Source organism: Pseudoalteromonas peptidolytica (genome assembly GCF_012641745.1).
Lineage (GTDB): Bacteria > Pseudomonadota > Gammaproteobacteria > Enterobacterales > Alteromonadaceae > Pseudoalteromonas > Pseudoalteromonas peptidolytica.
Window position 1 is genome coordinate 1 of sequence record NZ_WEHZ01000031.1, and the last position, 57,671, is coordinate 57,671.

Sequence of the window (57,671 nt, forward strand, 5' to 3'; positions counted from 1 at the left end):
TTTGTTAATATCAGAGCGAGTTTCTTCTACAACTGTAAGGTGTTCAATCAGGTTCATTGGTTGCGCCTAGCAATGGGATTGGCGCTATTTGATCATAAATTAGCTAAAAGTGCGATCCCGCCCTGGGTGTTAACGAAGAGTTCGCAAAAATATTTTGGGAAGTAACTTTCTTTTATGATTATTTTGAGTATTTAAAAGCACTACCTATGTTGTTGTGTGTAGCGGTACTTTATATTGGTTTTATTGTTCGACAGCAACCATTACAAAAGCCACAGCATTTAATTTGAGCTTTGAAGAGTTCATAACGGTATAGCGGTTAGCTACTGTATTGGTACGTAAATTAGATTCCCGCAGCTGATTATTGTATTAATGGGGCGTAAATTGACCTTGTCGACAGAGTTTTAGCTTCGAGGAGTAAACTCATACTTATTGCTAAAATGCACTGACTAGATAAGTAATACCAATTTGACTTAATACTTGCTCAATTTGAAGGAGTAAGTCTGACGTGAGCAGCGTTAGAAAATCCTTATTTAGAACAACTAAATAGCAAAATTTTTTCCTGCCTACAGGACGTAGGTACCTCGGCGTGAGCAGGACGTGGAAGCGGTGTTATCGACAAGGTTTTCTCGCCTTAAAATAGATCACTTAATTAAGAAAATTGCTATAAGCTGACTATTTTTCCGCCCTAAGATTAGGCTCGCTAGTTTTAATAAAAAAGGTGCTTTTAACTGCACCTTTTTTATTTGCTTTATAATCGAACCGCACGGTGATTATTCTAGATTTGGCGCACTAGAGTATACCATTTCAATCAGGTTATTCATGGTTCTTGATTTTTGAATATAGGCTTTTTCCATGTGGGCAAGCTCTTGTAATTCAAATAATGTCGTTTCAACCAGCCTGAGCCACTTTAGCGTTGTGTCTGGTACAGCACCATTTTGTTTGGTCGCTTTTTTTAGCGCGTTATAATAAATTGTTAAGTCACGATATTGGCTTTGATAGTCCATTGTTGTTCCAACCCCGTCTCTATTCGTTCACATGAAAGTAACAGGGAAACCGAGAAAAAATCTGCGGAGAATTATTTTTTACAAGTTTTTAATTCGATAGGTAGTTAATATTTGCAAATGCAGAGATGACATCTTTTGCAAATGCAATACGCGGGTGCTTCAAAGCGCCTTTTTTCCATACTAAGTAGATGTTGTTCTCTGGGCCAACAGATCCCAATTGGATAAGCTCTCCAGCTTTAATTAAATCACGGCATAAGTAGTCTGGTAGTACTGAATAACCAATACCCGAGCGGATAATGTGTGCGATGGCGCGAATGTCTGGACAAATTGCAATAACATTGGAGTTACAGCTGGCATTAAATACGCGGTCAAAATATTGTCGTACTAGTGGCAAGTCTTGATCGTAAGTTACAACATTATAGGTTGAGAGTAACTCTGCGGTGATCTTACGGTCTTGGATCTCTCGTCCTTCTAGACGATTCATGACGAGCCATAGTTGCTCTTTATCTAACACTAGATAGTCGAATATTGCAGGATCGGGGGTTGATGCAGCAATTGCAATATCGGCGGTATCATTGAGCAACGCATCAAAAATATTAATCTTATTGCCAATATGTAGCACTACATTGATATTACCTGCTTGGAGTAAATTAGCAATTTGTGGGCCCGACACAAAGCTGATGTATTCAGCAGGGCCTGCAATGTTTAGTGTTCCAAACACAGCCTCTGATCTCGCCCGTATAGAGGTTATCTTCTGCTCTAAAATGTCAATATGACTAGATACCTGAAGTGCTAAGTCATGTGCTGTTGGAGTTGGTTTTACGCCTCTTGCTTGGCGTTCAAATAAGGCTTTTCCGACCACTGATTCCATTGTTTGAATATGTGCCGTGACTGCGGGTTGCGACATGCCTAAATTGGCAGCAGCCTTGGTAATATTTTTGCAGCGGTACACTTCAACAAAGGTTTTTAACTGGGTTAGATGGGACATAACATATTAAGCCATAAGAATTCTGATTGCTCCTCCAAACTTATCCGAATTCTCCTCAATTCGCAAATCACGTATTATGCTTCCATTAACACAGGTAAAGCGCAACGATATCAGACTTTTAAATCGCCGTGCTTTATTTACAGCGCTTTGTATTAAAAGAGTAGTGGTGCAATGTCGAATACCGCCTTGCATAGCTTGCAGGCTCTCACTGTTTTTGGTTACTCGCCTAAACATAAAAATATTTATCGCTATTGCAAGTATTGGGCGCGATTAAGCCACAGCCAGTAGCAGACAGGCGACAATAAGACAAAAATCAATAAAAACTACACTGAGAATGAGCCAAAGTGTAGAGAATGAACGTTATATCTACCGTATAGACAACACAGAGGAATTAAGCATGCTTAATTTTGTATTTAAAAACCAAACCGAAATCCTCTTTGGTAAAGGCCAAATGAGTGAAATAACATCAAGATTACCAGAGCAAGCAAAAGTGCTATTGCTGTTTGGCGGTGGTTCTATCAAAAAGAATGGGGTATACGACCAAGCAATGAGCGCATTGGCTGGTGTTGATGTCATTGAGTTTGGGGGGGTAGAGCCTAATCCAACCTACGAAACATTAATGCAGGCGGTGACCACGGCAAAGGAGCACGACGTCAACTTTATTCTTGCTGTGGGTGGTGGTAGCGTGATTGATGGTGCAAAGTTCGTTGCAGCTGCCTATCATTTTGATGGCGAGCCGTGGGATATTTTGGTTAAAGGCGCAAGCTTTAGCGACCCTTTACCTATCGGAGCTGTATTGACTTTACCAGCAACAGGTTCAGAAAGTAACGGCAACTCAGTGGTGACAAAAAAAGCCACTTCGCAGAAGCGCGCATTTTCATCGCCCACAGTACAACCACAGTTTGCAGTACTTGACCCTGAATACACCTACTCGTTACCGCCTCGTCAAGTAAGTAACGGTGTAGTAGACGCGTTTGTTCATGTAATTGAGCAATATCTGACTTATCCGGTAAACGCGCCGCTACAAGATAGATTTGCAGAAGGTATTTTACAAACACTCATCACTGAAGGTCCAAAAGCACTGAGCGAGCCTGAAAACTATGATGTCAGAGCTAATGTGATGTGGTCGGCTACCATGGCGTTAAATGGCTTAATTGGTCAAGGTGTACCACAAGATTGGTCTACACATATGATAGGGCATGAGTTGACGGCACTATACAACCTAGATCATGCGCAAACGCTTGCTATTGTTTTACCAGCGCTTATGTATGCACAGAAAGAGCAAAAAGCAGAGAAAATCCAGCAGTTAGGTAAACGTGTTTTTGATATTAACGAAGCCGACACGGCGGTGCAAATTGATAAAACAATCAAAGCAGTGCAAGACTTTTTTGAAGCGATGCTAGTTAAAACGCGTTTAACAGACTACGATTTGGACGAAAAAGCAATCTCGGCGGTAGTTGCTAATCTTGAAAAGAACGGCATGACTGCTTTGGGTGAGCACGGCGATATCGATTTAGAAAAAGCAGCGCAAATACTAGGATTAGCGCTGTAACAGCTTAGGTAATATAGCTATTGCATCAAAATAAAAGCCAGTGATAGCGTCACTGGCTTTTTTACTTAACTTGAACTTAGCATAAAAGGGAGTTAATCAACTAAAATAGCTATGGTTAACAGCGTAATATCGCTTTAGCTAAAAGTTAAAGTTATGCCACGTTCAGCATATTTATAATGTACGCGAGTATGCGATACGTTACAGGTTTCTTAACTGGTCGATAACGGCTTGGATCTTATCAAACTTTGTTTGTTTGTATTCCAGCTCAGCTTGTGCTTTTCTACTCTCCCAATAAGCATGGTCTTCAGGGTACTGAGGTTCAACCACATAAGACGCTAGGTGATTACCGTACGGGTCTCTTAGCCAGCATCTATATTCAACCGCTTGATCATAAGGGTCTGGGTCGTCACAGCCTGATCTAAGTGGGAGATCGGCTTGTTTTTTCTGTGCTAGCATTGTGCTGAGTTGGTTGGCTAAATTTCTTGCTGCGGTCACGACGGTAGACTTAGGTACCAGCCCTGCTAAGTGACGCTCAGTATATATTGCAACGACTACAGATGCAGCTAGCGCGTAGGTATCAGCAAGGTAGAAAAAGTCATCATTATAGCGACTGTTAAGTGCTCTGTGGTTAATTAAATCATTGGCTTTAATTAACAGACCACCTAATAACACTGGATCTTCACCCTTGTATTTTACGGTATCTCCATAATGTTTTAAGCTTGCTTCTACACTGCGAAACTCTGCAATAAAGTCATACTCAGCATCACGAACAATTTCCTTTCTAACTCTATCTTGTATCGCTTGTAGGCTTTCTTCGCTAAGCATTACGTATTGCGGGCCACCAGAGCCAAATACAGCGTCGGCAAGTAAAGAGCCAAAACCATTTAATAGTTTGCTTTTTACTTTATCTAAGATTTGTTCGCCGATTGTTGCTGTTTTTTCTTCTTGTTCGGTGGCACCAACAGAAAATGTTGCACTGCATAGCGTTAGACTGACTATTGCGGCGATTGAACTAAGTTTCATTAAAATAATCCTTATTAACACATATAGTTATTAACTAACCTGAGATCTGGATAACTATCCCGAGGCACGCTTTTGATACGTGAAGCTATTCTCCAAGCGTGCTAGTTAAATGGGGTGAACACAACCCGCAAGGACTTAGTGCTCTTTTTATCCAGCCCCAGGTTAACTACGTAAACTCAGCCATTGATTTAACATGTTATTTTAAAAGTAATGAATTAACATTGTCTTTTGTTTTTTAGTTAATCAAAAATGACTAAGTTTAGGTAGTTTACTCTATTTTTGTTAAAGAATCATTAAGGTTAAAATTTTATTCGTATCCCGGCGTTGACGGTAAATCCATCATTGCGTGACCAAATGTCAGTTGTCCAGCGGCCACTTGGCGCTTGTGTAGTTAACAGCAGCGGTTCCTCTTTAGTTTGCCTTACATTGAGTAAATTTTCTGCGTTCAGAAAATAGCTAATATTTCCCACTGTAATTTGCCCAAGTAGACCGAGATGCCAATAGGCATCGCTTTTGGTTCGGTATGGGTTGTTTTCAAGGTGTTGTGTGCCCGTGTAGTAAGCTTCAAAACCCAATAAGTGGCTGCCATGTTTCTCCCACATGATAACTGCACCAGCGGTGTGTGTTGGGGTTAAATAAAGTGGTACGCGAGAGGCATCGAACATGCTGTTTTTAGTAGCATCTGTGTATAAATAGCTTCCTGTGAATTTGATATCATGCCAACGATAACGCAGTAGTAACTCTGCGCCCCGTATTTCGCTCTGGCCACTCGTATTTATTAAGCGAACCTGTTGCTGCTGTGAAGGCGTATTCGAATTAACAACTTCTAGCGCCGTGACATTTTCAACGTCAGAGGAAAATAAAGTAATGCTGCTCTCAAATTTATCAGTGACATAACTTAGGTCAATAGAGGCAGTTGTTGCTTCTTCCTCCTCAAGATCGGTGATGGGCATAAGGCGTGACAAGCCCGTATCTTCGATGTCTTCAATAAAAGGTGTTGGGGCAAAAAAGCCTTGTCCGTAAGAGCCTCGAATAATCCAATGTTCCGGGTTGTATAATACCGAAATACGCGGGCTAAACTGAGTGCCGAATTCATTGTGCCAATCTGTACGCGCGCTCAATGACACAGCGAGATCTTCACTTGCTTCATAATCTACCTGTGAAAACAATCCCGGTACCTGATAGCGATAATTAAAAGTTGAAAAGTCCTGTGAATCAAAGCTATCTTCTTGATATGCCATACCAATAAGCCATGCAATATGGTCGTTATACCCGGATACGCTAGACTCAATTAAGTAGCTTTCATGGGTGTCATTTTCTTCAACGATACCATAAATGTGATCATGCTCTTGGTGCATCATCGAGCCTCGTAGGTTTAGGCTCAGTGTTTGTGCTAGTGGCTTATCAAAGATAAAGCCAGCGTCTATGCTTTGTGAATCCTGACTTTGAACAAAGGGGTTACCATCAGCTAGTGTTGCTCCCTCTCGCGTACCGCCTTCACGATTCTCTGTCATTGCGCCAAGCGTAAAATACAAGCTTTCCCCGTCTTCACCATCCCAATATAGACGAGGGCGAACTGTTGCACGTTCATATCCTGCCATATCAAGCCAGCCATCATCATCTAAATCCTGTTGAGCTTGATGGTGTATCCCAGCAGTTAATGACATGCTTGTGGTGTCATGAATAGGTGCTGCGAAGTACGAAGTGATGTCTTGACCACTTTTTGATGTAGCATTGAGTAATACTTCTCCTTCAAATTCATCTGAAGGAGTACGAGAGATCAAATTAATCACTCCACCAAGTGCGGAGCCACCATAAAGCGAGGAGGCTGAGCCTTTGATGATTTCAACGTTGGCTAAATCAGTGGGCGGGATTTGCAATAACCCAATTGAAGCTGTTTGCCCGCCATAGAGTGGCAATCCATCACTCAATAACTGGGTGTATCTACCATATAAACTTTGTAGACGAATATTGGCGCTGCCAAGGGCTGGGGAGGTATTTTGTACTCGCACTCCGCCTGTTTCGGCAACTAACATGGAAATATTACCCGGACGCATTAGGGCTTTTTCTTGGATTTCTTCACCATTTATAATCTCTGTTCTTGTTGCTGACTCGGTTACGATCCGTCCTAAGCGTGATGCCGTTACTTGAATCTTTTCAATTTTATTGTCGTCATGCTCATGGTGATGCTGTTCTCCAGCATGAGATATAGATGGAGCTAATAGGATGGCGAGTGCCACTGGAGAGTATGTATATCGCATTTTTACCTCTAATAATACAAAGCGTTGGGTGTGACACCAACGTTTAGCAATGTCTACTTCATTTGAATAGCAATACCAAGCACTCAAGCTGTAAAGTTCAGTTGCAACATATTCTGCTTTTACCAATTTGCTTTATTAAGTCGAATTGGTATTACTCCCTCAAGTTGAGCAAGTATTAAAACAAAGTGGTATTACAACGCATGCTGTGTCCGTTGCACACTGACGGCTACGCACATTGGTATTATTTTGTATTGGTTGTAGTTAGCCTACGGGATATAAAACCTGAGGTTCAGGCTATATCGGTATTAATGGAGAAGGTAAAATAGGTGGTCGTTCAAGGGGCGGCACATGCCGTCCGGTGTACCGATGCGTCAGACCAATATCTAGGTCATGAGTATGTAATCGATATGGAACGTTGAGCCGAAGTGTGATGAAAACAAATGTAGTACATGCGTTGTCTGGACAAATGCAGTCATTTTCACAGCACTGTGTATCACAACAGTCATCGGTATCTGTAGACAGGTTACCATCGCTCAATACTACAGTTTGATGCTCGGCTGCTTCTATGATTGAAGCTGAAACCTTGCTGCCTACAAAGTCAAAAGCCATGGTTTGGCCAACAAGGGCAACCAATAACGTTATCATTAAAACTAGCTTTGACAATGGGTTATACATAACTATCTGCAACAAAAATGGCCTCGGTATTGTAAGAGCTTTTACGTGATAAGTGAAGTCTTTGGGTGTCTATGTGTTATTTGCACATCGCTAACACGCTATTTCAACCACAAAAGGCGGGAGTTATACCAATTTGAAGGAGTAAATCTGACGCTAAACGCGTTAAAGGTTTCTTATTTAGAACAACTAAATAGCAAAATTTTTGCCTAGTTATCGACAAGATTTTCTCGCCTCAAAATAGACCACTTAATTAAGAAAATTGGTATTAAAGCTGGCAATTAGCTTATGGAAGAAGGTGTTCGAAAAAGCAACTATAGTTAAAAGAGACGTTTTTTATAGTGAAGAAACAATGATTCAACTTTTGAGTTTAATTTTATTGGCTTGTTCATTGTTCGCTTCGGCTCAACCTAAGCGTGTAGTAACGGTTGCCACCGGAGAATACCCTCCATATACGGGCAAGCAACTTGCAAACGATGGTTTTGTTAACCATATCATCCGTCTAGCACTAGAAAGCCAAGGCTACCAAGTACACTTTGAGTATTTGCCTTGGAAGCGTAGCTTTCAATCAACTCACTTGGGGCAATTTGATATGGCGTCTTACTGGGTGTGTGAGCCTGAATATGCTGATTCGTTTTATTGTAGCGATGAGATTTATAAAGGCAATTTGCTCGCCTATTTTAGAAAGACAACTCCTTTGCCAAAATGGGAAAACATATATGATCTGAAAAAGTTTCGGATTGGTGCAACATTGGGGTATGAATATGTGCCAGAGTTTCATAAAGCGGTAGAGCAAGGTGAGTTGGATGTGTTGATGGTGACGGATGATAAACACAGCTTAAACATGCTATTCAACGACCGCGTTGACTTGGTGCTGCTAAGTGATGTCGCGATGCAGGCGCTGCTCATTAAAGCCTTTACACCAGAGCATGCCACGTTAATTCATGCGAGCGACAAACCATTCTTGGCCTACACCGCCCACGTTTTATTTCCTAAATCTCGAGAGGGTAGCCTAGTGTTGAAAAACGATTTTAACAAAGGCTTAAGCCAGCTAAAGCGCTCTAGAGAGTGGGATCGCCAATGGCAGCGACTGCTCAATGCAGAATTTCACCCTGATGCTGCTATCAATTGAAGTAATACCCCCAACTAATATAAATGAGCCATTATCCAATTTTAACTCTTAATTTTTGAGGCTGTGACAGCTGCATATTTGGTATTAATAAAGCGCAGTAGGGTAGGCATCATTAATCCAGTTAATACAACACACATCCCCATTAACTGAATTGCGCTGACTGCTTGTCCCATCAACGCAGAAACCAAAGCAGCAAATACCGGCACCAAGTTGAAGTATAACGAGGCTTTTGCGGAGCCAAACGCTTTCACTCCACTGTTCCAGCACAGGTATCCAACCACGGTGCCAAAGACGCCGATGTAAATTAAACTCGCCAATGAGAAGTTAGGCAAAGTGATAAACGATTCCCAAGGTGTTACTTCTGCCCTAAACAAGCTAATTATTAACAAGGTCGTCAGTCCCATAGCCATCGTTATTAATGAAAATTCAAGGGGGGCTAACCAATGCGATACCTTGGATGCACAGACCGTGTAGCATGACCAAGCCAACATACCGATGAGAATAGTCACATCGCCTCTATTGATTGTTAAATTGATAAGGCTGTTTAAATCACCCTTGGTAATGACCAATAAAACCCCTGATAAGGCGATGCCAAGTTGGCACAGCTGCAATTTCCGCAAGGAGGTTTGATCAACGATGGCTGCCAGAAGTGCAGTAACAATGGGGCTTAAAGCCATGATTAACGCGCCATTTGTGGCTGATGTGTGCTCCAGTCCAGAGAACAGAGCAAAGTTTAACCCTCCAATGCCAATAGAGCCGATGACTGCTAACGCAAGATACTGAGTTAGTGATAATGAAACTATGCGCTTTTTGGTTATATACATAAAAACTAAAAGGCTAGAAACAGCAATCGCAAAGCGCCAAATGGACAGCGATAAGCCAGACATATCTTGGAGTACAACTTTTGCTAAGGGGAATACGCTGCCCCAAGAGAATGCACATACAAGCATCATTACGATAATGGCATTTTTTTTCATATAAATGGGTAACTAATTGAATGAAATTAAGATAAGTTTATATATTCCAATATCAACAAGATATAAGCGTTTTTGATATATTAGATTCCAAATATGAAAATTAACTATTCTTTAGATGATATGCGACTATTTTGGGTCGTTGCGAAGCAAGGTAGCTTTAGTAAAGCAGCGCTTGAATTGAGTATGCCTATTTCTACATTAAGCAGACGTATCAAAAACTTAGAGCAATCATTACAATTGCGATTACTGAATCGTGATGCGCATAGAGTGACATTAACAGGAAGCGGTGTGCAATATTTTCAGCGTTGTGGCGGATTGTTAGAAGCATTGCAAAGTGCAGGTGATGCGCTATTTGATGAAAAAGGAGAGGCGAGTGGGACGATTAACGTGTCAGCACCGAATAATTTTACTCAATATAAGTTAGCGCATATCTTTAATGCGTTCTTGCGCGAATACCCAAAAATATCTATTAACCTTTCACTGTCTAATAAAAATATTGATCTTGAAAAAGAGCATATTGACCTCGCTTTCAGAGCCTGTGACGAGGTTCCGCTTGATTGGATAAGCAGACCGTTGAAGCAAGTAAAGTCAATAGTGTGTAGTAGTCCAGCTTTAATTGAAGCAAATACAATTAGCCACCCTAAAGAACTACAAAAGCTGCCTGTTATTTTAAGTAACCCTGTCAGGGTTTGGGAGCTGGTTGAGACCACCACCGGTGAAAAATTTAGCTATACGCCTTTGCCTCCCGCTAGACTAGAAGCTGATGATTTACATGTTGTTTCTCGAGCTGTGATTGAAGGGCTTGGTGTGGGTTTTATCCCTTATTTTATGGCTAGTGAGTGGATAGAAAGTGGCAAGTTAGTTCGTTTGCTACCAAAGTGGTCTGGGCAACCGAGAACGGTTCACTTGTTATATCGAGATAGAGACAACATGCCACATCGGTTACGCTTATTTATTGATTATTTAATCAGAGCTTCGGATAATTAATGCCTTGCTAGCAGCCAGATTTAGCACCAACTGCGTTGAATTCACTTCCAATAGGCAGTTATTGGTACGTAAATTCGCCTTGCCTACAAGGTGTAGGTACCTTGGTAAAAGCAGGACGCGAAAGCGGTGTTATCTCCAAAGCAGTCTGGCTAGAGTAGGGGATAATTGAATATGGTCTTAAAAACAATGAGCTAGTTCACTCTTTATCCTAACCTCAGGTTATTTAATTTCTCATTACTAAAAATGCTTTAAATATGAGCGGTGATGTGGTTATTATGCAAATGTCTATATTTTGGGCACTGGTTAAAACCGTGTCTAAATGAGTAAGCTCATCTCTGAAATAGGTGGTTTTATGACAATTGAAAGTTGGCTAGCTTTTTGTACAATTGCGCTGCTGGCCACAGCGACACCAGGTCCCGCTGCATTGTTGGTGGCGACGAATAGTTTAGCTGTGGGTTTTAAGCGGGCGTTGCTAACTGTATTTGGTAACGTTTCAGGGTTGTTGCTGATGTCGAGCTGTGCCGTTATTGGTTTGAGTGGCTTATTGCTCCACTCAACAGCGGCATTTACGGTTGTGAAAATATTAGGCGCGCTCTATTTGATTTATATTGGGGTCAACTTATGGCGAAAAGGGTTAGGTCAGGTATCTCTTCCAGATGGTGTAAAAAAACAAAAAAGCGCAGTGAGACTATATCTAGATGGTGTGCTGGTGGCGTTAACTAACCCAAAAGCTATTGTTTTTACAACGGCATTATTCCCACAATTTATCGATACTTCAGCACCACTCTTAGCGCAGTTTTCGTTGCTGGTCACTACTTTTATGTGCCTATCTTTTTGTTGCTTATGTATGTATTCATTTCTGGCTCAAAGTGCTAAAAAGCGAGCGATAAAATGGGTGTCTGGTCATGTAATTGGTAGAGTATTTGGTGTGACATTTATTGGTGCTGGGTGTGTTTTAGTTAGCGCTGAGCGCTAATTATACATAGCGAAAGCTGCCTCAAATTCACTTCCCAAGCCGCCTACTGGAAGTGAATTTATCTAGCTTAGAAGGTGCAGGTACCTAAGCTTTAGCAAAGCGTGCCGACCAGATAAGGGAGTAACGTAACGCGAATCCAAAAGCAATGTGTTGGCTCAGCCTTTACTCCAGGCTCAGCTTACTGGGAAGCGAGTTTACGCAAACGCCGACTTTGATGTTTTTTGCGTTTTCGTTGCCACCATAAATAGACACCACTAAAGCCAAGTAAAATAGGCGCAAGCCCCATTAAAGACCAAATAATTTTACTTGGAAGCCCCGCAAAGTGACCAAAATGTAGTTTTCTAAAGCTATCAATTATCCTCTCTAGAGAGGTTGCTGTGCGAATGTCATACACGGCAATTTGTGCGCCTGTAGTGGCATCGAAGCTTACAGTAGAGGCGTAGTTACTAATAAAAGGGTTCGTATCTGCAACGCTGCCAAAAATAGTGATATGTTTTTGTTGTGGTTCAAACGGAAATAACCAGTAAGTGGGGGTAAAGCCGCCAATTGCATCAAGGCTCTGCGCCATCATTGCATCAAAGTCGAGTGTGCGATTAAACATTGCTTGACTGACAATATGATGATCAGCTTCATCATGTTCAAAAGCCTCATGGTAGTAATCTACGGCGTTAAAATAGACACCTGTTATCCCAAGGCACAGTAATACCGGTGCACTCCATATTCCAATTAATTTATGTAACTCAGAAAACAAGATTACTCTTGGAGTGTGTCGTCTAAAGCTAAAAAAACGTCGCCAAAAACGACGGTAAATAATTAAACCAGACACTCCTAAAAAGGTAAACAGAATCGCAATAAATAAGCCGATAGCGACGCCCATATTTGGAAAATAGCGGTTGCTGTCGTTGAGCAACAAGGTGTAATGAAGGTGAAGTATAAAGTCGGTAAAGTCGCTGTGTATGCCCACAGGCGCACTCAGCATTTCTCCTTGGTAGGGATCGAGGTAGGTTTTAAACCAAGTATCAGTACCATGTTTTAGCAGATAAACTCTATCGGCCTCGTAGCCGTCATCAAATAGCTCCCAACTACCAATTTCATAGTCGGGGTGCGCAGCGGCAACCAAATTGACTAACTCTTTCATTGGCTTGCGCTGAATATCTTGGCCTACATAATTCAAGGTGGCTTGATCTTTGAGAAGGATGCTATCTATCTCAAATTTGAATACCAACATGCTGCCAGTGAGTGAAATGATGAGTAATGGCAACATTGCGATCAGTGCCATTAGGCTGTGCCATTTAAATAATGTTTTGCGCATTATTATCCTTTAAAAACTAAACCACCTTAGCTGATGCGCTACCTAAAACTCAGGTTAAATACGCTGAATATCTATATCAATCTGCTTACATCACGGGTTTTTATCATTCTGTTTGGCCAATGTTGATAACGAACCTAGGATAGTTGCGACTATCACAGTGCCAGTGATTTATTGCTATAAAAATGAGAGTGATTCTTATTATACCATGTTGTGGTGGAAGGTTTTGCCTAAGAGTGCACTCTTTGTGGAATTTGCTTAGGAGAAAGAGCAAAAAGCTGTTTAAAGCGACGGCTGAAGTGCGCTTGGCTCTTAAAACCCGAGTTAATGGCGATTTGGTTAAGTGATGAATTTTGCTCTACCAATTCAAAATAAGCGTGATTTAAGCGTGTACGAATTAAGTATTCTGAGGCACTGAGATCAGAGCGAGTAAAAAGCTTATGAATATACCGTTTTGACCAACCTGAATACTCACATAACATATCGATACACAGCGCATCATTACTCGCATGTTTAACTATCAGCTGCTTCAACGCTGTAAGCGGTGAGTGTAGATGACAACATTGTAGGGCATGGCTCAGGCTTTGAAGAATATTTGCTTCAAGCCACTGGGCTTGGGTTTTAGTTAATTGCTTAACGAATAGTGCTTGAGTAAATAGCTGTGAGAGCGCTGGAGTTATTTTGATTGCTTGTCCATGTGTTAGCCTTTTGCCGGTATGTTTAACCAACCAGCTAATAGGAAAGTTAAAGCTAATGGCATGATAATGTGCTGGCAGGTGAAAGATATGCTTTTGCTCTGCTTCAATAAAAATCAGCTGCATGTTATCTGCGGCACTTATGGATTGCTGAGTAAGCCACCAGCCCGACCCTTTTTGGATTAAAATGAGACTGCCATAATCTTCTGGCATTGACGAGGCAACCTGAGCATTACGATGGTAGATAATGCCACGTAATTTAACTTGGGAGATACTTGTTGAAATCAGTGGAACTTCAGTGTGCAGCTCATGCTGAGATACATGATCGTAAAAGTGTTGCTGTAACAACTTGGAATGGAGATCTAAAACTATACTCATCAATACAAACGTGGCAGCCCAATAAGGGCTACCACTGTACGTGTTTTCTCAATAAATCCCAAACGAAATGAGAATTATTGATAACGTATTACCTTAATAACTTGCAACTAGTGATACGCCTGAGAAGCTTGTATAGCCGCGCAGTTTAATGTAATAAGTGCCACCTTGGCCTGAATTTGAAGTACAAGATTCATTGTTACCATAGCGGTAAGGGCGACAGTCGAATACACCTGTTGTTGGCTCAGCGCCCTTTCTTACATAAAGGTCTGCATCACCAGAACCACCTGAAATAGACACGTTTAGCGTTACATTAGCAGGTACATCAATTGTATAAAGCAACTCTTGGTTCGTTGAACCTGAAGCTGTAACTGCTTGTCCATTTTCTAGCTTAGGAACCGGATCTGGATCAGGGTCTGGATCTGTGCCTCCGGCAAGTGTGTATAGTAACTCATTTGGCGAACCACTTTGAGGGTTAGATACTTTACCTTTAGAAGCGCGTTGGCTAAGCAGTGAATCAACTTGAGATGGGCTTAAACTTGGGTTTTCATCCAAGTATAGTGCAATTGCACCTGCAACATGTGGTGCAGCCATTGACGTACCACTGATGGTGTTTGTTGCTGAGTCAGAGTTGTACCAAGCAGACTTGATACCTGAGCCAGGTGCGTAAATGTCAAGACAGTTACCATAGTTTGAGAAACTAGAGCGAGCGTCGCTACTTGTTGTTGAACCAACAGTGATAGCATTAGCTGCGCGTGCTGGAGAATAATTACAAGCGTTGCTATTGTCGTTACCCGCAGCAACAACAAAGCTAACACCTGCTGCCACAGCATTATTCACGGCATCATCTACTGCCTGAGAAGCACCACCACCTAAGCTCATGTTAGCAACTGAAGGGCCTGAAGCGTTGTTCTTAACCCAATCAATACCTGCGATCACGCCTGAATATGAGCCTGAGCCGTTACACCCTAACACTCGTACGCCAACAATATTTACATTTTTAGCGACACCATACTCTCCGCCACCAATTGTACCCGCTACATGAGTACCGTGACCGTTGCAGTCTGTTGCGTCGTTATCATTGTCTACAAAATCATAACCATGAGTGGCACGGTTACCAAAATCATTGTGACTAATACGAACACCGGTATCGATTACATACGCTGTTACGCCCGTGCCATCAAAATCATAATGATAGTTTGAATTGAGGGGTAAGTTGCGTTGGTCAACTCGGTCTAAGCCCCAAGTTGGGTTAGCTTGATCACCGTTTGCAGAAATTGAAGGGGTTACGGTGACAGTCTGATCTTGCTCGATATAATCGATATTCGGGTTTTGGATTAGCCCTTTGAGTTGTTTTGCTGATGCGTTTATCACAACGCCATTAAGGATACCGCCAAACTCTCTTGTTATGCTGACATTATGCTTGTTTTGCAACTCGTTAGCTTGCTTTTTAGCAAAAGCTGCAACGGCTTTACTGTCATTTACATCAAGTACTGAAGGTGTAGAAAACACCACAATATATTGGTTCTCTATTGCTTTTTCAGCACTTACGCTAACGAGCTTAGCCGCTTGAGCATTAACCGAGGTCATGCCCGCTAAAATGGCAAAACTAATTGCACTTAATTTACGCATTTTGTTGTTCCTTACATGTTGTTTTATTTAGTTGTGTTATCTAGTACTAGTTCGGTTTGGCGCAGTTGCTGTAGACACTCTACTCACCATTCAACTCAATTTGATTAAAAAGTAACAAATAAATATCAGGGTAACCAAAGTCAACTTAACCTGGGTACATCAACTCGTACTAGTTACATTATAATAGAACACAAGATTAAAAAATAAACAAATAATACAAATAAAATTTACAAAGTGTTGTGGGTACACTGAGTAAAGTGCTACTTAGTTCATTACGAGAATTAGACAAGTAACTTTATAAGTATAAAAGACAGAAGGTTACGATAATTTTCTAGAAATTGTTAAAATATATAGTGTATGGTTACAGGGAAAGTTTTTTCAAAGATATCTACGAATTTTCTATCTGTTAATGTTTTTTGTAATTTTTTGGTAAATAATTCTTTACATTTCAAGTTGGGGAAATGTTATTAGGTTTTACGAAAATAAGAAGGAGTAAGCCCTGTCCAGCGCTTGAAAGCGCGGCGAAAATTTGTAATATCACTAAAGTGTAGTGCACTGGCGACTTGTTCATTTGAGTAGCCTTGTTCAGCGACATAAAACATAGCTTGTTGACGGTGTACCCTATCTTTTTCTGTTAAGAAAGTCGTGTTGTGAAGTTTGAGTTTACGCTTGAACGTTGCCGCACTCATGCCCATTAATGATGCTATTTGCTCACTGTGATACTTTGGGTATTTCAATTGCAGCCGGTGTAACTGTGCAAGAAATCCGCGTGTGTTTTTTGGTGTTATTTGTAATTGTTTGTTGACCAAAAATGGGAAGTTATTGATCTGCTGCTTTATTAATGTTGGCTTGTTGATGGCAACCACAAAGTCACTGTGCTGGAAGCTATAGCTTTGAGATAAATAACTGAGATATTGCGCAATTTCTTTTGGTTTATCGAAAGGAAACTGTATGGTAAAGCGTGCCTCAGGGCAGCGCCATTTAACATATCCGCAGAGGATACTAGCCAGTACTTCATATAGAAAACGCAATACTGTGGCGTTAGTTTGGGCGATAGCCGGTGAAAAAGTTAAGTGATAACCATCTTCTTTGTGCAACTTTCTAAAATGGAAAAGCGGAAATATCGTCAGCCCTCTGAGCAGTAATACATTGATGAGATGTTGTATACTGCGACAATTAAACAGTAAAGAGCCGTAGTGACTGATAAGTGTGTTGAGTAGATATTGGCCGTATATAAAGCTTAACTCTCGACAGCTTGGCTGTGCACAAATATTGATAATAATGCGCTCAAGTTGCTCAAAAGAAATGGTTGTAGTGTTTGCAAAAAGATCTGAGCGAAATAGCTTGCTGCCTTTTAGTGTAATGTCTGCATGGACACCACACTGCTGCGCTAAATCGACGAGAGGCTGTGCAAAATAACAACTTTCTAATTGCTTCATATGACATTCAAGCGTTTGCATCAAGCAGCGACCTTAGTGCGATTTAATGCAGCGACAAGATTTGTCATGAGCGACTCAAATTCCCACTGCTGGTTATGTATTTCAATACTGCTCCACCTTACCGCGCTGAATTGTGGTTGATTTTTGTCGTCATGGTAGTTGGCGTGGCGAGCAATAAAAGCGGTTGCGCGGGCGGCAAAAGCATTGGCTTGTGCTTGTGTGGTTTGAGGATGAATGATGACAAATTTATCTGCCGCAAATCGACATAGTAAGTCGCTTTCACGCATACTTAAAGAAAGCATATCAGCAGTATCTCTGAGTAGTTGATTGCTTTTTTGTAGACCATGTTGACGCGAAAAGGCGGCGAAATTGCAAATATCAAACATGGTTAAACAAAAAGTACAATGTTCGCTTTCTAAGCGTGCCAATTCATGGCTTATCTGATTTTTCATGTACTCGATGCTGTAAAGTCCAGTCACAAAATCAGTGATACTGTGATCGCGATAAAACCGCTCCTTTTTCATCAATGTTTGATTAAATATACTTTGCTCTTTGTACCAATAGTGAGCAGCAATACTCATCAAGATCATACCAATACAGGCGGGAATAGCTTCAAAGCTAGTTAAATAGGGCGGCGTAAAAATCACCATTTCGTCTAAAAAATCCCATAGCATTGATACATACATAGCACTTAATCCTGCAAACAATAGGTTAGTTACCAGACCTTTTGGACGAGTAAGGAGAGTAACGACTATCCACATTAAGGTTATTAATGCCAGTCCACCTTCACCAAGACAGTCGAGTAAATTAATATCTGCTAAGGGTTTAGGCACAGAGGTGTGGTAAGTGGCCGTTATCGCAAGCAACGTCAATCCCACAAGTGTGCTCCATTTTGATTGGTGTAACAAAAAAGGTTGCAGTTTCATATTAATCGTTCAGTTCTAAAAGGCGCGCCATGGTAAAAACTTGTGCTTGGACTCGATAGGGTCAATTTAGCGCAGTAAAGGCGGTATTTTTATGACAGGCACTGCAATTTTTAAAATTTAAGACCATCATAACTTTTGACTAGCGTGATATTACGCCTTTTGAACTTTGGTATTAGTTTGATTAACTTACCTATTAACTCCGAATTTAGGTTAAGTAAATCACCCATTTCTACGCACGGTAAGTGTTCTGACTGTGCTACAAGCATTTAATGCTTGCACCATCGAGCGGCGAGGTCTAACGGTAAGAAAAGGCGCAGCGATGCTAACTTAAAATTTGTATAAGGACTTGTTAGTAATAAGAATATTCTTTATTTACTAAACCAATCAACTGGTAAGCATGTGTCCTGCTTGTAAAGGGGTCTAATTGGCTCAGACGGCTAATTTATTCATATTTATTCAGTAAAGTCATGAGTTTGAGCATCTACGTGAAATAAAAACGTCACCTTTTCGCACTAGGGTAGCCACGATGTTTTATCGAGGTATCAAAACCCAATATCAATTTGTTTGAATATTTGCTCAATTTTTCCCCAAAATAGTTCACTTAATTAAGCAAATTGGTATAACTCAACCTGTGCGAGCAAATAATGAAAAAAAATCTACCGACGAGCTTTAAACTTTCAGCTGTTGCAATGATCTGTGCTGGATCTGTGCTTAGCTCAGCAGCAAGCGCTAACACGTTAACTGGCCAAGTTAGCTCCGTATCACAAAAAAGCCACTTTGAAGGGGCGAAAGTATTAATAAAAGAGCTAGAAAGAACGCTTATTTCTGAGCGAGATGGTCGCTTTACAGCAACCAATGTACCGGCTGGCACTTATACACTTGAGATAAGCTATCTAGGCGCGAAGACAGTAACAAAAACCATCACCATTGATGAAAACCAAGTGACTAATGTTCAAGTGCAATTAGGCTCACAGTCGAACCAAATGGATGACATTATTGTTATTGGGCAACGTGCAGGTCAAGCTGGCGCATTAAATAGACAGAAAAATGCTTTATCGTTAAAGTCTATTGTAAGCGCTGATTCGATTGGCCAATTGCCAGATCAAAACGCGGCAGAAGCACTCCAGCGCTTACCTGGGCTGTCCATTCAGCGAGATCAAGGTGAGGGGCGCTTTGTCGCTATCCGTGGTATCGATCCAAACTTGAATAATGTGACCATTAATGGTGCTAATGTACCTTCACCAGAAGCTGGTGTGCGCTCAGTTGCAATGGATGTGATCCCCAGTGAGCTTGTGCAAAGTCTAGAGGTAAGTAAAACTGTGACCCCTGACATGGATGCTTCTGCGGTTGGGGGTAGCATTGAAGTCAAAAGTCTAAGTGCATTTGACCGCGAGCAACAAAGTTATAGTGTCACGCTGCAAGCATCGCATAACCAACAAGTTAGCGAAACTAGCCCTAAAGCCTCCTTCAGCTTTACTGATATTTATACACTGAACAACAACACTGAAGTTGGCGTTGCGACAGCGGTTTCTTGGTTTGAGCGTGAGTTTGGCTCTCATAATATTGAAACCGATGGCGGGTGGAAGACACTTGAGATGGCCGATGTCAACACTGATGAAGAAGTGAGTTTTTTCGGTGCCGAAGAAATGGAACAACGTCATTATCGTATTACTCGGGAGCGTTTAGGGGCGGCATTGAACGTAGACGTCCATCACAAAGGGTTTAATAAATATTACTTGCGTACACTTTACAGTCAGTTTTCTGATGATGAGTTTCGCCAGCGTAATGAGTACAAATTTGACAAAGGTGATGTGTTAGCTGACGAATTAAGTCAAAGTGCAGCGTACTTTCGAGGCGCAGAGATGGACAGAGATACCAAGGACAGATACGAAGAACAAAGTATTTTATCTTTGGTATTAGGTGGAGAAAACCTAATACAAGATTGGTTTATTGAATACAGTTTAGGCTACTCAAAGTCTGAAGAAAGTGAGCCAAATCGTTTAGACACCGCATTTGCTGGAGAGGACTTTACACTTGGTTATGTACTTGATGGCAAGACACCTACTTTAGCCGCAGACGAAGCATCTGGTCAGCTTAATCAATTTGTATTAGATGAAATCGTATGGGAGAACAACTTAAGTGAAGATGAAAATATCAGTTTTAGGCTGGATTTAACCAAAGATTTTGTTTTGCTTGGACATAATGCCCAGTTTAAGTTTGGTGGTAAGTATGCGGATCGTGAAAAATTTAATCGTGTTGATGCAACATTATACGATGATGGTTTTGGGGCGTTAACAGCGCAAGATTTCAGCGCAGCGGAGCCAGAGTATGATCTTGGTAAATTTGGCCTTGGCCTAAGTCGCAACCAGATCAAAGATTACTTCTTTAGCAAGCGTGATGCGCTTACGATAAATCAACTTGAAACAGATATTGAAACCAAAGGGCGTTCATACACCAGTGAAGAGACTGTGACAGCGTTATATGCCATGTTAACGGTTGATGTTGAAAAGCTGAATGTCATTGCAGGATTTAGGTATGAGGATACAGACTACGCAACCACAGGCAATCGTGTCGAGTTGATAAATGATGAAGTCAGTGACATAGAACGTGTAGCAATAAATCAGTGGCAAGTGGAAGATAGCTATGATCATTTACTTCCGAACTTGACTTTGAGGTATGAGCTAAGTGAACAACTGATCACCCGATTTGCGTATACACAAACCATTGCACGACCCAGCTTTGAAGATGCCGCGGCATTCCAACTTATAGAGACCGAAACTACACAAGAAGATGATGCGATTGAAATTGAACGCAAAGCTGAGGTGGGGAATCCAGACCTAGACCCATACAAGTCGAGTAATTATGATTTTTCTTTGGAGTATTACCCAGGTTCTATTGGGGTGCTATCAGCTGGGGTTTTTCATAAGAGTATTGATAATTTCATTATCAAAGCGCAGGTACAAGATAATGGCAAATGGGAAGGCTACAAAGAAGTTATCCAAAGCATTAACGGCGGTGCAGCTGATTTAACAGGGGTAGAATTAGCCTACACGAAAAACTTCCAAAATGGGTTGATGATCTCGGCAAACGGCACATTAATTGATGCTGACGATAACTTGCCAAATCAATCTGATACCATTGCTAATTTTATGGTTGGCTACGAAAGTAACCTCATTAGTGCTCGTCTAAGTGCATCTTATAAAAGCAAAAGTTTTTTATTTGAAGAAAACAATCAAGCTGTTTATCAAGACGACCATCTGCAACTCGACTTGAGTATGAAGTATTTTTACACCGACAAGACGCAACTATATTTTAATGCAATAAACATCACAGATGAAGCGATGAGTATTTACCAAGGGGATACACGGTATAACTATCAATATGAGACTTACGGTCGTTCATTTGAAATTGGGGTGACAGTGACCTCATTTTAATTATTTTTGGTTAATTTAGAATATGCTGCTGTTGAGTTATCCCTTAAATACCGCAGCCCACTTCCATAGGTAGGAGCGCACCGTGGTAACACGGTGCAATAATAATGAAAATAACCCTTGTTGTTTTACTATTGACGCTAAATAGCACGGCACTGGCCGCAAATAATATTAATTTTTTGGCTTTTGGAGATGGTGGGTACCACCCTGATTATCCCAAGGCTAAACATATTCATTCTCCAAAAACGAAGGCCGAGTTTATCGCGGCTGAAAAAGCGGATTGGCTTGCAGAGCACCGTCCAATTGCAGAGTTTAATCATGCGCCGATTTATGTTTACCCAGGAACAGAAACAGCAACTGAAGCATCAGGTGCCGCAGTGGTTGGCAAAGCGATGGCTGAGTTATGTCAAAACAAACCTTGTGATTTTGCGATTCAGCTCGGTGATAACATTTACCCTGACGGCGCTGCTGCAAACGATGGTAAGGATGATAAGCAGCGTATGGATGATTTAATTTTAGCGCCACTTAGCCCTTTGTTGCTTCAAAATCCTAATTTGGTCGTTTATTCTGCTTTGGGGAATCATGATTGGAAAACCTCTCGCCGTGGTGTCAAATTACAAACACAATGGATGGAAAAGCACGCTAACTTTCATATGGGCAGGAAAGGATACTACAGCTATACCATAGGAGAACAAGGCAATGACGTTGAGTTTTTTGTGTTAGATACTAATATGCTGCTCTCTGGTCAGCATTATTACGAAATTCCTCTAAAGCCTGATGGTAGCGAGCAAGGACTAGCCAGTGCACTTGCTAGTGGTCAAGCTAAGGTTGAAGATATTGAAAGACATGAGCAGCCCGTCAATGGTGAAGATCATAAACAGCTGGCATGGCTTGCAAATGGATTAAAGCACTCCACAGCAAAATGGAAAATTGTGTATGGCCATCACGTGATTTGGTCTGTGGGTGGCACTAAATATGACGAAGCACACGTACTTCGCCGCCTGATTTTACCTGAATTATGCGAATATGCTGATGCCTATATCGCGGGTCACGAGCATGATTTGGAGCTACTAACAGATGACTGCTCAAGGGTTTTACCGAATAATAAAAAGCCTAAATTACCACTTATCATTAGTGGTGCAGCCTCAAAAATGCGTGGCACCCATTCTCCGCTTGCTCACTACCAAGCACTACGTTACCCAGAATATGACTTAGTCTGGAACAAAGCTTTTATCTGGGGGTTTGCCCATATCGAGCTTGATAACCACAATGATATTCTTAACGTGGCATTTTATACCACGCCACGCGACTTAAGTGGTCAAGTTGTACCTGAGCAACGTTTTAGTTTTGCACATCGTAGCAACTGATACGTGTCTGTGGGTTTGATTCCAGCTCAAGTTGAACGAAAAGCTAAGGTATTAGCTGGTTAATAATTAGTATAAAGCGTTTGTATCTAAAAGTGAGCTTTTACACAAAGTAAATCGAGGTAAAATGACAGGAGCGTGTTGGCGAAATGGGGGCCAACACGCAAAGGTACAGGCACATTTTCGACTCCTATCTGCGAAGAGAGGTCATGGCAAGCCGGTGACATTATTGTATAATTTAGATAAATTTTGATTATCAATATCCAATATGTACAAAAAAGTATCTATAGCGCTGCTCCTTACCCTTTTGTTATTGCTCGTCGTTGCAACGCTAGATACATTTTGGTTTCATCAAGCCGACAGGCAACAAACACAGCCACAGCAAAATGGCTGACGCCTGAAGCACAGTTAAAACGTATTGCACCTGACCACCCGCTGTTGAGCATTTATGAGCGCGCAAAAACTGAACCTGCAACGGCGCTTAAAGCACTATCAGCTTGGCGTGAAAGTCGTCAATCTTTATCACACATAGAGCAAGTTTATCTGTTGTGGACGCAAAGACGGGCGGCACAAAAGATGGGAAACGATACTAAATTTGCACAGATAAAGCGTGAGATTGACACTTTTGCAGTTACAAACCAGCTAGATTGGTTGGCAGCATGGAGTGCGCAGGAGGATGCCAAGCGAGCGATCAGAGCCGGCGAGTTGGCACAAGCACAACTTGCCATTGAGCACAGTGTTAATCTGGCAAAAAGCGCGCAAGCTGAGCTTTTATTGCTAGAGATTTATAACACGGCTGGTGTTGCATATAATGCGACAAATGATTTGATTAAGGCACAGCAGTATTTTTTACATGGTATAAAGCTGGTGGGGGCATACCCAGAAAGTGACTTTAATGCACTTTTTAATAACAACTTGGGTTTGCTCTATGTGCATTTAGAGCAATGGCAAAATGCGTTATTACATCTTGGCAAAGCACAAGAACTATACGCGCTATCACCAAATAGTAACCCCAATTATATGCTGGTTATTCTGTTAAATCAGTCATTTGCGTATGGTCGTCTTGGCCAACTTAGTGACGCGAGAGAAAAATTCCAACAAGCGCTGACCTTCAAAAATAAACAGACAAGTGAATTCTACAAGGCAATATTACTCAAAAGTGAAGCGAGATTACTGTTACTTGAAGGCGATACTAGGCTTGCTATAGCAAAAGCTCAGTTATGTATACAGCTCGCCAAACAGGAAGTACTTGCCAAGCAGCAGGGGATCTGTGCGCTTATTCAAGCACAGGCGCTTTATCAGCAAAATAGCTTAGATGAAGCAGCCATTTTGATTAACCAAGCGACTCAAATATTTACTACGCTGAATCATCAAAGGTGGTTGCTTAGAAGTCAATTTACACGCTCACAAATACTGGAAGGGCTGGGGGAGTCCAGCAATGCACTGAACGTGTTAAAAGCTGCTCATACACAAGAAAAAGCAATGATTATAGGGCAGTTATCTGCATTAAATAGCGCATTAGAAATTCAGCAGATCGCACAAGAAAGAGATCTATTGAGTGCCAAACATCAACTTTCTAAGCTTGAGTTACTCGTAGATAAACAGCGCTTAAGGCTCCTTGCTCTGTGGTTGTTTGCTGCCGTGATCATCCTAATTTGGCTTGGAGTAAACACCAGATTGATGCGAAAAGATAACCGCAGATTACATGACTTAAGCTATCGAGACCCATTAACGGGAGCGTCAAATCGCCGTCTTTATCACCAAGAAATACACACTCCCAGTGTGCTGGACAAAAAAGCAGAGTATCACTTAGTGATCATCGATCTGGATCATTTTAAGCGTATCAATGATACCTATGGACACGATAAAGGAGACATTGTACTGGCGATAGCAGCCGCTCGTTTACAGCGTTTTGTTCAGCCTCAAGAGCTATTTATACGCTGGGGAGGCGAAGAATTTTTGATGGTGTTAAAGGCCCGAGAAAACATTCAAGATGCTGTTGAAAAAATGGCTTCTGCATTGCGCTCTGAACCTTTTGAATTAGGTGAGCTGCGCATTTCTGTCACTGCATCATTCGGTGTGAGCGCTAGCCGACCAATCGCAAATTTGGATGATGATAGCGCCTTTAAAGCTGCTGACCAATGCCTCTATCGTGCCAAAGAATTAGGCAGAGATAGGGTCGAAGTACAAACAAAACCATAATGCTTTACTTTTATGAGAGTTGTTCGAACTCTGATATATTATCGCGAGTGCGATAGTGTTGTTGAGTAACATTAGGGTTAATACCAATTAGTCTTAATACTTGCTCAATTTGAAGGCGTAAATCTGACGCTAACAGTGTAAAAAACGTCTTATTTAGAACGACTAAATAGCACCATTTTTACCTTGCATACACAGATGTAGGTACCTTGGCGATAGCAGGACGCAGTAGCGGAGTTATCGACAAGGTTTTCTCGCCTCAAAATAGACCACTTAAGTAAGAAAATTGGTATAACAAGCTCATCTAGCGAATTGGTATTTTTATAAAAAAGGATTGTATTATGTTGTGGCTATTGTTGAGCTTTATATTGTTTTCACCATTAGTTCCTGGTGCGCAGCCTGGTCCAGTTAGAAAGGAAGTGGTTTCTGAATGTGGGGACTATCAATTAAAAATAGTTTCTCTTGAGTTAAATCGTAACATCCCTGAACAATCCATCTTAGATGAGTCAGCGGGTCACTTTGGCAACCCTTACCTGTTGACGCAAGAACTGGTTTATATCTCGAAGGCTGGCGTCACAACACATTCAATATCTAATGTGTGGCCTGAATATGAACGCATAGACCCCACCAGATATTATTCTGCGACGATCAAGCAATGTACGGATAAACGAGAGGCTATTATTGCCTTTTGGAGCGGAGGTAATTGTAGAGATGTATGTGAAGCGTGGGCTCTGGTGACATTCACAGAGGATGGCACAATAGAAAGCTCCAAAGGTTTGTCTTATCAGGAGTTTAAACTATTTAACTGAGCTGAAAGCTATTTACCTTGTAATCATGCGTTGGTTTTAAAACGCATAGGTTAGCAGTGCAAAAATGGTTTTCCTCCATATATTTTTCACAAGGACAATAAAATGTATAACCTCAATACAGTTGAAATAAAATCGTTCGTGCCTGCTAAAAAATTTGCACTTTCTAAGCGATTTTACCAATCTATTGGCTTCGAAATGGCCTCTGAGTTTGAGGGCGTTGCTTATTTTAAATTAGGCATGTGCTCATTTTTACTCCAAGACTTTTATGAGCCAACTCACAGTCAAAACTTCATGATGCACTTGCTCGTCGAGGATGCGCAAAGCTGGTACAAGCACATTTTACAATTAGATTTGGAAGAAAAGTTTAGTGCTCAGATCTCTGAACTTGTTGAACAACCGTGGGGGATGCTTGAATTTTGTGTGACGGATCCAAGTGGAGTACTATGGCGTATTGCCGAGAATAAGTGACACTAGCTTAGCTTTTAACCATGCTTTCTCGCCTCAATATAGTGTGTTTAATTAAAAAAATTGGCTCTACTTATAAAGACTTAGCTTTCATAAATTTGGCGTATTTTTTGCTAAAAACTACAAAGGCGCCGCCATGCGGCAATAAAACACCGATATTGATTTTTAATCAAGGAGCTAGGTTATGTATTTTAATTCGGTAAGTCCAAAGGGTGCATATAACTCGATGTTGAGCACCGGGGCTGAATCATTATCCTCAAAAAAAGCACACGCTACTGAACAGTCCACAGACCTTGTTGGAAAAACTAATCTGATGTTTCAGATAGAAAATAAAGCCATCAACAAGATTTCAACAGAAGCCCTCAATGACATTAAGCAGATCCTAGAAAGAAGTCAGGTGTTACCTGATGTAGCTCAATCAGCCTATTTGAAGCATGGGCAAGCACAGGAAGTTGTGCTTGGTATTACTATCAACGGTGAGCTGAAGGCATATCAAAATCAGCAGGGTTACATAACAAGTAAGAATGAAGCTGGAGAGCTTATCAAACAAGCTAATGGCGATGTAAAGCAGCTGCAACGACTAGTTCAGCAAAAATATGGCGATGGCGCTATGGTTGAGGTTTTCCAAGGTTCAAATCGGCCAACTAATGCCGAAATCTTTGAGCGATACACTGGCCAAAGCTTTCAGAGTTTTGTGGCAGAAGAAATCACTTCACGTCAGCACGCAAGCGATCAAGCGAAGCTGGAGCAAGACCAATATCTGCGTAATAAAATCATGTTTGATCAAGCTCCTCAAGTGGCAGTATTTAAAGTGGAAGGGCAGATAGTGGGTGGTATAGATGAAAATGGCTTTGCTGATATGGGCAGAAAGCTATTGGATATAGCGCAGCAAAAAGGTATTGATAACGCTGAACTTGAGCCTTTGTTTATGATAGATCCCAAGCGCTCCCCCTCGCAGGTAGCCGAACTGTTTACGCAAGCCTTTGGGGCGGATGCTGAAGTTGAATATTTTACACCATCCAATGCGCCCACAAGGGCGCAGATCAGGCAACAAAGTGAACTGTAGTAGCCCACAGTTACGCTTTACGTGCTGTGAGGCTAACGCATATTCACAATGTCAGATTATAGACGGCTTTTAATTACTTCTGACTTTGCAATTAATTTTGTGGAATGTTTGCCCGTTTTTTGATGGATTGTAACAAAGTACTCAATTGGATATTTCATTCTTGATAGCACCATTTGAGGTGCATTTCTGCTCTTATCCAGTGGTGTAGGCCAGCTTACAGAAATACTGCCGTTGGCACTATCAAGTATACAGGGATGTTTTTTACCGCTTTTGGTGCTGGTGACGGCTGTACCATCAACGTTAGTAAATAGCACAGAGCAAGTGTATAGGTTGGTTGCTTCATTGAAATTTTCAATGGCGTAATCAAACGAGACAGTAACCGTGTGCTCTCGTTGCTGTATGTTCCCTGTTTCTGACGTTTTTAGATTAGATAGCGAGGCGTTGCTGAGGGGGATAGTAGTGTAGTCTGTTGTTGCACAACCGCTGAGTAAGCAAAAAGAGACAAGCATGGTCAATTTTTTCATTATTTTATCCTTAAAATAGAAGTTTTTTATTGAAACATAGCAGCTGGTGCGGTGAGACACTATTAGCAGCACCAGCCTAATATATATTCGGTTTTGGTGAAAATTAGCCTTACAAAGTAACTTACTCTAAGGTCAATCTAACAGTATAGATACAGATTTAGGTTGATTGTTATCCAACCCGTTGGATAACATAGTAAAAACAGGCATAGATGTCACCTTTTTTTACTGTTAGTGATTACTATCAAATTACGTTCAACTCGCAGGTTATTTATATAATTCGTTGACTCAATGTGGGTTTATACTGCTCAAGGTGAGCCTTAATCTGCATGCGGGTATGCGGTGATTTGTTTTGGCTTAACTTAAAAGCGCCGTGCAGTTGTGTGATCCTGATTTGAAAGAAGTTAATGGCGTTAAAAAGAGACCGTTGTTGTGGTTGTGGTACACTATCAAGCTGCCAATTGCTTCGTGAAAACTGCTCAAAGTGCTGTAATTGGTTTTGCATTAGTGCGTATTTTTCATTGTCTTGGCTGACCAAGGTTAGCTCACCTTCAACAATCACGTTGGCATATAGCCAAGTCGGTAATTTGATGTCGGGAAGCAGCGCAGGCGATAGGTAATGATTCTGACAATGAAAAATGGCTTGGAAGCTATCATCATCTTCACTAAAGAGTGGGTTATCTTTAGTAGCGTGCCCCAGCAAATAGGTTTTATCATCACTTAGGGTGAGTGGTATAAAAACAGAACGAACTTTGTTTGCTTGGATCACGTTAATCGTTGCAAGGGGGTTCATCGCGATGAGTGCATATAGTGTTTCTTGGTTGTTTTCGGTGTAATACTTTCTTGGATAGCTCATAGCTTTGCCTCTAAATTCATTTTTACGTCTGACCACATTTCATCAGTAATAGAAAAGCGTGCGGTGTTACGATAGTTGCCATTGGGTAAGCGCCTATCTTTGAGAGATATACCTTCAAACTGTGCGCCCAATCTTGTGATGGCATCACGAGATTTTTGATTTTGTTCATGAGTTTGGAACTGCACCCGGACTAATCCAATTGCTTCAAATGCGTACTTTAAAAGCAAGTACTTGGCGTGGGTATTTATATGAGTGCGCTGAAACTGAGTGGCAACGAAGGTATGGCCAATTTCTGCGCTTAGGTTTAACTTATCGACTCTAAAAAGTCGAGTATTACCTGCTACTTTACCTGATGCTTTGTCTATGATTGCTACCACTAATTGTTCGCTTTCATCAAATTGAGCAGAACCATAAAACCATTGCTCTATAGTGCGTTGATCTCGACAATAGTTAGTAAATACCCACTTCCAAAGTTCACTATCTTTACCGCAGCGTAGTAATTCAGGAAGGTGTTCACTCGCCAGTGGAACCAATCTTATCCGGCTAGATTCTAAGGTTTGTTTTGATAGCATGATAATTGCACCTCTTGTGTTTTACTGCTTGCATAATGCGCTGTTTTTGGTTGATATAAAACAACCAGAATTTACAATTTAAATAGACCAGTTTGTGATTTCGATAGACACTAACTCTCATCAGTCAGAGGCAAAACATAAAAAGCTTGCTAATCAATTACGGAGCATGATCAAGCAAGGTAAATTAAAGCCAAGTGATAAGCTTCCTTCTGCACGTAAACTTGCGCAACTTCACGGAATGAACCGCCACACTGTGATGTCCGCCTTACAAAATTTGGTGGCTGAAGGGTGGCTAGTCGTAAAGGAAAGAAGTGGCTATTGGGTAAATGCTCAACTGCCAATATCAAGTAGTGAGCAGGTGAGCACGGCATTGTCGCCAAATGTTGTAGTCGCGCCAAGGTTTGCTGCTGTTCTTAACCCTCCTAAAGACAGCGAGCGCAGTGGCTTTCGCTATAATTTCGCAGGAGGCTTGCCTGACTTGAGTGCATTTCCATATGATGAGTTTAAGCGCTACTTAGTGAAGGCATGTCGTAAGAGTAATATTGAGCACTTCCATTACGCAGGTGGTGCAGGTTGTGGGTTATTAAAAGTCCAAATCCAAACGTACCTGCGCCGAGCCCGGGGTCTTATTTGTGACGATTTATTGGTGTGTAATGGTGCTCAAGAGGCACTATCGTTGGTTGCCAGTGCGTTTATCAATAAAGGCGATGGAGTGGCAATTGAAATGCTGGGCTACCCTCCCGCAAGACATGCTTTTAAAAGTATCGGTGCTAATATTTTTGCGTTGGCACAGGATGATGAAGGGATCAAAGTTGAGGCTCTAGCGCGTTGTTTGCGGCAAAATAATATTAAATTGCTGTACTTGACACCGCTGCATCAATATCCGACAACGGTTACGTTATCTGTACCACGGCGGATGGCAATTTATCAGCTATGTCAACAGTACGGCGTGTTCATCATTGAAGATGATTATGATCATGAATTTCATTATTTGTGTCCACCGCTTCAGCCGATGGCAGCAAATGACCCCAGTGGCATTGTGATTTATATTTCTAGCTTTTCTAAAATCATGTTTGCAGGCGCAAGAGTCGGATATTTGAGTGCTCGGGCTGATGTGTTAGCGCAGCTTGTGGCTCGAAAGCAATTGTTGAATCATAAGAATGACGCGCTAACTCAATTGGCAGTGGCTTACTGGATGGAAGAGGGCGGGTTTGAGCGGCATATGAGACGCATGACTAAAGCGTATCAGACGCGTCATCAAGCCATGAATACACATTTAAGTGAACTTAAGGAGCGTTTAAATATTGATTTTATTGTCCCCCAAGGTGGTATGGCATATTGGGTGGATAGCAAACGTGATGTTTCTGAGTTGTCTCGTTTGGCGAAAAAGCAGGATATTTATGTGCAATGTGAACCAGAATTTTCACTTGATAAAGGAAGTCGGTTTAGCCATATACGCTTGGGTTTTGCAGCACAAGCCATTGAGCAGCAACGTACTGGGCTTGACGAGTTATTTGCGTTAGTGGAAAGGGTTTGCTGAATTTTGATATTGAGCCACAAAGTATCCAGAGCTAAGGTGCTCGATGTCTCGCCGAGAATATGATTTTTATTCGAAAAACTTAGCATTAACAGTTTGACGCTCGTAATTTGATGTAATGCCATGTAATAGCGCTATATTTTTTTTGCTTTTAATATTGTTTTTACATACTTGTAACGCATATAAGCAGCGCATATGAAAAACCCGATACTACCGATTTTAGGTGTGGTTATGACCGCCTCATGTACTTCAGTAGAACACTCACATGAGAGCCACACAGTGGATCACCCAAACCATAGTGAGCAGCACAAAGTATTCGAACTGAATTACTTTGATCTACGAGATTATAACCCCGTTAACATAACACCCGAGTTTATATCAGCAGCCCATACCCAAGGGATAAATAGCTGCGACTATCAATATATTGCGCCAGAACTGGATAAGTTTGTAGCGCCTGCCGTCATCCAATCAAAAGGTGGCTCACTTAACTTTACTTTAGCGGTACAGTATCACGAGCGAGAGATAGCAGGGTGTAATACGTGGTTAAGAAACTATGCGTATAAACAAGATGGCCAAAAAGAATTTAAACCTGCACCAGTTGGACCGACGCTTAAAGTTGCTCCGGGAGATGTATTGCGTTTCACGCTTGAAAATCGCTTACCGAGCTGTGAACTTGCACCTGATTATTTATGCTCAGGAAAAGGTCATGCGGGTCATCACTCAAATGCCATGCTATCAGATGAAGAAGCCAATCACATCAACACCCCGCATAACTTTAATGTCACTAATTTCCATACCCATGGCTTATGGGTATCACCGAGCGAGCGAAGTGACAACGTACTACTTGAGATCCAGCCTGGTCAAGGGTTTGAATATGAAGTGAGAATACCTGAATCTCATCCTCAGGGAACATTCTGGTATCACGCCCATGTTCACGGCTCTACAGCATTACAAGTTTCTAGTGGTATGGCAGGTGCCATTATTATTGAAGGCGGTAACCCTAAAAAAGATATTGGTACTCAAGCTCAGATCAAAGATAAAACAGATCAGCTGTTTGTGCTTCAGCAGGTTGCCTATGACTGCAATGGTACCATTGAATATTATGAAGCCGATGAACGACCTGAGTACGTTAAGGATTGTAAAGCGGACGATAAAGCACTCAATATTTTTGGCCCTGGAGACTGGCAAAAAACCAAACGAAGAACACTGATTAATGGTCAGGTTGTACCGAAAATTGAAATGCGACCAAATGAAATTCAGCGCTGGCGCTTTATCCATGCAGGTGTACGAGAAACGATAAAGTTGTCTGTGATCGATAAGCCTGAATGGCAAAACAATATGAACCCAGTTCCACTGGGCTTTTTGAACCAAATATCGGTTGATGGTCTCAATACCGGCCGCATCGATAGATGGCAATTCAATACCGGCCGCATCGATAGATGGCAATTAGACGGTCAAAAGACTGAAATTGAAGCACTTCAACCTGGCTATCGTGCTGACTACCTGTACCAAGCACCGAGTAAAGCGGGGGTGTACTGGCTAGTGGATTTAGACTCTGCACCACAAAAATCCTTACAAGGTGTACCAGAAGACACCGCTGAGTTACTACAAATAGTAGTAAAAGGTGAACCTGTTGCCAGCAAAGATGCGGTGTTACCAACCAGTGCTGAGCTAATATCTTACCGTGCTCATGATGCACCAACCCAAGGTGAAATCGCCGCGATGGATAAGAGCGAAAATAAAGAAAGCATGATGTTTTATCTGGGATCTCGCGTGTCAGTCAATGCAGCGATAGCAACGGCAAAACAAGAGAAAAAAGACTTTAATTGTCAGAACATTTGGAATGAAGATATTAACAATGGGGTGCTTTTAGATAACCATCATCTCAGTGATAAAGAGAAAGACAAAGACACTATTTTCTCTGTAGATGGTAAACCTTATGGTCAAATCGAAACTCGAGAATTGACACTGGGCACATGGCAAAGATGGGACTTATGTACTCGAGGGCTTGCTCCAATGCACCCGTTTCATATTCATGTGAACCCTTTTTATGCCCCAAGAGTGGGGCCTGATGGAAAAGAGCAATGGGTGTGGCGAGATACATTAGCGATAGAAAAAGGCGCAGATAAGCCTCAAACTGACAAAAATGGCGTCAATTTATCAGGCTCGGCACCGCATACTGTGGTTTATAGCAAGTATCGCTATCCGGAGTCTCTGCCAGGCTTTAACGGCAATGTAAAACAACAATACACCGGTGAATTTGTATTACATTGCCATATTCTGGATCATGAAGATCAAGGCATGATGCAAAAAGTGAAGTTAATAGAGAGCAAGTAATACTCGTTAAGGAAAATGAAGATGAAAAGTAATACATTAAGCTCATTGGCGTTAGCGACTCTGGCAGCTTTTACTGGGGGCTGTAAGTTAACTTCACCTCCAAGCGAGCCGCCACGCCATGATGAAGTGCTAACCAGAAAAAACATCGATGCCTTGACGGATAATGAGCTAAAGGCCTATGAGCACGCTATTGCCAGAATGAAGCAAAAGAGTCGTGACAATATTTACGATCCTCAAGGCTTTTTGTGGCAAGCTTGGGTGCATAATTGCCCTACCGTGTGGCAACCTAAGAACCAAGGTGTAGTGCCATTAGCAGCATTGAGCACGCAACAGGACTGGATTGGTAATAGTAATGAGTTTTTGCAATATTGTGACTTTAGACCCTTGCTGAAAAGCAAACTAGGGCTGGGTGATGATGATTTTGTGAAAGTACATCCTGGTCAGTGTGAACATGCCAAAGATACATTTTTGCATTGGCATCGGGCGGAGTTTTACTTCTTTGAAAAGGCATTACAAAATGCTGATCCCGAAGGCAAATTTGGCCCAAGCACTAAGAATGTAACAGTCCCTTTTTGGAACTTTACCAAAGCACCGACTGGCCAGCGCTACCCTAAGGCATTTGAGAATACACATTCACCCTTGTATTCAATTCATCGAAACATGAAGCCAGCGCTGAGCCCTAGTAACAATAGACGTAGTTCGACGGTCTCTGATCCCAATTTCTGTGGCTTCAATCGCTCAGGCTCGACAACGGACAAACCACTTAGTTGTGGTTATACCTCACCCTATCTTCTAGCATACCAAATCCACTTTAATAATTGGCGTGAGTTTGGTGGCTCTCCTTATAACCGCGCTGGTAATTTTGGCGCGTTTGAAGCGCAAATTCATAATCCAATGCACGCCATTTATGCTGGATGTGAAGGACAGTCAAATCGACCAGTTTGCTTTATGGAAGATAATAGCCAAGCAGGGTTTGATCCGGTTTTCTATTCGTTTCATGCTTTTATCGACTTTGCGTACGATCAATGGCTGCAAACAAATGCTGCTAAATGTGTAAATAATAACGAATATTGTGTCACTGGTGGGCGTATGTTCATGCGCGGCACACAAAGTGACTCATTACCTGTACCACAAGGTTTTAGTGAAGGAAAAACCAAGCCTGTTGAAGGACGGTTTGCCAATATGGGCCGTGCAGAGTTGTACTTTGATAGTGAGAAAGTTGGCTATAACTATGCGGATCCGAGCAAGGAGTTTATAGATGGTGAAGTTATCGCGCAGCTGATTAAAAAGCATCGCGATGCTGGCTTTGACTTCTATCTTCAAGATGGCACTACACGTCAATCCATTGATACGACTGCGTCATTATTCAGTGAGTTATTAAGCTATGGCGCACATGCGCCCGCGTCGCGCGTAACTGAGTCGCAAATCAAAACAAGTAAGCTGATATTACCTGAGGCTAATCTTACGACGATTAATACGGCGCAGTTAAAGATTGTTCGCAAGCCAATGGACATTGAAGACTACAGCTTTCAAGCTGACATTTATTTGGTTCCAGCAAGCGTCAAAGTAACGCCAGAGGTGATTAAAAATGATGACTTTAGGGCGAGCCACTTAGCGGTCAGTACGGCGTATTGGGCACTAGGTGATCATAGTGCCCACGATGGTCATGGCGGACACAGTGAACATATGAGTAAAGCCTCATCAGTCTCTTTAGATCAAGAGTTAGTACATCTAATAGGGGCCATTCTGCGTGGTAAAAATAAAGCCAAACCATGGCAATTGGTACTGGTAGTAAGCGGTCATGAAGCTGCAACTGCTGACCACTTTGAACCATTAACAATTGAGTTTAAATAAGGGGGAATGGACATGGCTCAAGTGACTTTTGATCAAGTCAAAAATAATTTTGCCAGTGCAACCAATTGCATGAGAAACATCCAAGTTTCGGATGATGATGGCACAGAGTTTTTAGACTTGTCTGATTATGATGTTGTGGTACGGTTTGCCTCATAAATACAAGTGGCAATTCATGGTCACGATTTGGACAAAACTAAAGCGGCAGATACCACCGAATACCTTTCACAAATAATAGACGCGCGAAATGTATTAGCCCAGTTACGAGCGCTGCGTACTACTGAGACCTATGTATTATCTAATAATATTGAGGGTTTCAATGTGAACTTTGAAAGTCGTCTTATTGATATCATGGATAGTATTCATAAATTAGAGGCGATTGTGAAAGGCAATGAGAGGGCTGTCGAAGTCAGTGTCGAACAAGCCATTATTCACGTAAACGCAGCCCATGCAATGCCACCGTCGGGTCGCCTGAGTCGAAATAAAATTACAGATTTTGATAGTTGGATTTCGACAGGAATGCAAAAGTAACCGGAACTAGAAGTCAAAGCTAATCTCATTTTCAACGCTGGCGCGTAGCAAAGTTAAATTGAAAAAGGCAAAAACGTAGCCCGCTTGGTTAAATCAAGCTAAAGTTTTGATTATTAATGCTTTTATGGGATTTGGTTTTAGCGCTAATTGAATTCACTTCTAATCCCAACTATTGGAAGTGAATTCGGTTTGCCTAAATGATGTATGTACCTTATACCACTGTGTCCTAATACATGCTCAATTTGAGGGAGTCAGTCTGACGCTAACTGCGTTAAAAGTTTCTTATTTAGAACAACTAAATAACAAAACTTTTGCCTTGCCTACAGGACGCAGGTGCCTCCGGCTGAGCAGGACGCGGAAGCGATGTTTTCGCCAAAACTCTCTGGCAAGAACAGTAATAATTCAGTGTGATTTTAAAAACCAGAGTTAGCGCATTTCTTATCTAAACCTCAGGTTAAATCAGTAAAATTAGGTACTTAACATGAAGAAGGTTTTTATTTTTATTGCACTTGGTGCGCTTCAAGGGTGTGCCAATACCCACACAGTGGCAACAGCAGAGCAACAGTCATACTGTATCGGCAGTACTACGGTGCAAAGTGAATTTAGCGATAAATTTTTGCCCATCCAAGACGACGCTTTACTTTCCAAGGCGATAGGAGCGCCATTGCAAGGTAAATTGTGTCAAGGAACCGTTTATCAAAGCACCCACGACATTGTTGTGTACAGAGCATGGAACAGCACCAATCCAAAAAGCCAGTTTGGTCAATGGTGGTCATTTTCACGCCCATCTGGTCTCACAGCTGACTATCGCAAAGATTTTGAGATTTGCTACCAATGGTCACCTCTGGATAAGTTGGTAAAATGCACGTTAAAGGCTGGAACCAAAGTCGTGGTTGGCAATGGCCAAAGTGCAAAATGTTCGGAATATCTCAGTTATCCTGTTTCTGAGTCTCAGCAACTTTTTATTGTAGAAGCGCAAGACGCTATGCAGTATTGTGAAACCTACGATAGTGTGATGCGCTGGGAGTAATGCAGAGCGGTCATAATCCTAGTGCGGCTAATTTACGCACAAAGAGTAAGAGTGCAGGTAAGCCCTCTTACTTTATGTTGCTGCAAAGCGAAAGTACTCGTTACGAGCGAGTCAGCTTCTTGAGTGCGGATTTCGCTTCGCGTTTGAGTTTGTTGCTTGGCGTTTCCCGTATTACCGCTTGTAGCCATTGCCGGGCAATTTCACCATTGTTTTGCTGTATGGCGATGGTTGCTAACTTAAATTTAACCTGACTCTTATCAGGCATATCATGACTAGGGGTCATGTTATTTAGGTATTGCTCTAACGCTTTTTGGCCTTCATCATAGTGCGCTTCAAGTTGCAGACTAACAGTCCCTATCAACACTAACGACAAGGCTTTGTATTTTTGTTGTGTTTTGGTTTGTGCTTTTATCTCGGTGGCTTGACGTAAATATGATAAGGCAAGTTGTGGCTTGTCTAATTCGTAGTACAGTGCACCTAAAGTATGATAAAGCGCAGGCTCTAGAGGGTATTGCTGTACTCCTTGTTCAAGTTCATAAGTAAACTTTGCTTGCTCGTCTAACCTTGCATACAGCCATAGCCGTGTTAATAGAGCAGAGAAAGCGTCTGTTTTTTCTAGTTTTTCAATGTGTCTTTTAGCTTCTTGTTTATCACCGCCAAACATCGACGGGGCATTAATGTAAAACTTGATGAGAGCGCTACGATAATCGGCGTGCTCTGGTGCAAGCTCAACAGCTTTGATAAGAGATTGCTTGAGGGATTTGATATGTCCTGCAACACTAAAAATACTGGCTTGTTCAGCGATTTTTGCCACCACTTGAGAGTGGGCAAAATAAAGTTCTGGCACTGTTGGGTAAAGATTGAGTGCCTCTTCGATTTGCTGTCGCGCCGCTTTATAATCATCGCGCCTCATGGCAATGTGGGCAAGCAGCAATGGTTTTTTATAACTTGAGGCCGGTTGTTCGATTAACAATGACTGAGCAAGGTGCAGGTTTCCTTCATCAAACGCTTGTTGACTGAGTTCAAGGTTAGCATGGGTAAGTGTGCTATGGGCGAATAACAGAAATAGTAATATAGCGTGAATATACATAGTTTTATTCCTTAAATTCGACAATACGTAATGGCTGCGAGTTTATGAAAGTGTTTTGTGCACAGAAAGGGTGAGTGGATTAGGCCACCTAATGGCTGTCCATGCGATGTATAAAAGTAAAGTGAGCTGAATGGTTGCCAAGAAAACATAAAATGGCTCAGTTTCAACGCCTGCGAGTATAAATACAAAGGTTAATGGGGCGGCAATCAGATTACATACTCGGTTCCATGAATAGTTAAGAAACTGAGATAGAAAAATCATGGCGATTGGGATCTCTATTAATATTGCAGAGATCAGTAGTAACGGTTGTGATAGCTTAACATCGCCAGAGTAGCCGGCCATGAGTGAGTCAATCACACCTGGTGTGATAAACGCTGATACAAAAGCAAGAATGTCAGCGTATGCCATATTGAGCATGACTAAAAGCCATAGTGTTGCTAGTTTAATTCGTATTTTTGGGTCTTGTTTGTATTCATCTGCTGGTGTTGAATGTGTCATACCAATTCCTCAAGTCGTATGAAGTACCCATTTAGGTTACTTTTTTTGTTTCGTGGTTGCTTACAGAGCCATTTGAGGATAAGTGTTATGTACGAATGGATCGTCCATGCGTAAAGGCACGGACATAAAAGTGCCAAAATAAAATTTAAAAGTATTAAAAACAAAGGACTATATAAGTCTGTTTATAACATTTCAGGGGGGAAAAGTGACAGATCCGATAGTGATGGTGTTAAGCGCAATGCTTGTTGGTCAAATTGTGTTAAGTGTGCCAGTATTGCTGAGTCATCAACGAGCTCGGACTTTTCGCTTACCTTTAGTACTATTTTTGTCAGCTTGTGGTGTGCTGGCGATGAACACCTTAGTGCAGACGTTTTTACCGACGTGGTATCAAGCCTACACAGTTTTTGGGTTTGTCATGCTATTTGTATTGTGCCCCGCAATGAGGTTATATATTGAAGGGATCACAACGGTAGACAGCTGGACGTTGCATCGCTCACAATTGCGCGCATTTTTGTTGTTATGGCCCGCGATGCTCGTTGCTGCGATGATAGCCGTGCTTCCACCAGAGCAACACCATGCACTTTTCGTTAAAAATGAAGAGCCAAGTGCACGCTTTTCTATTTTATTAGCGGTCTCGATGTTGTTACTTATATGTATGTGGTTAATTGAATGTGCATATACGCTTATTATCATCACAAAGCGGCTGTTTGTATTTAATGCACATATCAAAGGCTACTATTCCAACCTAGACAACCATCACTTTTATGCTGCTAAGCGCTTAGTCTTTGCGTTGATCTGTATTTGGATATTTGTACTATTTACTACGTTTTTATCTAATTTATTGGGTCAGGCCATACTGACACTGAGACTTGAGGTGTTTACAGCATTGGTATTGATCTGGTGTGTGACATTTTTTGCGATGCAACAAAAGCAACGGCTACTTTTGCCTTTGGAGTTTCAAGCTGCGGGCACCTTGCAAGGAACCGATGGAACCATAGTAAACGAATTGGACAATAAAAAATACGCTAAATCTGCACTTGGGGCTGCTCAGTCAAAACGCATTGTGAGCAAAATAAACGAGGCTATGCAAGATCAGGCATTATTTTTAGATCCCAACCTGACATTACAAAAGTTGGCGCAAGCCACGGGGGTGTCTCCAAATTATCTTTCCCAGACACTAAACGAGACCTTAGGAGTTAGCTTTTTTGATTTTGTTAATCAATGGCGCATAGAAGCGTCAAAGTCACATTTGCTATCAAGTAAGTCATCAGTGCTTAATATTGCGCTTGAAGTAGGGTTTAATGCCCGCTCGTCATTTTACAAAGCATTTAAAAAAGAAACGGGTATGACCCCAAAGGCTTTTAGACAAAAAAACACTGAACACAGACGCGTATAATACCGGCGGAGGTGGTATCCAAAGCTCCCGCTAGTAACCAGAAGCTTTGAAACAGAATGAGGTTAAGCTCTGTTCACATTCAAGCTACTTTTTATATGGGTGAATGCTTGCTCGTTTGTCCTTGATATGAGTCAGATGACCCAGCAGGTGCGTGTTTGATGAGAATAACACCAAGTGCAATAAACCATACGATCTGTCCCAAACCAAATATAGCCGTGGTGACTTCAAAAAACGGGTTTGTGATGAGAAAAGACAGACCAGAAAACAAAGTTAAGACCCCAGCTAACCCGACCAATAGCCCCCAATAATGTAATAGAGGGCTAAATACCCGATGTTTTATGCCAACATAACTGATAGCCAGCACCCACAAGGCTCCCACTAATTCAATGCCTCCTCCGAGCGCATTAACAACGATAGAAATGGTTTGCTTTATCGTTAGTGCCAAGGTTGGATCTTGTTCATACAATGCTGCAATTACTTCAATACTGGTCAAGAATACAAAAGTGCTTGCCAGCACGATTGTTGCCCAAATATAACCAATAACACTAGTGAACTTCATCAGTTCGGGCGAAAACCGCTTAAAGCGTTGGTAAATAGTCTGCACTAACACAATTAAGGCTAAACTAAAGATAATGCCGATAACAATATAGCCAAGAAAAAATGTATCTCGGTTTTGTATTAGGAAATCTAAAGAAAGTTCAGGAGTATCATACTTACTGGTATCTAATACACCGAAAAAAAGCACAAAACCAAATAGATAAGTTGCAGCTTTGGTGAGTGCAGCAATACCTCCCCATTGTTGTAGTGACATAGAGGTTCCTTCTAACTGATAAGTGATTGTTGTTAGCAGTTTAGCAACATATAAAGTAGAACACACCAAGGGGCATCGCTTTGTTTGTAACAAGAGGTGTTATATTGGGTTACGCTCTGTAGCGAAAATCAATTGAAAAGATATGCAAAGAAAAATCGATGATGCCCTAAAAAGAAACAGCACAATACGTTATATTGAGCCGTTTCTTTCATCACTTTTAGTTAAGCACGATACTTACGTCTAAACGAGATTAATAAGGCGCTCAATAACGGAATGAAAAAGCCAACACTACCACCAGAGCTACCGGCATCATTTTGTACAGCACCCTCGGTGCCTTGATCCGCCTGATACTTTGCTTTTACCACCATCTCACCGGTTACGCGTTCAAATGTCGTATCCCAGCCAATAAAAGTATAGCCACTGCGTGTTGGTGCACTCGGAGGTGTTGCTGCGGCGCCATGCTCGACTTCAACGGTTGCTATTGACACATCATTCCAATCTACAAATTTGACTTGGTATTTATTAATTTGAAACTTTGCAGTAATAGTGAGATTTTGCGTAATTTTACTAAAGTCAGCGCTCCAGTTTGAAAAGGTGTAGCCCTCTCTAAGTGGTACTTCTGGGGCTGTTGCAGGGGCATTTTCAGCAATGGTTTGAGTTGAGAGTAAGGTGCCATCCCAGTTCTTAAAAATAACTTCAAATAACGTTGGCTCATCAACCAACACAGCTAAAGTGCGTTGATTATCACTATACTTTAACTCATGATTTTGGCTTGCCAGTCTCAAAGATACAGGGAAAGTACCTATTTTATTTGGCGTGATAGTCAGCGCCGCAGAAGTTGATTTAACTCCACTAATACCACTAAACAGACATGATTTAGTTTGGCCTTCATTACTACAGGTCACGGAATAATTTTGATCTTCTGATTTAACATCCACACCCAGTTCAGAAGCGGCGTCTATTTCTATGGTGAAATAGTCAGGCAACAAACTCAGTGTCTGCTCCGATACTTCAAAATTTATTGTCTGTGAAGCACCTAGTTTAATGGAATGCGGATCTGGTAGGTTTAATATTGCAAGGTTACTTACATTATCAACATCAACAAACAGGTATGGTGTTGCCCCTAAAGTAGTTAGTTCGCGAGCCGTCGCACCGAAGCTGTAATTTCCCTTCGAGTCGATTTGGATACTTGACTCGAACGTCCACACCCCTTGAGCGCTCTTTAGCTCTTCACCACTAAACTGGATTGTTGCAGTGCCTATTTGTTCATGCTCCTTGTCGCCTTGTTGCCACTGCTCGATGGTAAATAGTTTATCCTGAGCCGTGCTGCCTTCTGGTGAGCGCAGCACATAGTAGCCTTTTTCCATAGCAGAAGTATCAGACATAGTGACTTGTAAAGTAATACTTTGCTCTCCTACTGCGGATGACAATTCATTTGTAGAAAGCGCAACAAATTCAGTGCGGGGAGGGAAAATGTCTAACTGGTTACTGTTGCTTACTTTGAAAGTAACAGGCACACCAAGTTGGTGTAATTGCCCATGGTTGAAAACGCCAGTATTGCCACTGCTATCTGTTAATGTTGCAGAAGAAATAAGCCACTCACCAGGCAGAGCATCCCCTGAAAATACGAATGAATAAGTCGATTTATAAATCCCTTCTTCTTGCGTTTCTTGCCACTGTGTAGATTCTGCCTGTTTAGTTGCTACTGATTTATACTGAGTTGGTGGCGATAGTTTCACAACCCCTTTGGACATTCCTGATTGATCATAAGCTTCAATGGTTATATCAATGTTTTTGTCGCCAGAATCTACATCAATCTCTGATGCTGAAATGGTGATATTCTTTATTTCTGGTGCAACTGTTTCTGAGACTTTACTATTCACCACGGTGACATACGGGTCGAAGCCTGCAGCTTCCATTTCGCTATCTCGTACCCAAAAGCGTGCTGCGTTGTTGTTATCTATTAGCATCGCTAAGGTCAAAAACCACGTGCCGTTGAGGTCTGTTTCGGTAAAGTTAAAGCTAACGGTACTTTCATAAACGCCTACTTCATCCGTTTGTTGCCAATTTGCTGCAACCGCAGACTTATTGGTTCCCCAATTAAACCCTGTTGGAGGAGATAGATACACACGCGTACTCTTGATACCGCTTTCGTCGTAAAGCCGAATGGTTACATTAATGGTCTTATCGCCTTGTTCAACATTAACAGTTTTGCTACTGAGATAAATGGACTTTAATTCAGGAGGTGTACGGTCGGCAGTTGTAGTAGGTTGCGCTTGCTGACAGTCTGTAGCGATTAGCTCTAGTTGCGCTTTTGCGGGTATAGAATGGTGACCTATGGTTGTTTTAAGGTTGTCGGTGAGCAAGTCTATCTTGCTATTACACTCTACTGCTGAGCCTATAACGTTATCAGTCTGTAACTGCGCTTGAGCATGGGTAGTTATTATAGTCATGCCACATAGTACAGAGAGTAATTTGATTGAGTATAAACGGTTTGAACTCATTGTTATTCCTTTAGAGTTATTATCTAGCTTGCTAGTGAGCATAATCTAAACTGCTGGAGTACTGTCTTTGTTAAGACGTTAATTTATATCAATTAGTCTTAATTCTTGCTCAATTCGAAGGCCTAAATCTGACGCCCATTGCGTTAAAAATTTCTTGTTTAGGACACCTAAACAGAAAAACTCTTGCCTCAAAATCGATCACTTAGTTAAGCATATTTGTATTACAAATCTTGTACTTGCCCGCTGATGCACTTTTGCAGCAATCTGACATTGCGTTACTAGCACTTATATTGGAGTAAACAACCTAATTTATCATGATGTATAGGTTTTACAGAGACACCACTGACTCCAATTTGCGAACAAATGTAAAAAACGATAATCTTTACGATTAACTAATAGTCCTTGTGGTGATGTAAAGCATGTAACGCCGGTGTTTGAGTAGGCCGCAAGGTTGTGTTTTACGTTGGTTAATAAGGAAAGTGAAGATGCAGTTTGAAACAAAACGGTTATCGATAAGGCGAATGACAATGGCAGATTTAGATGCTGTATTCGCACACAGAAAAAGCCCGATCACCTCTAAGTATATTGGTTTGCCAGCTACTCGAGAGTCTGCAAAAGAAAGGCTGAGACAAGCATGTAAACCCTGGAACGCAGAACCAGGTGAGCGCCTTATTCTTGCGATTATACATAAAACGCGAGCACAACTTATCGGTGAGTTGGTGTTCAAATATGTTGATAAAACGCAAAAAATAGGGGAAATTGGACTTCGCTTGGCTGAACGTGAGATTGGTAAAGGATACGGATTAGAGGCAGCAAGCGCTCTCATTGAGCAGGGATTCAACAGCTTTAATGTTAATATTATTCAAGCCATATGTGCTGTCGATAATCTTCAATCTCAGAGACTTATGGTTAAATTAGGCATGAAACGTAAAAGTTGTTTACCGGCATTTTTAGATATAGCGGGTGACAAGCATGATGCTTATATCTATCAGATTTACAATAAAAAAATCTGTTAAGCGCAGCAAACAAAATATGTAAGATTCAACTACACACTCGTTATCGCTTTTATTTAAAGGGAATCATTAAATATGAAAAAAATCTCGCTTGTAGCATTACTACTACTTTGTGGGTGCCAAAGTAACAATGCGGCTACCACAGCAACCGAAAAACAGGCAGAACGTTTCCAATATCTTGATATGAGACATTTACCGATGAAGGTACAAGCTGATGGATATTGGGTGCAAACCCAAAGGAGTGAGCCATTATACCCAATAGATGCAGCTAGAAAGGGTCTCTCTGGATGCGTTACTTTATCAATAGCTATCACTCCTGAGGGAAAAGCTGGGGGCTATAAAGTGATCCAGAGTTACCCAGAAGGGGTTTTTGACGACGCAGCACTTCAAGCGGTAAATAAATGGCGCTGGGAGCCTGAGCCGGGTAATTCTACCCGTCAAGCTATTCTTATTGATACTAAGCTCGAGTTTTGGGTTACCCAAGGGCAAAGCAACGCAGATGAAGCACAGCGAGTATGTCAGTTTGCATCACAACTTAGGCGTTAGTATTTTGCCTCGTTTGTCATATAGCTAGGCATTGCAGCTAGGATGAAAACTCTAAAATAAAACACTTATGTAACAACTTGTTACACCCTCACTTTAGTTGTTAATTAGGTTAATTGTTCTTTGACAGTGAAGTTTAGGAATATTAACGTGTACCCGAAATCTGAAATAGACCAAAGGAGATGTAAAATGATTTCAAAGTCACTTGTGTTTGCAACTGTGCTTACCGCTGGCGTTGTACCAACAGCCGCTTCTGCCGCAATTAATAATAATATTGGCGAATGTAACCTATATAACTTGTTCGAGCAGTATAACCGTGATGATTATGTTACACGTGTTTCGGCTTCAGTTGCGTATGGTAGCTATCAAAGCTGCGCATTGGATCAAAACAATTATGTAAAATCAGTGTTGGCTAAGACTTCGGCACGTAGAAATGCGCTAGAAGCGGACATCAAACAGCAAATGTATCAGATGATGGATGCAAATCTTAATGGCAGCTTTGACCTAGACTATGTCTCAACAAGTATCAATGGGCCTTTGGTATTTGAATTGAAAGAGTCGAATGGTCAAGTAACCGCTAAGATCGGCGGCATTGGTATTAATTCAAAGTCAAAAATTACCCTTAAAAACACACCTTCCATTATATTCAAAGCGTATGGAAGAATAAGTACACCTGAGATTTGGGCAACCGCAACTTACAACCCCTACAGTGGTGAAGTATCCAACTTAAGTGTTAGACCTATCAATTTAGATGTTGATATTGAAACACGCTTTTTGGGGATCAGCATTCCTGGTCTTTCTAACCTCGTTGATTCATTTTTTGAGTCAAAAATGAAAAAAGAAATGGCAGGGTTTGTAAATGACGATAAACTCAGCGGCGCTCGTACCATCTTCTCTTTGGATAAAGCGATCCCCAGTGGTGAGTTTTTCTATGCTGGTGAAGACTTGGGTGTCAAAGCCAAAGATGCTATTCGCAATATGAGTAATGGTCAATCGGTTCGCATCTCTGTGTCTGGTAATTCATTAACATATGGTGATCAGCCTCATACAGCTTCACTAAACGTAAAAATTTCAAATGCGATTGAAGTACAATTAGATAGCGTACGTAGGAAAAATCCACTTGGGCCCGACAAGTGTCCAGTCAGCTGCGTTTAACGGCTAGCGTATTTCAATAAGAAAATTGTTTTAAAGCCTCTGCTTAGTTCAACTTGTTAAGGAAAGCTTTGAAAAGTGATGAATTGGCTTATTTAGAAAATCTAAATAAGCCAATTAGTAAAGGCTGATAAGTGTTATTAACTAGCCAAACCTTAGGTTAATTTGCTTTGGTTGCCTTATATTTAATAGTGACATTGTAATACGGCAACAAACCGCGCACACGTATGTTCCATTTTCCTTCGGCTGGCTGATTAAATGTGCAACTCTCAGTGCTACCCCAAAGGTATGGGCGACAGTCATACTGGAAAAAGCTTGGCACATGCTGGTGGCGCACGTACAGATTAGCTTCACCCTGACCTGTCATTGACACTTCTAATTTATCAAAACCTGCTGGTAGCTCTATTTCGCGATGTTGCCACCAAAACCACCCTGCAAGACCAGAAAATTCACCCTCGATAACAGTAGGCTCTACCGCTAGCTTAAGATCGATAACAACTGGATCATGATCTGACGCGCGATAAGGGTGTGGCGCGTACAAGCTTGCCTTATGGTTATCTGATTTGTATTCAGTATTGTAGTCCAGCGCAACAGGCTCATCTGCATTAATATGCCAATCAGTCACAGACTTTATTTTTGTCATCATGGAAGTTGAAGCAAACGCGTGGTCTAGGCTACCAATACGTCCTTGGTATACGTACGAGTAGTCTAAATTATCACCATGCAAGGCCTGTTTGATATTAGCATAACCATTTGTAATATAAGTGTTAATTGGATCTTCTTTTGCATACGCGTTCATATCACCTAATATAATGACATCGTCTTCTACTACCCCTGTTGGGTTGGTATTTAACCACTGTGACAGCGTATTTACTGCATTGACACGCGTTTGATTCCAACAGCCTTGACCATCGTTCTGATCTTGATCTAAGCCCTCAGCTTTAGAACAACTTCCCTTTGAACGCAAATGAGCCATTACGACAGTGAATGTTTCTTCACTAGTGATGTCTTTAAAAGTTTGTACTACTGGTGGACGGTTACCATAGTCAAAGGGGACAGTTTCCGTATAAGCTGGTGTGCCCACTTCGGATACCTTATTGCTGCGATAGATAATGCCTGAAGTAATAGCATCACCACCAACTCGCTCAGTATTTAGGTTAACAAACGCATAGGTATTAACAGGATCTGACACATTTAGCGCATTAACCAGATCAGCAATCGCACTGCGCTCATCAAAACCGTCGTTTTCAAGTTCGAGCAAGCCAACAATATCAGCATCGAGTGCAGTGATTGCTGCGACTGTTTTTGCTTTTTGTCGTTCGAACTCTTCAGCGTTGTCAGCGCCTCGAGGAGTAGGGAATCCGGCTCCTTGGCCATCTCCATTAAAATAATTTAGGACATTAAAACTGGCAATACGTAGATCGCCACGGGATGCCACTTCAGGGGCTTGTGTACGTAAATTGGTATGAACAAAGTTTGGTGTTGTGGTTGGATGAATACGGTATTGGCTATAGCCATAGCCTATGACCCCTTCGATACTAGTCACCGAATCACCCAAACGTAACGTGTTATAAGCGTCAAGAGTAGGGGAAGGGTATGGGATCACCTCTGGATTTTGTACTGACGAACCATCATCTAACAAAATTTCTTTGCGTTTGTTCTGTGCTTCTAATTGATTTGCTGGCTCACCAGGCGCTGCGATTTGAGTCGCCTGATACAAGCGCTCGGTAGCTAAACGCACTTCGCCGTAACGTGCAAGTCCGTATGTATCGTTGACGACCAACTCGTTAGTAATAGAAACAAGCATGCCCTCGTATGCCTCAAGGCTGCTTTGAACAGGCAATGTTATGGCGGTTGCAAACACGTTTGTTGTACCACAAAGTTCAATTGCATCAACATTTATAAGTTGCGTTTGGCCATATTTTTCTTCAACTTTACCACGCAGCTTCACAACATCTCCGGCGCTAACCGAGGTGTTGTTATATGCGACAAAGATACCCTCTGAAGTATTTTCATCGCTGTCGTAATCAGCGCTTTCTTCTTGAATAAAGAAGCCTTTAAGACCTGTGTCAGACTGCAAGCTTGAGGTGACCACAGCTTGAACCTCAACGACCTCACCCGCAACTGGGCTAGAATCGCCCGCACCTTGAATTGTACTGATTAAGGTATTGTCTTCACCACACTTTACAGGTTCTGGCTCTGGTATATCATTACCGTTTGAGTGTACACCTAGGCTACTAAAGTCATCTTTAGACAGCGCGAGCCATTGCCCTTCACCTATAAATGCTTCACTAGGATCGGTGCGTCCAAGCGTTACCGCCGGATCTCTGACTAGAGTTTTGTCTTTTGTTCTGATTTCGCCATCAATCCATTCACTACCTGGGTCAACACCTAGCTGACCTAAGCTATCAATAGTATTGCCATCAAGTGTCAGTGTGATCGCATCATCACCATTAAACCAGCTGCTAGAGTTAGTTAACTGCGCTTTGGCTAAGATATCTGAAGCTGCATCAGCATGTGCGATAACGTAAGTAGACTTTGGCGCTAGCGCTCCAGATAGTTCGATTTGTGTGCGGGCTTCGGTTGCACCATTAAAGAAGAAGTTTATTGAGTAGCCACTCAAGTCTACCGCAGTATTGCTACCATTATAGAGCTCTACTGCTTTGTTATAGCTACTACCCTCAATATATTCGGAGATAATGACGTCTGCTTGAGCGTTTAGGCAAGCTAATGTAACAGCAGAGGCTAAAATTGATTTTTTAATCATTTTTTATTTTCCCGTGTATTATAATTTTTCGAATATTTATTCGGGTCGATATTCTAATCACTATTGATGACAATTCAATTAAACTTGATGTTTTGTTTACATTGGTTTACTTAATGTTTGTGGTTGTAGGTCAAATGTCATTGAAGTTATGCAAAGTCGTGTTTATGCCTCTTCTCTATGTGCATTGACAAAAAACCACTGCTGCATACGTATTCAATGGATCGATCATTATTGATACCTATATTGTTAAATTTGTGTAACATGAAAAGGTGCAATAATGATGACAACAAAACGAATCCAATCTATGGCTACAGCACTACTTGCGTTAGGCTTAGCTGCCCCTATCAATGCCTCGCAGGGCGATCCAACAACATTTGTTCACTTATTTGAATGGTCTTGGCGTGACGTTGCGACTGAGTGTGAAACATTTTTAGGACCAAACGGTTATGCAGCCGTGCAAGTATCACCACCGAATGAGCATATAACGGGCTCACAATGGTGGACGCGTTATCAACCGGTAAGCTATGAGATTGTGAGTCGCGGTGGCAATCGCGCTGAGTTTGCCGATATGGTCTCACGTTGTAAGTTAGCTGGAGTTGATATATATGTTGATGCTGTGATAAACCACATGGCACACGGGAGCGGTGAAGGCGTTGCTGGAAATGCCTTCGGTAACAAGCAGTACCCAATATATAGCCCTCGGGACTTTCATAACACATGTGCAATCAACTCTGAAGATTACGCAAACAATGCTTGGCGAGTTCAGCATTGTGAACTGGTAGGGCTTCATGATTTAGATACTGACGCAGACTACGTACAAAATACTATTGCAGGCTTTCTAAATGACCTCTTGTCACTGGGAGTTGCAGGCTTTCGTCTTGATGCCAGTAAGCACATGCCGGCAAATGATATTGCCGATGTGCTTGCTAAATTAAATAAGCCAGCGGTGATTTTTCAAGAGGTGATTGATCAAGGCGGTGAAGCCATTACCGCATCTGAATATCATCAAAATGGGTTAGTCACAGAATTTAAATATAGCATAAAGCTCAGTAACGCCTTTAAACAAGGCAAGCTGGCGTGGCTAAAAAGTTTTGGTGAATCATGGGGATTAATGCAGAGTCATAAAGCGGTAGTGTTTACGGATAATCATGACAATCAACGCGGACATGGAGGTGCAGGCTCGATTGTGACCTTTAAAGATGGCAACCTCTATGACTTAGCTAATGTATTTATGTTGGCGTTTCCTTACGGCTATCCAAAAGTCATGTCTAGCTATGAGTTTAACGGTAATACTGATGCTGGCGCGCCTTCATTACCTGTACATCAAAACGGTAATCTAAATTGTAACAGTGCACAGTGGCAATGTGAGCATCGTCGTCCAATGATCTCTGGAGCAATGCAGTTTAGAAACCATACATCGGGAGATTGGAATGTCGACAATTGGTGGGATAACGGCAATAACCAAATCGCTTTTTCTCGAGGTAACTTAGGATTTGTCGCGATAAACAGAGAGCCTTTTGGAATGAACCAACAATTGCAGACAGGCATGGAGCCAGGAACTTATTGTAATGTATTAACAGGTGCAAAGGTTGAAGGACAGTGCTTAGGCCAAAGTATAAAAGTTGACGAGAATGGCTATGCACATGTGTCAATTGAGGCGATGCAGGCACTTGCAATTCATCACCAAAGTAAAATAACAGCGCCACCACCGGATTTAGAGGATTGGCAGCGCACTTTAGTATTTATCAAAGCACAGACACAATCAGGACAAGATATGTTCATTCGTGGTGGCCTTGACCATACCGCGGCATTACAGCGTGGTGTTGATTGTTCTGCTAATCCCATGCGCTGTGCATTACCAATAAAGCATCTAAATATGAGAAATGTAACCACTGCGCCTTGGAAGGTAGGTGACACCATGTTGGACTGGTCTGAAGCTCAAAACGGGCAAGCAAATGGTGCAAAGGGGAGCCCACTCGATTGGACCTCAGATGTATGGCCTGCTCAGTGGGGAGCTGAAAAACGTTATGATAGAGATGGTTTTGGTGTGATGCCGCTTAATCAGTGGGGCGCTCACTACTGGCTTTTGGAAGTCGAGATGAATTGCAATCATACCTTTAACGGTTGGTTTGAAGTTAAAGCTTTTGTGAACAATGGACAAGGTTGGGAAGCTGATATTAATCAGCAGGGTACACCTTATATGAGTAACAACCACTTTGCACAATGTGGAAAAATGAATGTATTTGAGTTTGGTAAAGACTCAGCGATGATTTTACCCTTATAAACTCTATTCTTTATAATAAGGTGAGCTGAGTGTCGAGATAAAAGCACTTAGCTCACTTTTTATTTTAAATGGCCTTTCCTCTGTTATTTACTATCTTCTACTTTCTTACTTGCAATAATGATAAGTTTAAAATTAACCTAGATTAAAATGTAGTCATATAAACTCAATAAATTAACATTTTAAAAATAAAATTAGATAAATTGATTTAAATCATTAAAATGTGTTCACAAGCTATTGTCAGCGCTGTCATTGGGAATTATTATCAACTCGTTGTTTACGAACGGGCCCTTTCAAATAGACAACAATGCCCTCTATGAGATTAAAAAAGGAAAATTTAAAATGAAGAAGTTTTGTTTCGCACTATCCTTAGCAGCTGTATTTGTCTCAGCAAATAGTATGGCTTTACCAAGTCTGGCACATGATACAGATGGATTCGAACGCGTAACTGAATACACCAACGGTCCTGTAGCAACAGCGATCCTTGCAAGTGAGTTTGCACATAACCTAAAGGTTGATTTACACCCACGAGGAGAGGGCGATTTTTGTAGTTACGCGAACGTATATCACCATACAACTGGTGAGCAAATCGCGCATGCTAACGTACAAGGGCTATCAGGAAGTAATTATGTTCAGCAGGCAACAGCTACCATTCCTGAGCAGTACTTAACAGCGAATAAACGCGTTGAAGTCTCTTGCACCAGCGCATCAGGGGAACAATACGATGTATATGTTAATGTGCCTGGTGCACCACTTGTAGAATGGGAGATAAACGCGCAACCTGCAGGTGAATTTGTACACCGTCCGAATACCTACGGCTACCATAGTGCGTATCATGTTGAGAGTCGCCTAAGTGTGGATAGTCAAAGTAATAGTGGACGCTGCACAACACTGTCTAACCGCGGAGTTGAACTTGGACTCTTCCACGGTGAAAGTGGCAAAGGTCCATTCCATTCAGATGTATTTATGACTGACATCACAGTTGATAATTCTCAGGCTGGACAGCCTGTTTTGTATCAGATCATTGAATGTGAAAATGCGGCAGGAAAAACACTAGCAGTTAAGGTTTTGTCATTAACAAATCCAAATAGCATTAATGTTATCCATGAAGAACATGTGATTAAGTAACAAAAAATAAAAAGAGCGTGGCTAAAGCTACGCTCATATTTCTCAATTTATTTAAATTTATTTTTATATTTTAATTTAAATTTTTATTGAATTTAGTGTTTTTAATATATTGTGCTTTTTAATCGGGTAAGGTGAAGCTAAACCAAAAATATTACAACAAAAACCACTAAATATTAATTATGGGTTATGAAAATACTCGTTAACAAGATCCTAGCAGCTATTCTCTCTTAAATGATGGCATTCATTAGTGTGAGAAACACTGCCTTGTTACGGTACCCCACTTATGGTCTTCATAAATGTCTTCAATGTAGTTACCTGAGGTATAATCCCCGACCACATCTCTCCAAAAACGAGTTGCATGTTCCGCTCCTGCAACTTGCTTGATTTCCCAAGAACCACCAAGCTGCTCAAACAAACTGGAGATAAAACGTTTTCCTACTTTGTTTTTACGAAAACAAGGTAATACATAAAAATCACAGATTTCATATGCTTTTGGAGATTTCTCGTCTATTGCCGTGAGAGCTGCAGGGATACCGTCCAAATATAATAAGTAACCTGTAACAGAGCCTGTAAGCTGAGGGTAAATCTCAAACAAACCATTTTCGTTTGGTTTATCGTCTATAATTGGAGAAAATTCTGCGCCATAACCTTGGTAAAGGTTGGCATAAACCTGAGCATTATTAGTGTCTACTTTGACAATGTTCATGATGAACTCTTTGTGATAATTGAACTTTACATGTCATACTATCGCTTTTTTGACTTCTATAAAATGACCTTGTGCTAAAGCAATATTTGTCTTCATGTCTTCATCGGTTTCTCCTATTTGTGATCTTGTAGAGAGTTCTAATTAAACATGCCTTATCTAAAAGGAAGTGGAGAGTAGCGAATTTCAGAAGGTGAGTTTGAGATTAAATTAGATCTAATATGGGAAGCGCCAAAGGCGTAAAATTAGCTATTGACGCTATAATCTTTTGTTATTGGCTCGAAGCAGATTAATTCTTCGGAGTAAACTCCATTAACCAATTTGTCTCCCAAGTTTTTCCGTTATCCTTTGAAAATGCTTGCTCCCATGTAGGTTTTATGGGGTTAGTTGAATTCCAAAGAAATCTCACTTTAATTGGAGTATCATTGTAGCGCTCATCTGCATAGAAGCATCCAATCCCATCAGAGAATTTACCAACAACAGGTGTATCTAGTGCACTTGGGTTTCGACCATCTAGCCACCAAATAGACCACTCTCTTGTTGCAGAATTATATGAACGAATAGCTTTTGCTCTTACTGAAGCATTTGGAAAATTCAGTTGGACATCTTCGATGTTTCCATAACCACCGAGAGTATGAACGGTTGAAGAGAGCCCATCAAATTCAATCCACTCTTCACCTCCGTTGAGTATATCTTTCAATCGGCGGTGTCTTACATTCCAATCGCCAATGATGAAGTCAAAATCTTGCGGCGCATTAGGTTCTGAATCCAGTAACATCTTACTACCCTGTTTGTTGTTGTAATTTTAAAGCACAATAACATGAATACTGATTATTTATACAGTTTTATTTTAATGTTTGTGTATTTTTGGATGGGTAACCTCACAAAATGGATGGCAAAAGGGTTGAGGCTGAGATCCGCAAAGTTAACACTGGCACCCACAATATCTTGTTTACTCTATTTTTTAGTTATGCTGGGAAAAGTTGCTTAAAGGGTTGCAAGCGTGAGTGTATTGCGTCATTTCAGAGGAAGTGATTGCCTGTTATCCATGTTTTGACATTAAATCTAGAGAGTCTCGCACAACAAAGGTACCGCGATTCAACCAGCTTTAAAGCTTTTTTTGGCTAAACCTACAAACGTTCACAATTTGCTAGATTTGTGCGCCGTTGTTTGAGTGTTCAACAATAAGCGGTGAGCACTTGCTCTCGACCAACTGCGCAGTGGAAGAGCCGAGAAAGTTGTGTTGTAAGTCTCACGCAATTATCAGGTTCGATGTTTCGTTGAGACAAAATAGATTGATAATCAAAGATATTTGCTTTTTATCGGTGTAAATATACTTCCCAGTAAGCTCGGCTAATTCCAAATAAGACTCGAGTTCAGAAAACTGTCTGCAAAAGCTGTGGTAGGCTGTTTGGTTGTTTTACTTGACCTTCATGGTCGATGCGCTTTTTGATACTGGTGAGGTCAGAAGTTTCAGGTTCTGGAGTTTGTATCAGTGAAGCTCTCTTCGCTTGTGATTGCGGGAAGTCATGGGGGCTCGTACCAATTGCACTGAAAATGTTTGGATTAGATTCTGCAAAATTTTCGCCAAAAGTACTGACGACTATCACAGATATTACGGGTGTTATTTCATTGTTAATGAATTGTGCTGTTGTTGCCTGATGTGCTGCTCAAGGACTACAAGGGGTTGGGGCTTTAAAGAGCTAGTGGTTTACACCAGCTCTTTTGCAAAACGTATTAGTTAACTACTACGTTGCTTGCTTGAGGACCTTTCTGGCCTTCTTCAACTGTGAAAGACACTGATTGGCCTTCAGTTAAAGTTTTGAAACCGTCAGAAACGATAGCACGGAAGTGTACGAATACATCTTTACCGCCGTTTTCCTGAGTGATAAAACCAAAACCTTTCTCTTCGTTGAACCACTTAACTGTGCCGTTTACTGTGTTAGACATAATTGAAACCTTTTTCAAAAAATTAATTGTGTGGTGAAAATCACCGTTAAAGCGATAGATAAAACTTAGCTAGTAACGCATTGGTATATCTATAAACGACTTTTTAAAAAAAAGAGTATCAAGAAAAAACAGTGCAGCAGTAGTAAGTGCTCTAAGTATCTAAAGCGCTATTATAATATAGCGTTCTTACATGGCTGTCCAATGAAGTTTATAAAATAGTTCAAAAAGCAATCGCTTATAGGTTGCAAAGTGTTATTTGGATGGACTCTGTGGCCTGAGTTACTCAGTCGTATCGCTTTGGAGTACCTGCCTAAGTGCATTGTCCATTTGTAAAATAAAGTGTTGCTTATGTGGATACTTTTCTTCAAAGCCTTTTAAGTAACCAATATGTGCAGTACGCCTCATGATCACTTTATCTTCAATAATGTTTCCATTGCTAAGCTGAGAAGAAGCGAGAGATGTTTTATTGATTCCGAGTAAGGTGGAAAGCCTGTCATTCACATAGCAATCAATGCGGCCGCGAGAAAGCTTTTCGATATTTGAATTTGTGCTTTTATTCTCCCACAGCTTAATCAAGCCTAACTTTTGAGCTTCCATTAAGTCTTCATCCAAGATCATATATCCTGCGTTTATGCCGACATTGATGGCTTGTTCCGGTTTTATATGTGGGAGCTTTTTTAGCGTGACCCCTTTATTGCAAAAAGCGACCACCACTTCTTCTTGCAGTGGTACAGAGTATGGCCAGATGTAGGGTCTTTTTTTTATATGAATATAGGGAGGCATGAGTGCCATTGCCTCTGCTGATGCCATCGAAGAAAGTCCTCGTTTCCAAGGTATGGCCCGCAAAGTAATTGAATACTCTTTGCTTAGTATTCGAGCGGCTTGTTTGACAATATCAACATAAATGCCATACAGCTCGCCATTTATCTGATAGCTATAAGGCGGATAAGCATCATCCACTAAAATGGTAACAGCGATCGGTGCAGCTAGCTCCGGCTTATGAGGGGTCGCACAGTTATCGAAGGGCAGGGTTAAACAATACCAGATAAAAACATAGCGAAATACGTTCATTTTTCACTGATATAAAAATGTGTCGTCTTTTTAATATAGTCAACAATGGTGCAATTTGTTAGTAATCTCCATTGTGCTTATTGAGTCGGGTGCTTGGTGTCATTTCCCCACAAATAGATCACGTAATTTGATGAATTGATATAACTGGCAGGAATATCATGAGCGTTTATGCTTTAGAAACGAAGGCCAACATAACTGGTTGAGCGAGTGGGCAACACCAAAAGAAGCATTGCCTCTTTTGGTGTCTAGAAAAGCTAAAAGCTAGATTTTATTCTCAGCAAGTGCGATAAAGTAGCTATAGCTTAGTGCTATATCATGGATCCCTTTAAATCGACCCGATGCACCACTGTGACCTGCTTCCATATCGGTTTTAAATAGTAGCAAGTTATCATCAGTTTTAAGATCTCGTAGCTTTGCAACCCACTTGGCAGGTTCAAAGTATTGTACCTGCGAATCATGTAAGCCAGTTGTAACTAGCAAGTTCGGATATGCTTGTGCTTTCACTTGGTCATAAGGTGAATAAGATAGCATGTAGTCAAAGTAGGTTTTATCATTTGGATTACCCCACTCATCGTACTCATTAGTGGTAAGTGGCAAGCTTTCATCCAGCATAGTATTAATGACATCAACAAACGGCACCGCTGCATGAACACCGTCATAAAGCGTTGGAGCTTGGTTAATCACCGCCCCCATCAACAGACCTCCGGCGCTACCACCTCTGGCATATATTCTAGAGGCATCACCGTACTTTTGCTCTACTAATGCTTTGGTCACGTCAATAAAATCATTAAAGGTGTTCTTCTTATTTAACTTTTTACCATCTTCGTACCAAGGGCGGCCAAGTGTTTCTGACCCTCGAATATGAGCGATGGCGTACACAAAACCTCTGTCTAACAAACTTAAGCGACTTATAGAAAAGGTTGGTTCGACATTCAACCCATAAGACCCATAGCCATATTGCAGCAGTGGATTAGACCCATCTTGCTTGAATTTATCTTTGCGATACACAATTGAAACGGGTACTTTAATCCCATCACGTGCAGTGATAAATATACGCTCTGATTTGTAATTTTCAGGATTAAAGTCGCCCAGCACTTTATTTTGTTTTAATAACGTTTTATCAAGAGTTTCCAAATTAACATCAAACACAGAAGCTGGTGTGGTCATGCTTTGATAGCCGATTCTCACCGAGTCAGTGTCTATGTTTTTGTTGCCTGTCAGGTATGCCGTATACGCTGGGTCATTAAACGTTAAGCGCTTGCTTTTACTGTTATCTAAATTACTAACCGTGATTTGAGTTAGACCGTTTTCGCGTGTTTCGTAAACCAAGTGCTGGTTGAACAAGGCAATACTTTCTAATTTTGCATCAGGGTTATGCTCAACCACCGTCTGCCATTTTGACCGGTCTTTTACATCAGTTGCCTTAACACGCATTAGTTTAAAGTTAATAGCATCTTTGTTTGTATGAACGTAAAACCAATCACCTAGTTTGTTAATGCTGTATTCGTGACCTGCTTCTCTTGGAATGAAACGCTCTGGTTTGGCTTTTGCATCGTCAGCACTGATAAGAGACACACCAGACGATTCGGTACTGCCGTGGTGAATGTATATAGTGCTTTTATCTTTGCTCTTAGAAATATTGGTGAAGTAACTGTTGTCCGTTTCTTCATAGACTAATTCATCATCGCTTTGTGGTGTACCTAAAGTGTGACGAAAAACTTGGAAGCCAAGCAAAGTAACGGGATCTTTTTTGATGTAGTAAAGTGTTTTGTTGTCATTAGCCCACACAACTGAACCAGACGTACCCTCGATTTTGTCTTCTAACAATTTACCTGTTGTTAAATCTTTAACTTGAATAGTATAAATTCTGCGACTGAGGGTATCTTCAGCAAATGCTAACAGGTTTTCGTTAGATGAAATTTGTAGTGCGCCTACACCATAATAATTCTGACCTTCAGCACGAGTATTCGCGTCAAAAATTGCTTCAGCATTTTTACCGTCTTTATGCTCGCTACGGAAATAGGTAAAGTACTCTTTGTCGCCTTCCGTTGCTGTGAAGTAGTAATAGCTACCGTTTAATGTCGGTACGCTACGGTCATCTTTAACAACTTTGTTTTTAATTTCTTCAAAAAGTGTTTGTTGGAGTTGCTTGGTCGCATCAAGTTTACTGTCTGCGTAGGCATTTTCTTGATTGAGATGACCTAGTACTTTTTCATTGCTTCTAGTGTCGTCGCGTAACCAATGGTA

General features: G+C 41.3%; 46 protein-coding genes and 1 pseudogene (1 of these 47 running past the window's edge). 23 read left to right on the plus strand and 24 right to left on the minus strand.

Annotated features, from left to right (window positions below; all coding sequences use genetic code 11):
• Positions 1-122: 122 nt before the first annotated feature.
• Positions 123-287: pseudogene (locus F9Y84_RS22290) on the plus strand (helix-turn-helix domain-containing protein); the annotation flags it as partial.
• A 483-nt stretch (positions 288-770) separates the two neighbouring features.
• Here the strand turns inward: F9Y84_RS22290 and F9Y84_RS17340 are convergent.
• Together F9Y84_RS17340 and F9Y84_RS17345 are read right to left on the minus strand one after the other, a co-directional pair.
• Entirely contained in the window at positions 771-1,004 is a 234-nt protein-coding gene (locus F9Y84_RS17340; protein ID WP_128730932.1) for a hypothetical protein, read from the minus strand.
• A gap of 88 nt (positions 1,005-1,092) precedes the next feature.
• Positions 1,093-1,992, minus strand: coding sequence for a LysR family transcriptional regulator (locus F9Y84_RS17345; RefSeq protein ID WP_147391285.1), 900 nt, complete (start codon positions 1,990-1,992; stop codon positions 1,093-1,095).
• Between the two features lie 397 nt (positions 1,993-2,389).
• Here F9Y84_RS17345 and F9Y84_RS17350 point away from each other — a divergent pair, with 397 nt between their 5' ends.
• Entirely contained in the window at positions 2,390-3,544 is a 1,155-nt protein-coding gene (locus F9Y84_RS17350) for an iron-containing alcohol dehydrogenase (protein WP_147391284.1), read from the plus strand.
• Between the two features lie 198 nt (positions 3,545-3,742).
• Here the strand turns inward: F9Y84_RS17350 and F9Y84_RS17355 are convergent, their stop codons facing one another.
• The 3 genes from F9Y84_RS17355 to F9Y84_RS17365 form a co-directional block, all read right to left on the minus strand.
• Positions 3,743-4,567, minus strand: a complete 825-nt coding sequence (locus F9Y84_RS17355) for a hypothetical protein (protein ID WP_128732594.1) — start codon at positions 4,565-4,567, stop codon at positions 3,743-3,745.
• A 299-nt stretch (positions 4,568-4,866) separates the two neighbouring features.
• Positions 4,867-6,828, minus strand: a complete 1,962-nt coding sequence (locus F9Y84_RS17360) for a TonB-dependent receptor plug domain-containing protein (protein ID WP_147391286.1) — start codon at positions 6,826-6,828, stop codon at positions 4,867-4,869.
• A 294-nt stretch (positions 6,829-7,122) separates the two neighbouring features.
• On the minus strand, positions 7,123-7,473 hold the full coding sequence (locus F9Y84_RS17365; RefSeq protein WP_147391283.1) for a hypothetical protein: 351 nt from the start codon (positions 7,471-7,473) through the stop codon (positions 7,123-7,125).
• Positions 7,474-7,852: 379 nt separating this feature from the next.
• Between F9Y84_RS17365 and F9Y84_RS17370 the strand changes: the two genes are divergently transcribed.
• Complete coding sequence (locus tag F9Y84_RS17370) at positions 7,853-8,632, plus strand: substrate-binding periplasmic protein (RefSeq protein ID WP_147390749.1); 780 nt, start codon at positions 7,853-7,855, stop codon at positions 8,630-8,632.
• A gap of 41 nt (positions 8,633-8,673) precedes the next feature.
• Here the strand turns inward: F9Y84_RS17370 and F9Y84_RS17375 are convergent, their stop codons facing one another.
• Complete coding sequence (locus F9Y84_RS17375) at positions 8,674-9,609, minus strand: DMT family transporter (protein WP_147390748.1); 936 nt, start codon at positions 9,607-9,609, stop codon at positions 8,674-8,676.
• 93 nt (positions 9,610-9,702) lie between these two features.
• Here F9Y84_RS17375 and F9Y84_RS17380 point away from each other — a divergent pair, with 93 nt between their 5' ends.
• Positions 9,703-10,596 (plus strand): LysR family transcriptional regulator, encoded by an 894-nt coding sequence (locus tag F9Y84_RS17380; RefSeq protein ID WP_147390747.1) that lies wholly within the window; start codon positions 9,703-9,705, stop codon positions 10,594-10,596.
• A gap of 352 nt (positions 10,597-10,948) precedes the next feature.
• On the plus strand, positions 10,949-11,572 hold the full coding sequence (locus tag F9Y84_RS17385; protein ID WP_147390746.1) for a LysE family translocator: 624 nt from the start codon (positions 10,949-10,951) through the stop codon (positions 11,570-11,572).
• Positions 11,573-11,750: 178 nt separating this feature from the next.
• Here F9Y84_RS17385 and F9Y84_RS17390 read toward each other — a convergent pair whose 3' ends face one another.
• The 5 genes from F9Y84_RS17390 to F9Y84_RS17410 all read right to left on the minus strand — a co-directional run bounded on the left by F9Y84_RS17390 (position 11,751) and on the right by F9Y84_RS17410 (position 17,900).
• The gene (locus F9Y84_RS17390) at positions 11,751-12,884 is read right to left on the minus strand and encodes a PepSY-associated TM helix domain-containing protein (RefSeq protein ID WP_147390745.1); all 1,134 of its coding nucleotides are present in this window, start codon (positions 12,882-12,884) and stop codon (positions 11,751-11,753) included.
• A gap of 227 nt (positions 12,885-13,111) precedes the next feature.
• Complete coding sequence (locus tag F9Y84_RS17395; RefSeq protein ID WP_147390744.1) at positions 13,112-13,954, minus strand: helix-turn-helix transcriptional regulator; 843 nt, start codon at positions 13,952-13,954, stop codon at positions 13,112-13,114.
• 93 nt (positions 13,955-14,047) lie between these two features.
• A complete protein-coding gene (locus tag F9Y84_RS17400) occupies positions 14,048-15,583 on the minus strand; it encodes a S8 family serine peptidase (protein ID WP_125251786.1) in 1,536 nt (511 codons plus the stop codon).
• Positions 15,584-16,050: 467 nt separating this feature from the next.
• Positions 16,051-17,043 (minus strand): helix-turn-helix domain-containing protein, encoded by a 993-nt coding sequence (locus tag F9Y84_RS17405; RefSeq protein ID WP_125251785.1) that lies wholly within the window; start codon positions 17,041-17,043, stop codon positions 16,051-16,053.
• Positions 17,043-17,900, minus strand: a complete 858-nt coding sequence (locus F9Y84_RS17410; RefSeq protein WP_241651665.1) for a GGDEF domain-containing protein — start codon at positions 17,898-17,900, stop codon at positions 17,043-17,045. Before F9Y84_RS17410 ends, F9Y84_RS17405 begins: the two co-directional genes overlap by 1 nt.
• 692 nt (positions 17,901-18,592) lie before the next feature.
• On the opposite strand from F9Y84_RS17410, the gene F9Y84_RS17415 reads away from it, so the two are divergent.
• The 6 genes from F9Y84_RS17415 (at position 18,593) to F9Y84_RS17440 (ending at position 27,282) form a co-directional block, all read left to right on the plus strand.
• Positions 18,593-21,382 carry a TonB-dependent receptor gene (locus F9Y84_RS17415; RefSeq protein ID WP_147390743.1) on the plus strand — a complete coding sequence of 930 codons (2,790 nt, stop codon included), beginning with the start codon at positions 18,593-18,595 and terminating at the stop codon, positions 21,380-21,382.
• A 104-nt stretch (positions 21,383-21,486) separates the two neighbouring features.
• Positions 21,487-22,746 (plus strand): metallophosphoesterase, encoded by a 1,260-nt coding sequence (locus tag F9Y84_RS17420; protein WP_147390742.1) that lies wholly within the window; start codon positions 21,487-21,489, stop codon positions 22,744-22,746.
• A gap of 246 nt (positions 22,747-22,992) precedes the next feature.
• Entirely contained in the window at positions 22,993-24,945 is a 1,953-nt protein-coding gene (locus F9Y84_RS17425; protein WP_225740839.1) for a tetratricopeptide repeat-containing diguanylate cyclase, read from the plus strand.
• Positions 24,946-25,283: 338 nt separating this feature from the next.
• Positions 25,284-25,751 (plus strand): hypothetical protein, encoded by a 468-nt coding sequence (locus F9Y84_RS17430; RefSeq protein ID WP_147391133.1) that lies wholly within the window; start codon positions 25,284-25,286, stop codon positions 25,749-25,751.
• Between the two features lie 102 nt (positions 25,752-25,853).
• Positions 25,854-26,219: a VOC family protein gene (locus tag F9Y84_RS17435; protein WP_147391132.1), complete on the plus strand. Its 366-nt coding sequence runs from the start codon at positions 25,854-25,856 to the stop codon at positions 26,217-26,219.
• A 181-nt stretch (positions 26,220-26,400) separates the two neighbouring features.
• The gene (locus F9Y84_RS17440; protein ID WP_147391131.1) at positions 26,401-27,282 is read left to right on the plus strand and encodes a hypothetical protein; all 882 of its coding nucleotides are present in this window, start codon (positions 26,401-26,403) and stop codon (positions 27,280-27,282) included.
• Positions 27,283-27,338: 56 nt separating this feature from the next.
• Here the strand turns inward: F9Y84_RS17440 and F9Y84_RS17445 are convergent, their stop codons facing one another.
• The 3 genes from F9Y84_RS17445 to F9Y84_RS17455 all read right to left on the minus strand — a co-directional run bounded on the left by F9Y84_RS17445 (position 27,339) and on the right by F9Y84_RS17455 (position 29,231).
• Positions 27,339-27,806 carry a hypothetical protein gene (locus tag F9Y84_RS17445; protein WP_125251778.1) on the minus strand — a complete coding sequence of 156 codons (468 nt, stop codon included), beginning with the start codon at positions 27,804-27,806 and terminating at the stop codon, positions 27,339-27,341.
• A gap of 268 nt (positions 27,807-28,074) precedes the next feature.
• The gene (locus tag F9Y84_RS17450) at positions 28,075-28,659 is read right to left on the minus strand and encodes an FMN-binding negative transcriptional regulator (RefSeq protein ID WP_128731725.1); all 585 of its coding nucleotides are present in this window, start codon (positions 28,657-28,659) and stop codon (positions 28,075-28,077) included.
• Positions 28,656-29,231, minus strand: a complete 576-nt coding sequence (locus F9Y84_RS17455) for a GNAT family N-acetyltransferase (RefSeq protein ID WP_128731724.1) — start codon at positions 29,229-29,231, stop codon at positions 28,656-28,658. The genes F9Y84_RS17450 and F9Y84_RS17455 overlap by 4 nt, the downstream gene beginning before the upstream one ends.
• A 94-nt stretch (positions 29,232-29,325) precedes the next feature.
• Between F9Y84_RS17455 and pdxR the strand changes: the two genes are divergently transcribed.
• From pdxR to F9Y84_RS17485, 6 genes are all read left to right on the plus strand, one after another.
• Positions 29,326-30,771 (plus strand): MocR-like pyridoxine biosynthesis transcription factor PdxR, encoded by a 1,446-nt coding sequence (gene pdxR / locus F9Y84_RS17460; protein ID WP_244297435.1) that lies wholly within the window; start codon positions 29,326-29,328, stop codon positions 30,769-30,771.
• 192 nt (positions 30,772-30,963) lie between these two features.
• Entirely contained in the window at positions 30,964-33,105 is a 2,142-nt protein-coding gene (locus F9Y84_RS17465) for a multicopper oxidase family protein (protein WP_147391130.1), read from the plus strand.
• Between the two features lie 21 nt (positions 33,106-33,126).
• The gene (locus tag F9Y84_RS17470) at positions 33,127-34,959 is read left to right on the plus strand and encodes a tyrosinase family protein (protein ID WP_167508303.1); all 1,833 of its coding nucleotides are present in this window, start codon (positions 33,127-33,129) and stop codon (positions 34,957-34,959) included.
• 12 nt (positions 34,960-34,971) lie between these two features.
• Complete coding sequence (locus tag F9Y84_RS17475) at positions 34,972-35,115, plus strand: hypothetical protein (RefSeq protein ID WP_167508302.1); 144 nt, start codon at positions 34,972-34,974, stop codon at positions 35,113-35,115.
• A gap of 27 nt (positions 35,116-35,142) precedes the next feature.
• Entirely contained in the window at positions 35,143-35,487 is a 345-nt protein-coding gene (locus F9Y84_RS17480; protein WP_147391128.1) for a hypothetical protein, read from the plus strand.
• Positions 35,488-35,968: 481 nt separating this feature from the next.
• The gene (locus F9Y84_RS17485) at positions 35,969-36,517 is read left to right on the plus strand and encodes a hypothetical protein (RefSeq protein WP_167508270.1); all 549 of its coding nucleotides are present in this window, start codon (positions 35,969-35,971) and stop codon (positions 36,515-36,517) included.
• 100 nt (positions 36,518-36,617) lie between these two features.
• On the opposite strand, the gene F9Y84_RS17490 is transcribed toward F9Y84_RS17485, so the two are convergent.
• Positions 36,618-37,631, minus strand: a complete 1,014-nt coding sequence (locus F9Y84_RS17490; protein WP_225740840.1) for a tetratricopeptide repeat protein — start codon at positions 37,629-37,631, stop codon at positions 36,618-36,620.
• 18 nt (positions 37,632-37,649) lie between these two features.
• Entirely contained in the window at positions 37,650-38,105 is a 456-nt protein-coding gene (locus tag F9Y84_RS17495) for a DUF6326 family protein (protein ID WP_147390135.1), read from the minus strand.
• Positions 38,106-38,310: 205 nt separating this feature from the next.
• Between F9Y84_RS17495 and F9Y84_RS22575 the strand changes: the two genes are divergently transcribed.
• Positions 38,311-39,501, plus strand: a complete 1,191-nt coding sequence (locus F9Y84_RS22575) for a helix-turn-helix domain-containing protein (protein WP_147390136.1) — start codon at positions 38,311-38,313, stop codon at positions 39,499-39,501.
• Between the two features lie 91 nt (positions 39,502-39,592).
• Here the strand turns inward: F9Y84_RS22575 and F9Y84_RS17505 are convergent, their stop codons facing one another.
• Positions 39,593-40,312 carry a DUF4386 family protein gene (locus F9Y84_RS17505; RefSeq protein ID WP_147390137.1) on the minus strand — a complete coding sequence of 240 codons (720 nt, stop codon included), beginning with the start codon at positions 40,310-40,312 and terminating at the stop codon, positions 39,593-39,595.
• A gap of 221 nt (positions 40,313-40,533) precedes the next feature.
• The gene (locus tag F9Y84_RS17510; RefSeq protein ID WP_167508271.1) at positions 40,534-42,816 is read right to left on the minus strand and encodes an InlB B-repeat-containing protein; all 2,283 of its coding nucleotides are present in this window, start codon (positions 42,814-42,816) and stop codon (positions 40,534-40,536) included.
• A 485-nt stretch (positions 42,817-43,301) separates the two neighbouring features.
• On the opposite strand from F9Y84_RS17510, the gene F9Y84_RS17515 reads away from it, so the two are divergent.
• The 3 genes from F9Y84_RS17515 (at position 43,302) to F9Y84_RS17525 (ending at position 45,527) form a co-directional block, all read left to right on the plus strand.
• Positions 43,302-43,832, plus strand: coding sequence for a GNAT family N-acetyltransferase (locus F9Y84_RS17515; protein ID WP_147390139.1), 531 nt, complete (start codon positions 43,302-43,304; stop codon positions 43,830-43,832).
• A 72-nt stretch (positions 43,833-43,904) separates the two neighbouring features.
• Complete coding sequence (locus F9Y84_RS17520) at positions 43,905-44,375, plus strand: energy transducer TonB (RefSeq protein WP_147390140.1); 471 nt, start codon at positions 43,905-43,907, stop codon at positions 44,373-44,375.
• A gap of 186 nt (positions 44,376-44,561) precedes the next feature.
• A complete protein-coding gene (locus tag F9Y84_RS17525) occupies positions 44,562-45,527 on the plus strand; it encodes a hypothetical protein (protein WP_147390141.1) in 966 nt (321 codons plus the stop codon).
• A gap of 157 nt (positions 45,528-45,684) precedes the next feature.
• Here F9Y84_RS17525 and F9Y84_RS17530 read toward each other — a convergent pair whose 3' ends face one another.
• Positions 45,685-48,291, minus strand: coding sequence for an ExeM/NucH family extracellular endonuclease (locus F9Y84_RS17530; protein ID WP_147390142.1), 2,607 nt, complete (start codon positions 48,289-48,291; stop codon positions 45,685-45,687).
• 304 nt (positions 48,292-48,595) lie between these two features.
• Here F9Y84_RS17530 and F9Y84_RS17535 point away from each other — a divergent pair, with 304 nt between their 5' ends.
• Together F9Y84_RS17535 and F9Y84_RS17540 are read left to right on the plus strand one after the other, a co-directional pair.
• Positions 48,596-50,575: an alpha-amylase gene (locus F9Y84_RS17535; protein ID WP_225740862.1), complete on the plus strand. Its 1,980-nt coding sequence runs from the start codon at positions 48,596-48,598 to the stop codon at positions 50,573-50,575.
• A gap of 339 nt (positions 50,576-50,914) precedes the next feature.
• A complete protein-coding gene (locus tag F9Y84_RS17540) occupies positions 50,915-51,700 on the plus strand; it encodes a hypothetical protein (protein WP_128732138.1) in 786 nt (261 codons plus the stop codon).
• 244 nt (positions 51,701-51,944) lie between these two features.
• On the opposite strand, the gene F9Y84_RS17545 is transcribed toward F9Y84_RS17540, so the two are convergent.
• From F9Y84_RS17545 to F9Y84_RS17565, 5 genes are all read right to left on the minus strand, one after another.
• The gene (locus tag F9Y84_RS17545; protein WP_147390143.1) at positions 51,945-52,406 is read right to left on the minus strand and encodes a GNAT family N-acetyltransferase; all 462 of its coding nucleotides are present in this window, start codon (positions 52,404-52,406) and stop codon (positions 51,945-51,947) included.
• Positions 52,407-52,692: 286 nt separating this feature from the next.
• Positions 52,693-53,181 carry a DUF1579 domain-containing protein gene (locus tag F9Y84_RS17550; protein WP_128732140.1) on the minus strand — a complete coding sequence of 163 codons (489 nt, stop codon included), beginning with the start codon at positions 53,179-53,181 and terminating at the stop codon, positions 52,693-52,695.
• Positions 53,182-54,140: 959 nt separating this feature from the next.
• Positions 54,141-54,353: a transcription antiterminator/RNA stability regulator CspE gene (gene cspE, locus F9Y84_RS17555; protein ID WP_010369631.1), complete on the minus strand. Its 213-nt coding sequence runs from the start codon at positions 54,351-54,353 to the stop codon at positions 54,141-54,143.
• 279 nt (positions 54,354-54,632) lie between these two features.
• The gene (locus F9Y84_RS17560; RefSeq protein WP_147390144.1) at positions 54,633-55,424 is read right to left on the minus strand and encodes a substrate-binding periplasmic protein; all 792 of its coding nucleotides are present in this window, start codon (positions 55,422-55,424) and stop codon (positions 54,633-54,635) included.
• Between the two features lie 261 nt (positions 55,425-55,685).
• Positions 55,686-57,671: the 3' portion of a S9 family peptidase gene (locus F9Y84_RS17565; protein ID WP_147390145.1), read on the minus strand. 186 nt of this gene lie beyond the right edge of the window; only the last 1,986 of its 2,172 coding nucleotides appear in the window; its start codon lies beyond the right edge, outside the window; the stop codon is at positions 55,686-55,688.

Coding starts and splice junctions, on each gene's coding strand:
- F9Y84_RS17520 (WP_147390140.1), top strand. CDS start 43,905: ATGAAAAAAATCTCGCTTGTAGCATTACTACTACTTTGTGGGTGCCAA.
- F9Y84_RS17510 (WP_167508271.1), bottom strand. CDS start 42,816: ATGAGTTCAAACCGTTTATACTCAATCAAATTACTCTCTGTACTATGT.
- F9Y84_RS17540 (WP_128732138.1), top strand. CDS start 50,915: ATGAAGAAGTTTTGTTTCGCACTATCCTTAGCAGCTGTATTTGTCTCA.
- F9Y84_RS17440 (WP_147391131.1), top strand. CDS start 26,401: ATGTATTTTAATTCGGTAAGTCCAAAGGGTGCATATAACTCGATGTTG.
- F9Y84_RS17385 (WP_147390746.1), top strand. CDS start 10,949: ATGACAATTGAAAGTTGGCTAGCTTTTTGTACAATTGCGCTGCTGGCC.
- F9Y84_RS17395 (WP_147390744.1), bottom strand. CDS start 13,954: ATGAGTATAGTTTTAGATCTCCATTCCAAGTTGTTACAGCAACACTTT.
- F9Y84_RS17380 (WP_147390747.1), top strand. CDS start 9,703: ATGAAAATTAACTATTCTTTAGATGATATGCGACTATTTTGGGTCGTT.
- F9Y84_RS17515 (WP_147390139.1), top strand. CDS start 43,302: ATGCAGTTTGAAACAAAACGGTTATCGATAAGGCGAATGACAATGGCA.
- F9Y84_RS17430 (WP_147391133.1), top strand. CDS start 25,284: ATGTTGTGGCTATTGTTGAGCTTTATATTGTTTTCACCATTAGTTCCT.
- F9Y84_RS17350 (WP_147391284.1), top strand. CDS start 2,390: ATGCTTAATTTTGTATTTAAAAACCAAACCGAAATCCTCTTTGGTAAA.
- F9Y84_RS17530 (WP_147390142.1), bottom strand. CDS start 48,291: ATGATTAAAAAATCAATTTTAGCCTCTGCTGTTACATTAGCTTGCCTA.
- F9Y84_RS17390 (WP_147390745.1), bottom strand. CDS start 12,884: ATGCGCAAAACATTATTTAAATGGCACAGCCTAATGGCACTGATCGCA.
- F9Y84_RS17420 (WP_147390742.1), top strand. CDS start 21,487: ATGAAAATAACCCTTGTTGTTTTACTATTGACGCTAAATAGCACGGCA.
- F9Y84_RS17355 (WP_128732594.1), bottom strand. CDS start 4,567: ATGAAACTTAGTTCAATCGCCGCAATAGTCAGTCTAACGCTATGCAGT.
- F9Y84_RS17345 (WP_147391285.1), bottom strand. CDS start 1,992: ATGTCCCATCTAACCCAGTTAAAAACCTTTGTTGAAGTGTACCGCTGC.
- cspE (WP_010369631.1), bottom strand. CDS start 54,353: ATGTCTAACACAGTAAACGGCACAGTTAAGTGGTTCAACGAAGAGAAA.
- F9Y84_RS17365 (WP_147391283.1), bottom strand. CDS start 7,473: ATGATAACGTTATTGGTTGCCCTTGTTGGCCAAACCATGGCTTTTGAC.
- F9Y84_RS17485 (WP_167508270.1), top strand. CDS start 35,969: ATGAAGAAGGTTTTTATTTTTATTGCACTTGGTGCGCTTCAAGGGTGT.
- F9Y84_RS17400 (WP_125251786.1), bottom strand. CDS start 15,583: ATGCGTAAATTAAGTGCAATTAGTTTTGCCATTTTAGCGGGCATGACC.
- F9Y84_RS17470 (WP_167508303.1), top strand. CDS start 33,127: ATGAAAAGTAATACATTAAGCTCATTGGCGTTAGCGACTCTGGCAGCT.
- F9Y84_RS17370 (WP_147390749.1), top strand. CDS start 7,853: ATGATTCAACTTTTGAGTTTAATTTTATTGGCTTGTTCATTGTTCGCT.
- F9Y84_RS17360 (WP_147391286.1), bottom strand. CDS start 6,828: ATGCGATATACATACTCTCCAGTGGCACTCGCCATCCTATTAGCTCCA.
- F9Y84_RS17450 (WP_128731725.1), bottom strand. CDS start 28,659: ATGAGCTATCCAAGAAAGTATTACACCGAAAACAACCAAGAAACACTA.
- F9Y84_RS17455 (WP_128731724.1), bottom strand. CDS start 29,231: ATGCTATCAAAACAAACCTTAGAATCTAGCCGGATAAGATTGGTTCCA.
- F9Y84_RS17375 (WP_147390748.1), bottom strand. CDS start 9,609: ATGAAAAAAAATGCCATTATCGTAATGATGCTTGTATGTGCATTCTCT.
- F9Y84_RS17445 (WP_125251778.1), bottom strand. CDS start 27,806: ATGAAAAAATTGACCATGCTTGTCTCTTTTTGCTTACTCAGCGGTTGT.
- F9Y84_RS17550 (WP_128732140.1), bottom strand. CDS start 53,181: ATGTTACTGGATTCAGAACCTAATGCGCCGCAAGATTTTGACTTCATC.
- F9Y84_RS17465 (WP_147391130.1), top strand. CDS start 30,964: ATGAAAAACCCGATACTACCGATTTTAGGTGTGGTTATGACCGCCTCA.
- F9Y84_RS17475 (WP_167508302.1), top strand. CDS start 34,972: ATGGCTCAAGTGACTTTTGATCAAGTCAAAAATAATTTTGCCAGTGCA.
- F9Y84_RS17560 (WP_147390144.1), bottom strand. CDS start 55,424: ATGAACGTATTTCGCTATGTTTTTATCTGGTATTGTTTAACCCTGCCC.
- F9Y84_RS17545 (WP_147390143.1), bottom strand. CDS start 52,406: ATGAACATTGTCAAAGTAGACACTAATAATGCTCAGGTTTATGCCAAC.
- F9Y84_RS17535 (WP_225740862.1), top strand. CDS start 48,596: ATGGCTACAGCACTACTTGCGTTAGGCTTAGCTGCCCCTATCAATGCC.
- F9Y84_RS17435 (WP_147391132.1), top strand. CDS start 25,854: ATGTATAACCTCAATACAGTTGAAATAAAATCGTTCGTGCCTGCTAAA.
- F9Y84_RS17525 (WP_147390141.1), top strand. CDS start 44,562: ATGATTTCAAAGTCACTTGTGTTTGCAACTGTGCTTACCGCTGGCGTT.
- F9Y84_RS17405 (WP_125251785.1), bottom strand. CDS start 17,043: ATGCAAACGCTTGAATGTCATATGAAGCAATTAGAAAGTTGTTATTTT.
- F9Y84_RS17505 (WP_147390137.1), bottom strand. CDS start 40,312: ATGTCACTACAACAATGGGGAGGTATTGCTGCACTCACCAAAGCTGCA.
- F9Y84_RS17495 (WP_147390135.1), bottom strand. CDS start 38,105: ATGACACATTCAACACCAGCAGATGAATACAAACAAGACCCAAAAATA.
- F9Y84_RS17340 (WP_128730932.1), bottom strand. CDS start 1,004: ATGGACTATCAAAGCCAATATCGTGACTTAACAATTTATTATAACGCG.
- F9Y84_RS17415 (WP_147390743.1), top strand. CDS start 18,593: ATGAAAAAAAATCTACCGACGAGCTTTAAACTTTCAGCTGTTGCAATG.